Here is a 57,671-nt window from a genome sequence, read left to right on the forward strand (position 1 = left end):
GCTGACCAAGTAGGCTTGGAAGGCTGGCGACAAGGTAGTCTAATTACACCAACTAAAGCAAGCCAAATCACTGACGCCTCTATTGATTATTTTAATCACGTTGTATCTTCCGATACTTGGCTCGTTGTTCTCACTCAAGACTGTGACCTTGTGCGTAAGATCGAACAAGAGCCATACGTAGAAATATTGGCAATAACAAAACAGTCAGCATTGCCCAACAACGCCATGCGAGGCCAAAGCGCCCGGTTACTTCATTTGACCATTAATGATAATCAAGTAACCCAATGGTTTGAATGCAATATTCATGACCGTTTTCGTATCAAAAAAGCTTCTCTGCTTGGTTTGGATTGTAACTCGACAACAGTATTAGAAGAAAATGAGCTTCGCATGTTGCGGCAATGGTTAGCCAGAAGATATACCCGTGCAGCCTTCCCGGATCATTTTGAAACCCATCTTGCTTCGACAAAAGGCCAAGTAAAGAGCCTTTTCAAATCACAAGCAGCAAAATTAATTAGCACCGTTTATATTGCCATTGATAACGAAGAGGCGGATTCTGAAGAAGATTATGTTATCCATGTCAGATTAACAGCCTTGGCTGAAGATTTGGCTGACGATGACAAAAGAGAATCTATCGATGACTTTGAACAGCGTTTTATAGCTGCGTTCACCAGTCGTCCACATATACGTTTTGCATTGATCTATCCCAATGATCCTGACAGTTACGATATTCGAATCTTATCCGAAGAAGATGTAACCTTAAGCATTCTCCGTCAATACAAGCGATTTGATGCGGATTATCGAAGCAGTGATGATGACGCTTCTCCGCCAGAGGGGATTGAAATCAATTGAAAAACAAGCCTCAAGTGAATTGTATTTTCTGTAATTAGGATAATAAATAAAGTTGTATTTATGGTTTGAAACTAATAACAACAAGAAGGATACACAGGAAAATCATGACTAACAAAAATCAGTTGAAATTAAATCTAATTTCCAAGCATGACACACTTTCGTTATTAGAAATGACCGTGCCTTATATTGAGTTATCGAAATGATCGCACAGTGTTTGCAGTTTTGATGGGCGCCAAAAAATCAGAATTAGGGCGAGAAGAAAACCATCTTGTCAAAGCCACACTAATTGTCAATGACACCAAAATTAGTGGCGTGCCTTGCAAGATATACTTACCCGAAAGAATTCACGAGAAACCTTATTTAATATTAAAACCCTCTAAGGATGACGCCACCAGTCTAATGGTTTCCCATAAAGGTGCCTTACAAGCGAATGTTGTGGGTTTTAATAATGAAATACAAATTAGTTTTGAAGCGCCGGAAGTCTATTTTTCAGGAAGTTTCACAAAATACTGGGGTGATGATATATCAGATAACACGATTCCCGGTGAACCTCAGGATCTTCACCTTATACAATATTTTAAGGCTGATGAGAGCCCAGAAAAAACTCGGATAGTCTTCTGGGTTAGTGCGAATCCAGTTCTTACACCTTTCATGAGCCAGATAAGTTCATATACCGGTGATCTTGAATACAAAAGAGCGCTAAACGTAGAGTTTACGTTAACGGACAAAATAAAACTCGTTTTTGATAAGCATTTTCGCTCTAAGACTGCTAAAAACGGCGATTTCATACAATGGTCGTTTTTGGTTGCTTGTGCCGAGATTGATAGCCCCGCTGCTGATGCAGAGACAATTAAAAAGGAAGTATTGCCTGATATAGATGATTTTTTGTTGATTGCCTCTTTTGCTGCCAGGCAGCGGACTGCCTGCTTGGGTTGGGCTGCTAGTGATCAAAAATCACAGACAACATTTTACCGAGGAAATTATGTTTTTCCGCATGTTGATCGAGATGTTGACCGTAATGATACCCTAATTGATATTTCTAATATTGAGAGATTCATGCAGACTTGTTACCCAATATTTTTACAATATGAGAATAAACTGGCACTTCGTAATGCTCTTAATTCTATTGTTCCATCACAATTCAGCGTGTTGGAAGTTTCTTTTCTCAATATGTTTGCGGGATTGGAAACTCTAATACTGGATTTTAGAAGGCGGGAGTCTCATGAATTTGTTCTACCAGAAAACAACTGGGCTGTATTGAAAACATATCTTCAAAAGTGCATTAAGCAATCTACTGAGCCAAAGCTTAAAAAACAAGAGAGGAATTCCATGTACTGTAAACTTGAGGAATTGAATCGGGTTTCCTTACGGGAAGCATTTGATCTGTTCTGCAATAATCATTCGATTTACCTTGCTGATTTGTGGCCAGTCTTTAAAGAAAATGGACAAGTTGGACTTGCCGATATCAGAAACAGGATTATCCATGGAGATCCATTTCATCACGACATGATGTACCCGTACCCGCTAATCATCGCGAATGAACACCTTAAATATGTTCTTGAAAGGGTACTATTAAGAGTTCTCCAATGGAGCCTCCAAGAAACAAAGGTTAACCCCGCTTATCTTCAGATGAACACATTAACGATTAAAGATATGCTTTCCGAGCGTGCAAAGCTTTCTGAATATATTTGTTGAACTATGCAGAATGCATTTAATAAAAGCAGCTTTCTAAATGGTGAAATAAAATTTATTGCGCCAGTAAAACCAGTTTCATCACAAAATAACGGTGTACAAAAAAGAACATTTAGAGATGAAATACAGAAAATAACATCTAAATCTCAGTACATAGTTACAGGCACCTGTTGGGTTGCAATCGATTATTACTGTCAGCATATAAAACGGCAAAAAAATCCAGGTGTTTACGACATGGATAATATTGTTAAACCAATTCTCGATGCTCTCGTAGGGATGAAGGGATTAATAGTCGATGATGTGCTGGTAGATCGTGTGACAGTGAATTGGATAGACACGCCTCATGATGATCACATTGAAATAGAAATTCAATACCCTGATCTTTTGTTTGTAAAAAAATCAGACCTATTATTCATTAAATCTGAATCGGGATGGTGTTGGCCTGGGCCTAATCAGCTATTTGCAATTGATGGATTTTATCAGGTGATCAGAAAGTATTTTGAGATTTGGGATTCGATAAAATCGGAAAACGACTATTACAATTTGGTCTATATGCTGCCAATTCAACCATTTTTATATTATTCAAAAATAAAAGATAGAGATTACATCTTTGTTGAATTAACGAAATTGGATAATGGCGGCTTAAATACAACCAACATAACAAAAAACACTAAGGAAAATCATGGCCAACAAAACCAAAGCTGAACTCATTGCCGAGCAAGTCGCATTAGCAGTAAATGCAGGTGCTGAATTGCATTTGGAATCGGTTGATTTCAGCGATCCAAATCGGCCAAAAACGTGTTTGGAAGTTGATTTTCCGATATTACCGATTAACCAGATTGCCCAAATTGAAGGCAATGCCGGCAAGCCGATTTATCAAATGTCTAAATGGTGGGCACGGCGGCGTTCCAGTGTGTTTCGGGCAACTTTAATTGCAGCGGCAACCAAAGCCCCCGATGACAGTGCTGAAGCCGCCAAAATAGTTTGGGATGCTTATTACGGCAATCACCAAAAAAACGCTGCTTTCAATAAACTCAAAGTCGCCGACATTTTTATGGGCGGCGGTACGACTCTGGTTGAAGGTGCGCGACTGGGTATGCAAATGGTTGGCAACGACCTTAATCCGGTTGCTTGGTTGGTGGTTAAAAATGAACTGGCTGATGTTGATTTGGACGAGGTGCAAAAACTATTCGACCATATTGAAAAAGAAGTTAAACCGCAAATCATGCCGTTTTACGCCTGCGAAGGCCCCAATGGTGAAAAAGGTATCTGGACAAATACGGTAACCAATCAAGTAATGGAGGATGATTTCGATCCTTTAGTGTTAACGCCTGAACAACGCAAAGATTATGCTTACAATGGGCCGGAAGTGATTTATACCTTCTGGGCAAAACATGCCCCTTGTGCTGCTCCAGGCTGCGGTCATCGCACCCCGCTCATGTCCAGTCCGGTGGTAGCGGTTAAATCGTTGTCCGTTAAAACCTGGTTAGGCGTTCGTTGTAGAAAATGCGAGCAACCCTTTGATCTGGAACAACAAGAAGCTCGTATGGCTCCCGATGCGCCGTTGGTCGTAGCCGACACCGAAAAGCCTTACGCCGTTATGGATCGTGAAGGACATTATCAATGTCCTCATTGCCAACATGAATATACAGACCTACAAGCGGCAACCAAGAACGAATCCATCTACCTGCCGAAAAAATTGCGTAAAAATAAAAAAATCGAAATGTCCTTGCTGGTGCATCCTAATTGGCTGAAAGGTGCGCCAGGCAAGGATGATCAAGGGCTATTGGGGGGTACAGCGACCAGCGATATTGATTCTACAATACGCTGGAATGAACTCAGAGAAAAAACACTGCGATTGGTGGAAGTCAGGGGAGATTTGCCGGATGAAATTACTTGTCCTGAAACTGGCATTACTTTTAGTACAAGTGCAGGAACGATTCCGAAAAATGCCAATTTTACTTGTCAGGAAGCTACTTGCGGTCAACAACAAAGTACTTTGTCAGCGATTAGCTCATCCGGCGCAACCGGGGCAATTGCAGCTTATGCCTTACAATGTTATTCACCTGTTAGATATGAACAAGGCGTTCCTTACAATGGTCGCTATTTTAAAGCAGTGACCGAAACCGATTTACAGCGGCAAAATGCAACTCTGCAAGAATGGGAAGCGCGTAAAGACACAGATTTAAAAAATTATTGGCCTAAATCTGAAATTCCTTTTGGTCACATGACTCACCAGCGGCAACCTTTATCGCAGCATGGATTTACTCATTGGTACAAGATGTTTAATCATCGCCAATTGTTGGTTCACGCTCTCATTTTAAAAGCCATAGATTCGGCTTATGGATATACAGATTCAAGCCGTGAAATTATATTAGGCGCATTCCAACAGTTTTTGGCATACGAGAATTTGTTTTGTTTTTGGCATAAGTCACACGATCATTTTGCGCCTCATCTATCCAATAACAATTATCATCCCAAAAATATAAGTATAGAAGTAGGTGTTTTTTCTCCGGTTGGTTATGGACCTTGGCGTTCTGCCAAATTACCGACTCTTGAAGCATTAAGATGGAAGATTGAGCCTTGGGAACTTTTACCCAACAACCTGTTAATTCAAAGTAATTCTGATCTTGCCAAATTAGTTACTGGCAAAAGCGAAAAAATATCACCAAATGACCCCGTGCTATCGGGGACGACAGTAAGTTGTGGCTCTTCAACAGACCTCAATCAGTACCAATCTGAAACCTTTGATTTAGTCATTACTGATCCACCTTTTGGAGGCTTACTCTACTACGCCGAATTAGCTGATTTCTTTTATGTTTGGTTAAGGCTGGCTTTAAAAGATAAATATCCTGAACATTTTGCCGCTGAATACACACCTAAAGCTTTGGAAGCGGTAGCTAATCCTGCGAGCCATCCTGATGATGCCGATCTGTTTTATAAACGTGTTTTGACGGAATGCTGGCGAGAAGCGTATCGGTTATTAAAAGCGGGCGGCATTCTATCCTTTACCTTTCATCATAGTGAAGACGAGCCTTGGGTGGATGTGCTGGAAAGTTTATTCGATTCCGGTTTTTATTTGGAAGCTACCTATCCGATCCGTAGCGATGAAACTAAAGGCCAAGGTGAATTTGGCTCTAAAACAATCGAATACGATATAATCCATGTATGCCGAAAACGCACCGAGCAGCCTAGTCGCATTAGTTGGGCGAGGTTGCGCCGCCAGATATTAAGCGATGTCCGCCAGTTACAAAGCATATTAGAACACCATCAAAATGATGGCTTGCCCAAAGCCGATATTCAAGTCATTAAACGCGGTAAAGCGTTGGAGTATTTCTCACGCCATTACGGGCAAGTGTATGTCGAAGAAGGTCGTGAGTTTACCGTTAAAGAAGCGCTGGTCGGTATCAATCAAATTTTGGATGACCAAGATGAAGGTGAATCCGGCACAACGCCGGTCAACTGTGAACCGATTACCCGGCAATTTTTACGCATTTTTTCCGGAACTATGGAAGTACCCCGCGACCAGATGCAGAAATTCTTACGCGGCACCGGTATTGGCCCCAGTGATTTTGTCAGTCGGGGTTGGTGCGAAGAGAAGAAAAAAATCTTTCATTGGTTATCACCGCTTAGTTTTGCTCAGACCAATGCCGACAAAGCCAAATCACTCAATAAAGATATGGATCAAGCGATGTTATTAGTCGGTGCCTGCTATGCTGACAGTGGCATTCAAGTGAAAAAATTACTCAATGAAGACTTTAAACCGCATCCAGCTTTAGGTGACTTATTAGATTGGTTAATTCGCAAAGGTGGCAGTATAGAATTACGCAATGCTGCCACTACAGCACGCCAACTTCATAACAACTGGTCGAATAAGCATCAGGATGTTATTCAAAAACAATTAAGCTTATTTGATCTGGAATAATTGACCACGAAAATCACCTACTATCAGGAGAAAGTTAATGCAAATGATCGTGAACTATCCCGAAAAACTACCCGATGCCTTACAACAATCGTCAGAACAATTTGAACACGAGGCGAAAATGGCGATGGCAGTTAAGATGTATGAACTTAAGCGTATTTCCAGCGGAACTGCTGCGGCACTTGTCGGCATGGAGCGGGTGGCATTTTTACTCAGTTTACATGACTACGGCGTCGCCGTTATTGATTTGAGTACAGAAGATCTTCAATCGGATTTTGCCAATGCCTGAAGCAAAAGAGCTGGTGATCAACACTACGCCCATCATTACTTTGATTGCAGCAACGGGCTCTTTGGACATGTTACCGCTTTTATACAGCCGGGTGTGGGTACCTTTTGAGGTATGCCGGGAAATTCAAGCAGGCGGTGCAGATGGTTTTGCAATTACTGAGTTTGACCAAATGGCTTGGCTACATAAGCAAAACCAGCCAGTAAACATCCCTTTGCTGCTGCAAAATTCGCTTGATGTCGGCGAAGCCGCCGTCATCCAATTGGCTTTGCAACAGGACATACCGTTGGTGGCCATTGATGAAACAGTGGGGCGGCGCTTTGCCCGCCTTTCGGGATTAAGTCTTACCGGCTCTATCGGTATTTTGTTGAAAGCCAAAAAAATGGGTTATCCCCTTTCTATGACGGATGCTATCCGTCGCATGCGCCAACGTGGAATCTGGCTGGGTGATAAGATGGTTGAATTTGCCTTGCATGAAGCTGGGGAAAAATAATTATGAATGCAGCATTGCGTGACGATGTTTGGAAGCGCCGGGGTATCAGTGTGCTATGGGATGGCGACACGCTATCTCAATTTAACGCAGCCTCTAAAATCATTAGTTTACGGCGTTTTTTTGAGCTGTATGAGGCCGGTTGGCCAGAAGACGATATGCCGTTTATCAATGATAGTGCAGTAATGGTGGCAGGTCTGGATGTAATGATCGATGCGTTGACACCGGATGAAGTAGTGGATTGGGTCGAACAACAGGTTTACACCAAAATACAAAGCTTTCAATCCAGTGTTGATAATTGTGCCTTAATTTTCTGGATGGCGGAGAAAAGTCGCTGGTTAGAGAATGCAAGTGAAAACAGTTATAACTGGTGGTTGAGCGGTAATTATAGACAACAAAATTTCCCGATAGGTCGTTGTATCTGGAATGGCGCTCAAAATGGGGTCAAGCGTATAGAATCGTCACAAGGCCAGTGGTTGGGTCTTTATCATCAACGTATTTCGTAAGATTTGATGATGCTGATTAAACCGGGTGATCGTGTTAAACATGCGTCTTTTGGTCAAGGCGTTGTTATCAGTCTTGCGGATGATTATGCACGAATATTTTTTGCTGAGGGTGAACGTCAGGTACCGTTACAAGCTTTACAAGCCCTTTTAGGCCGTAATGAGACGGTAGTTACTCATGTACAAGGCGGTGAAACTCGGGCCATTAAAGCCTGGTTGTGTTGGCAAGCTCACGAATTACCCTTACTGGACAGTGCCAGTTCACTAACGTCGGCAAAAATCGATTTGCTGCCGCATCAAGTCGTATTAACTCATCATGTGGCGACATCCATGCCGCGCCGCTTTTTAATAGCGGACGAAGTAGGGCTGGGTAAAACGATTGAAACTGCCTTAATTTTGCGAGAGTTGGCCAGTCGCGGCGAGCTTAAACGTGCATTAATGGTTGTACCAGCGGGTTTGGTAAATAACTGGCACAGAGAATTAAACGACGTTTTTAACCTGAATTTTGAAATCTTTGGCCGCGAGGGTGACGTCAGCGATAGACGCACCAATGCGTTTGCTAAGCATAATTTATTGATTGCCAGTATTGATACGCTTAAACGTCCAGAGCGCATCAAAAAACTACTGGCTGCGCCACTATGGGATGTTGTGGTGTTTGATGAAGCCCATCATTTAACCGCGCATAAGCAAGGCCAAAAGATCCGAAAAACGCAAAATTATAAGTTAGCTGAAATTTTGCGTGATCATTGCCGGGATTTAATTCTACTTTCAGCTACTCCGCATCAAGGCGACCATTTCCGTTTTTGGAAATTGATTCAGTTATTAGACCCCATCTTATTTGAAGATGAAATTGACATGCTGGAGCAACGCCATCGGCTTAATCCGATTGTTATCAGACGCACTAAAGCAGATGCCTGTCGATCCGATGGTTCAAATCTGTTTGCCAGACGCTGGGTACATACCGAAGCTTTTGTTATGTCTGATGAAGAACGCTTGTTTTATCAGGCGTTAAATGAGTATTTACGCGATGGTTTTGCGCTCGCCAAAAAGGCAGGAGGTAAAGGTCGAGCACTTGGCTTCATTATGACTATTTTTCAAAAAATAGCTGCGTCCAGTTTTGCAGCTGTCTATCGTACTTTACGTCGACGTTTATTGGCCTTAACTATCCACGAAGGATTAATGCACGATAAGAATCTGGATATTGAAGCGCGTGATCAAGCATTTTTTGAAGCCAGAGAAATCATTCGCATGGATTTTGGCTTGGGCTATGAGCGTATCCATGATCTTGAAGTCGATCATATTCTTAATGATGCAAAACGTCGTTTGTTAAAAAAGCTGGATGAAGAAGAATTAGCTTTAGCCTCTGATGCTTACAGCGATGAAGTGGATTTGGCTGCCGCTGAAGATGTCGCCATGAATATCATTACCATTGCTTTACCAGAAGAACGGATGCGCATTAAAGCTTTATTGGAAGTTTTTCCCTCTACACAAGAAACCAAGGTTGATAAATTACTGGGTGCTTTAGGTGTTCTGTGGCAAGAAAACACCTCTGAACGTATCGTTATTTTTGCAACCTATTTAGGTACCGTTGAAATGTTAGGCGAAAAAATTGACTTCGCTTATCCGGGCCAAGGAGTCGTTGTTCTTAAAGGTGGTGATCACGGCAGTAAAGTAGCCGCTGAGAAACGCTTTAAACAAGCCAATGGACCCAGAGTCATGATATGCACTGCCGCAGGACGCGAAGGTATCAATTTGCAACATGCCCGGATATTGTTTAATTTTGATTTACCCTGGAACCCGATGGACGTCGAGCAACGTATCGGAAGAATTCATCGTTATGGTCAAAATGACACAGCACAAGTCTATAACTTGGTTTTAGGTGACACTATTGAGGGCAAAATTTATCTTCTCTTGGATGATAAGTTAAAGGAAATCGCGCTGACGCTGGGTAAAGTAGATGAGCAAGGCAATGTAGCCGAGGATTTACGTTCTCAAATTTTAGGGCAGCTTTCCGAACGCATTAAGTATCAAGAACTTTATGCCCAAGCACTGCAAGATCCTGAATTAATCCGCACTCGGCTTGAGTTAAACGCAGCAATGAATAATGCCAGTCAGGCACGCGAAGTTGTTTTTGAATTATTTCAAGATTTGGATCGATTCAGTTTGGACGATTATGCACCGTTGTCTAAAATCCAGGAAAGCTTGAATTTGTTGATTGGCTTTGTCGACAAGGCATGTGTATTTGATGGCTTTAAATTCAATAAGCTTGATGACGTTCATTATGAATTGCGAGATGAAAAAAATAGTGTGCAAGGTCAATTTACTACTGACCGGGACGAAGCGAACAATTCTGAACAGTTGCAATTGATAGGTCTTGATCATCCTTTTGTCGAAGATTTGTTAATTCGTTTTCGCCAATTAGCGGCTGAAGAGATTGGCATTGCTGTAAAGTCTTCCGGCAATAATGGAATACTTTCAATTTGGGAAATAGAAACCCATAACGATAAAGGCCACGATGTACATTCTATCTTGAAATTTGCTGTCGATACGGATGGGAACAGGTTACCCATTATGGAAAAGCACACGGAAGATATTTTTCAACAAATACCTGTCAACAGTTCCGGCAACCATTTAGAAATGCTACCCAAACTGGAAACGATTATGGAACGTGAACTTAAATATCGTGGAATTATTAAGGACGAACAGCCTTATTCCGCTGGGCTGATTGGTTGGGTTGAGCTTGTTTAGCTCTAATGGCTAATTAACTACCACCTCACCCCGTCATACCTTCCGAGCTCGATGATTAAATTAACTGTAGTTTTTTGGTTAAAAAATCGATGGACATAGATTTATTCCAGGCTAGAGGTAAAATTGAATGAAGTCTAGCGTAATAGGTGTCTATTATATTATAAGTTTGTAGACAGGGTAATTGGCTTAGAATAAACTGTCTATTAAATCGTTTTTAACTACATTATTAGACACTCTGTCTATTAATCGATTTAGGAGACAGTTTTGCAATGAGATTATTTGGTTATGCTCGGGTATCCACGAGCCAACAGTCCCTCGATATTCAGATCAAGGCTCTTAAAGAAGCTGGGGTCAAAGCCAGCCGAATTTTTTCCGATAAAGTCTCCGGCAGCCATGTGCAGAGAGATGGATTAAGTCTGCTACGCGTTAAAATTGAAGAAGGTGATGTGATCCTGGTTAAAAAACTGGATCGCTTGGGTCGAGATACGGCAGACATGATCGCCTTAATCAAAGAATTTGATAATATGGGCGTTGCCGTTCGTTTTTTGGATGACGGTATCAGCACCGAAGGAACCATGGGGAAAATGATCGTCACCATTCTGTCAGCCGTAGCGCAGGCGGAGCGTCAACGTATTCTTGAACGTACCAATGAAGGACGTATCGAGGCTAAGGCTAAAGGGGTAAAGTTTGGTCGCAAACGTACCATTGATGCAGAAAAAATAAGCGCCTTACGTAAAAATGGCATAGGGGCTACCGACATTGCCCGGCAAATGGGCATTGGTCGATCAACTGTTTACAAATCGCTGAATGAGTCGGATAAGTAGTTATGGATGCAATTAACCAGGTATTCTGGATCAAGGCTGCCACAAATATAGACAATGTCAGCAGTATTCAAACCCGATGTCAGTAGGTTGCAAATTGTCAAAGTCGACGTCAGCACGTCGCAAAAATGAATAAATGCGCTACCAAGATAGCGATTGCCAGACATTTTAACGACACCCGGTAACCCATCTATACCTTATTAACTGATGTTACGCACCCACCCTTCAAAAAGCGTATTATTTCGGGATGGAAAAAATAAAATTAGAATTATACACAGACTACCTGATCTGCAATAACGGGTTTGCGACGGCGACCGGATTGTCGGCAATGATGGAAGGGGGTATAAGCCATGACCAGATGACGCGTTTTCTGGCATCGAAAGTATTTACCTCCAAAGACCTGTGGGGGCAAGTTAAGGGCTTTGAAGTCCAACGGTACGAAAAGTAACGCTAGCCTCTATCATGATTCAGCTTTGATTATTTAAAGGCCTTAGCTTACCTTTTGAAATGAGATCAGTGAGTACAAAGGAATAGTGCCCTAACATATTTACGTGTGAATGTAGCAATGGGGACAACCTGGGAAAATCTCCTTCATTGATGTGGATACCCTGGCCTTTCATATGGTTTAACGCCGATTCCATGTATAGGGTATTCCAAAGCACAACGGCATTGGTGACAAGTCCTAAAGCGCCGAGTTGATCTTCTTGGCCCTCGCGGTAACGTTTGCGGATTTCACCCCGTTGACCATGACAAATTACTCGGGCAACGGCGTGCCTGCCTTCGCCACGATTAAGCTGCGTTAAGATTCGACGACGATATTCCTTGTTATCTATGTAATTCAGCAGATAGATGGTTTTATTGATGCGCCCCACTTCAATAATCGCTTTGGCCAGACTTGAAGGCCGTTCGCTTTTGAGCAATGAACGAATTAGTTCTGACGCCTGGATGGTACCCAGTTTAAGCGAACCGGCAATACGCAACATGTCATCCCAATGTTGCGTAACGCGGTTCATTTTCACCTTACTTCTGGCGAGCTTATCCAGTGCGCCATAATCGGCATTCACATTAATACGCCAAAAAACAGATTCGCCTGCATCCGCCAACCGTGGTGAAAACTGATAACCCAGCAGCCAAAAAAGCCCAAAAATCATATCGCTCGACCCTGCAGTGTCCGTCATGATTTCAGTGGGGTTCAAGCGGGTTTGCTGTTCCAGCAAGCCTTCCAAAACAAAAATTGAATCTCTCAATGTTCCGGGGATGACAATCCCGTGAAAGCCAGAAAACTGGTCGGATATGAAATTGTACCAAGTGATCCCTCTATCCGAGCCAAAATATTTTTTATTGGGCCCTGAGTTGATGGTTCGGACCGGTGTCACAAAGCGCATGCCGTCCGCCGATGCAACTTCACCCCCGCCCCAAGATTTTGCCAGTGGTATGCTTGTGTGATAATCAACCAGCTGACTATTGGCACTCGTCAATGTTTCAGCGCGCATGTAATTCTGCTTCACCCAGTTTAGCCTATGACGCGTTAAGGCAGGAATATTGTGTTTGATCAAGGGCTCAATGCCGATATTGCAAGCCTCGGCTATCAACACGGCACAAATGCTTATGGCCAGATCGTCAGCACGCGCATTGGATTCACTGACATGCGTGAACGTATCGGCAAAACCGGTGTGCGCATGGATTTCCAAAAGCAATTCGGTCAAATCGATCGGCGGCAGAAAACTTGTGACTTGCAGGCGCAACTGGATCAGGCTTGGCGGTTCCTCCAATTGGTCAAGATTAGTGATGGTCAGCGTTGGGGTGTCATCGACGGTTTCAATACGCACGGCATCATTTGTGGAAAAGTTTGCTTCGGCTTGTTTATAGGCATTATCGAGGGATGATGACAGGTTTTTGGTAGCCTCATCGGCCGTCAACGAATGGCCAAGCGCCCGACAAATTTGCAGTTTGTTGGCTTCCCAGTGTTCGCCTCGCAATAGTTTTGCCCTGGGATCGCTCCAGCGGTCGCTGGCTTCAACATAAATGTCACGACGCCGCAGATTATCTTGTAACCTGTCCAATACGCACAAGGTATAAGCTTGCTTGTTTACCTGACCATCCTTATTAAAAACTAAGCGACGCCAAGATTTTAAAACAATATCAACTGGGGCATCTTTCAGGGATAGCTTCTGTTTACCATCCAATTGGCGTAAATAATTGAGCGCTTCAAGCAGGGTTGTTCCGGCTGGAGCGGCCTTGAAGTCTATTTTATCCAACAGGTGCGGCAAAAAACGGCGAACTCTGCCATATTGCTCGACCATTTCGTCATAATAATTGTTGTCCGGTGCCCGTGCCAATTCATTAATGGTGGCAATAGATTGAAGCATATTCTCTTTGGGTATTTTTGTGAAAAGGGCATCGCGCAAATCATTATCACTACCTGCGCCATTCAACATAAAAGCACAGGCTTCCGCCAAAATGAGTGCCGACCTATCCAAGTCTTTCATGGTGCGCAAACGTTTCTTGCGCCCATTTTTTTTGGCCTCAGCGGTCACTTGGGTGATCAGCAAATCAAGTACGTCAAGCGCATCGTCGAGCGCGGCTATTTCAAAAGCATAAACAAAAGCAACAAGGGTTGCGATGCGCCTCTCCTCTGGCAAGCGTAAAATTTTATGCATGGAGGCCATGCCTACATAACGGGCCAGATTTTTTAATCTAATCAGCGGAATATGCTTTAATCTGAGCGTATGGACACCAAAGTTACGAAGTTCAACATAGCGATTAATCGCAGCGGTAAGAGATGGCCCACTGATACTGACTGGGCCACGACGTAATAGGTCAAATTTTGAAGACCCGGCGCCATCTGGCACTTTTAAAAGATCCTTCAGTTTTGATTTTTGAGCATCATTGGGCAAAGCTGCCAAACGTTGCCATAACCTCTTGTTAGTCCTTTTCTTAATTTCTGAGATCAAGCGCGAAAGTGTCGTTGCGCCAGGCAGAAGGACTTTATTATCAATCAGCCAGGCCGTTGCAAAATCAAACATGACGCTGGGGCGTTCATTGCTGATCCACGAACGGGCATAAAGTATGCGGCTTAGCTTGAACCGCCAAGCAAAGCCATTGAAATCATGGTAGCCATATCTATCTTGTATTTCAGCGCTATGTGCATAACGGGTAGGTTTCCGCTCCAAGTATTTATACAGGCAGCCACTGTCTATGTCGCCAATTTGATGTGCCACAAAAGCACAAACACCGGGCGGCACGTTAGTTGGGTCGGTCAGGAAGGTGCCCAAAAACCGCACTGTTGTCAGTTGCAGCGCGAAACCTAACCGATTATGATCCCAACGCCGATTGTTGATTATCGAAATATCAGCATTGTCCAAATGGAAATATCTGGCAAGTTGATTGTCATTGGGCTCACCCGAAAACAATCCGTAATGGCTTCGTTGTTCTTTCGTAAGGAATTCTATTGGCATTACGTTTGAAATGGGGGGCAAAAAATCGAGGGTTTTCTTTACTGCTGGATTTACCATGACAGAATGCCTTGGCTGGTGCATTATAGGGTAAATAAACTCGGTAAAACTATCTTAGTTAAGATAATATCGTCTTCAATGAGTATATTAACTATTACGGACTCTACAAATACTCATTGGCTATGCGCGTGTTTCCACCGATGATCAAAATTTAAATTTACAACAGGATGCTCTTAACCAAGCGGGTTGTGAATGTATCTACGAAGATCAAATAAGTGGTGTTAAAGCTGAACGCCGTGGATTACAAGAAGCTATAAACTACGCAAGGCCTGGAGATACTTTAGTGGTATGGCGACTGGATAGACTGAGCCGCTCATTGAAAGACTTGATTGAGATGGTGACGCTATTGGAGTCAAGAGGAATTGGATTGAAGAGTTTACATGAAGCTATGGACACTTCATCAAGTTCTGGAAAACTGATTTTTCATATTTTTGGAGCGCTTGCAGAATTTGAACGCAATCTGATTCGTGAAAGAACACAAGCAGGACTTAAAGCAGCTAGGGCAAGAGGCCGTACAGGCGGAAGACCAAAATCACTCAGCAACGACAAGCAGGCACTTGCCGTTAAGCTGTATGATGAGAAAAAGCATACAATAAAGCAGATTTGTACAATGATGGGTATTTCAAAGCCGACTCTTTACGCGTACTTGAAGCAAGAAAAATAATTATGGTGCTCAAAACAATGCTTTTTTACAGAAGCGCATCATTACAGAGGCTAGCGTTACTTTTCGTACCGCTGGACTTCAAACCCCATCCCCAATGTATTCTAGCAAAAAAGTAGTACGAACCACCCGTCCGAGTTCCCGAAACGCGAAGTACAGTTTATTCTTCCTGCTGGCCGTGCCAAGTTTGCGCAGTATAGTCGAGGGTGAAATCCGACCCGCCCGAATGGATTGGGCGACCTGCAGCATGTCTGGCAAATGACAAGCAATCAAATCCCAGTCAATGGCTTCCTTGGTGAACAGCTCATCAATGTTTTTGTACGCTTCCTGCGGAGTCGGACGAAACCATTTCAAGTCTTTCCAGTTCCGTATTCTTGGCATCAGCTTGATGCCAAGCAAAAAGGCCAATCCGTAAACCGGAGCGCTCTGCGCCTGGGTATCGCCATGTAAAATATCGGGTTGAATGTCCGATTTGTTCTTGGTCAGGCCGTCGAGAATGTAGATGGCCTCCCAGGCACCACACGGGATGAAATGCGAGAATAGCGCGATGTAGGTATCGCTGACATGGTAGTAAGCAATGCCACCATAACCGCCATAACGGATGTGACGCTCCGTCAGCAAGTTGTTTTCATACAAGTTCCACTGCGTGCCATCGGCGGCAGCCCGTTTGGTATCGCCCCAATAACGCGGTAACTGAAACTGGTTGTAAGCATTGATGATGTCGCAAATCGCCGCCTCCAGTTTTTCGGTGGAAGCCTGGCGTTGATCAACAAAGGATATTTGCCGTGCACTGATGTCCGCGATATTACGGGCTGTCTGGGTTGGACCCAAGCCTGTTCCATAGGCGAAGGTGGTCAAAATCTTGCGCCGCGCATCTTCCTTAATCTTACCTTGATGTCCACTGAGCGGTCCAAAATGCTTGTCCCAGCCAATCCACTGTGAAGTATCGACGAGCACATCTAACAGGGACAGCTCCAGTTTATCGAGTTTCTTGGTCAGTGCTACATCCAGTGCCTGGAATCCTTCTGGGATCGGCTTTTTCTTTAGTCGGCATAATTTCGGACGACCATCAATAATCTGGAAGAAAGGGTTATCGGGATAAGCGCCGTCCGCTGTTTGCGCGGCAGCCGTTAAAAGACCGCGAACATGCACTACGAATGGATCGGCTTCAACTGGAAGGCCAACTTCTTGGCCGTAAGCCTCTCTGGTTTTTGCACACTCGTCTAGCGGCACCAGTTCGTTCCGAGTATCGGAATAATTATTGGCCCCAATAACGCAAAGATCGGCGGATTTCAGTTCGCGTACCATTTGGGCGCAAACACACACCTCGAATTGACGTCGATGTAGTCGAGTTGGTGCCTCGCGCTGTTGCTCGCCAGTAATCAGCTTCCACCATTTCTCTGGTACCCAGGCCAGGTCGGACAAGCTCAAATAAGCTGAGGTACCACTTTTCAGTGTTATCCACTCGCTGTGGCGCCCCCGCTGAGCGAGCATCAGTATCAATGCACGTTCAAAACTTAAATCCTGACTGGTCGACACAAAGCGCAACTTGGACAGGATACGCAATAACTCCGCTCGTCGATTAGCAAAGATCGGTTTCATGAAGCGGCATTCGTTCTTGCCACCATATTCAGTGTGCAACCGTGAGAATTCACATAAATCGGGCGATCAGAAATGGTCTGCCGGACTTCCTGTAACTGAGTTTCATCGGATTCTGTCGAACTCAGCACAGTGTCGAGTAATGCATAACGACGCAAAATTTCATCCGTCTTGCCTTGACTATCCATTAAGTATTTCTGCAATTTCTCACCCGCAATACGCGATACCCGACTCATCTGCTTACAGAAGACATCACATAGGTCATCTGTCACAATGGCAAGTCGCTGACGAATCACCGCCAAGGTTACCGCATATCGTTTCGATGGTGCCAGATCGGCCATGCTGGCAGCGTCAAGCGCATTGCCCTCCAACGCCCATTGGCTGACTTTAACGATTGGAAGCGTCTTTAGGACTGCGTTATAGCCGGAAAGCGCAGTCAACTGATCGAAGCGTACCAACAGATCACGCATACCATGAACGGTTGGCTTAGCAGGATCTTGTTTGATGTCGTGCCAGGGACTGACCCTGCGAGAATCGTCGCCGACGATGAACAGTGCATCGAAAAAGACCGCACCCGTTTTGCCCAGAGCATTATGAATTTGCTCATACAGTGCTTGATTGGTGGCAGCACGTCCGGCGCGTGCTTCCCGCACCAAGGTGTCAAACGCTGGCAACTCATAGCGGTGGCGAACCAGAATTTCAATGCCAACATTGACGATGTCCGCCACATCTTCCTTGGTGAAAGCTGCTTCGCTGAACGTGACACGGAGCAATGTCTTTCCCTGAACAGAGAATGGCTTTACGTCTAGGAATCGCCGTACTGATGCCAAATGGTTGTAGCGAACTTTTGATTGGTCGTAACTGTGTAATCCTTCTCGATCAACGCGGCGATTGATCACCGTCGCAATATGTTCGATGATGGTTTCCGGGACTTCGCTCGACTGCACGAAATATCCCAATCGCTGGAGTGTTTTCAACAAAACAACAAAACCAAGCTGCGTCGTCGGTAAGCGCGTGACGTTGGCACAAAACGTCAACTCGTCATCTGTTGGCGTGTAGAACCGTTCCAACTCTGTTGACGTCAAACGAGTTTTGAAACGCGGATAGGCCGTATCGCTAGGTTGCATGCCCTTGATCCAGACTATGTCTAATCAAATCCATCTACTTTATTGTGACGTCAAAGCAGCTTCTCTTATCCGCATAATTGTTTGTCGAGTCGTCTTGAATTCACGAGCTAACTCAGAAATATTAATCCCAGCAGCCAGTCTTTCTATGACTACTGCGCGTTCTGTCATATTTAGTACTGGCGGTCTGCCAAATTGTTTACCAGCAGCCTTAGCCCGATTAATCCCTGACTGCGTTCTCTCAATCAACAGGTCACGTTCGAACTCGGCTACAGCTGCGATAACTTGCATTGTCATCTTCCCAGCTGGACTGGTCAGATCAACACCTCCCAGCGCAAGACAATGTACGCGCACCCCCCAAATTGAAAGTTGCTCTACGGTTGTCCGTACATCCATGGCATTACGCCCAAGCCGGTCAAGTTTTGTCACGACCAGAATATCGCCGGATTCCATCCTGTCGATTAATTTAGTAAAACCTGGACGTTCCTTTGCAGCCACTGATCCACTGATACTTTCTTCAATAAGTCTCTGCGCTTCAATAGCAAATCCTGCTGCCTTGATTTCTATACTCTGATTTTGGGTAGTTTGGTCTGTAGTCGAAACTCGACAATAAGCAAATACGCGTGACATGAGGCTATACCGTCCGAAAGTGATGTACGAATTATAGCATATGTACGAAATGTATTTAGCCTACTTTTGTACACCACTTGGGAGATAGGTACGAAACCGGTCGGTTTCGTACCTTTGGCCGTTGTGATGCGGCTCCATTATTTTGATTCGCCAATATTATTCTATTAGTGCTATAGTGCATTAGTGTATTCGTGCATTAATATTTTGGAGGTTATAATGATAACAGTGGCTAATCAACCTAGCGTCAAGGTCATTGGTGCAAACGGGCAGATCTCGCTGGGCAAGCAGTACGCTGGCCGACAAGTTCTGGTGGAAGAGCAAGAGCCGGGGGTCTGGCTGGTACGCACAGCTACCGTCATTCCAGACAACGAACGCTGGCTACACCAACCAAAAACGGCGGCTGATCTGCAAAATGCCTTGTCTTGGACGCAAGCCAATTCACCGACCGATACCAATGTTGATAACATTCTGGAGAAACTGAATGGCCAAGATTGACCCGGATGGACTGGTCAGGCTTGACCTTAACAATCCCGTCTTTCAGGAGAATCTTCTGACACTGCAAAAGGCAGAGCGGCACGCAGCCATAGAAACACTCAACAAGCTTCGGCAGATGACCTGGAACCAGGTCTATCGCGACAGTGGCCTGAAATGGGAAAAAATCGTTAGTTTTAAGCCACCACCCGGAATTGATGCTGTCTATTCGTTGCGTATTACCCAAGCACGACGAGCAACGGCCTTTCGTGATGGTGAATTTATCCGTCTTCTAACCATTGCCTCTGATCACGATAGCACCTACGGCAAGAAGTGATGGATTTCGCACATCCCGGTTGAATATTCGTGTACTTGCCAGCTTGACGTCTATTATCATCATTTAATTTACGAGCAGTATTCTGATGTCGGGTTAGGAGATACATGGCAGGCGTAAAATGTAGTTGTAATACGTGTTGCAGGTCACTACTATCAATTGTCGGGTAGGAACAGCGTATTACTACGCCATTCCCCCCTAAGAACCGTGCATGCAACTTTCGCTGCACACGGCTCAAGCCTCTAAAGACCCCGTTTTACCAGAGTCGGCAGCTACCTTCTTATCGTGGTTATGAAGTTGTCTATGACAGTTTGGATGCAATAACATGAGATTGAAGAGATTGTCCTTACCACCGTCTGTTTTACGCTGGATGTGATGAATATTCCATCCTGTTTCCTTCGTAATTTTTTCATTACAGTTCGGGCAGAATCCTTCTTGCATATACCAAAGATTGAGCAATTTATTTTTTCCTCTGAGATTTTCCTTCATTTGTAGGCCGAGCCTTCTTTCAAAGTATTCTTCCCAAATTGGATTAAACGGATGTGCTTCTGCTTTTATTTTGATATGTCGGCGAATGGGCGTATCACTGGCATTAACCAGCCTGACCATTTTTACTTCGCCTTTCTCTGTTCTTACCATCGTACCAAACACCCAATTGCGGAGTCCCTCGCTTTTAAAATATCTGTCCTTTATCCACCGAAGCGGTTTATTGGGGTGTCTTCGACAAGCCCATTGCCAAAGCCTTTTCCAGATGAAGTGATCTACCTTTGAAAAGGTTTCCTTTGCCACCTGATTTTGATGATAATTAGCCCATCCCCGTATGATTGGATTGAGTAGTCTAATTACATTTTCCTGTTTTGCTGTATGGTTTTCTTTGATGATCTGTCGAATTTTTCGTAGGAATGCTTGCACATTCTTTTCCGCCGGTTTGATGAGTAACTTCCCACCATATTTGCGAATGTTCCATCCTAAAAAATCAAAGCCTTCATCAATATGCACAATCTTGGTTTTCTCTTCTGAGAGCGATAATCCTCTATCTTTCAAAAATTCCGCAATAATTGACTTTGCCTGTTCCAGTGTTTCTTTCGTCGCACCGGTTATCACAAAATCATCCGCATATCGAATGAAGTTAACTTTTCCTTTCCATCTCTTCGTGCTGGTTTTTGCACCGAAGTGTTTAGCCAGTTCGAGTTCCATGCCGTCTAAAACCATATTAGCCAACGTTGGTGAGGCAATACCGCCTTGCGGCGTGCCTGCTTGCGTTGGATACCAATTTCCTTTTTCAAAAAAGCCGCTTTTCAGCCATTTTTTGAGTACGGTTTTATCCATAGGGATATTAGCCAGTAACCAGTCATGACTGATATTGTCAAAGCATCCAGATATATCTGCATCCAAGACCCACTGAGCTGAATTCTTACTAACTAATGCCGCAAAGCATTGCGCCGCCGCGTCTCTACACGCTCTTTGTGGACGAAAGCCATAAGAGTTATAATCAGCTTTTGTTTCAGCGATGGGTTGTAAGGCAAACAGATGTAAAGCCTGCATTGCCCTATCCAACAAGGTTGGAATGCCTAAAGGACGCAATTTACCGTTTGCTTTGGAAATATGGACTCTTCTCAACGGTTGTGGCTGATAGCCCCTTCTTTTGAGCGAGTTAATTGCCTTGGCTTTTTGTTCAGGTGTATTCCAAGTCTCCCCGTCTACTCCTGGGGTTTTCTTACCACGATTTTCAGTGACTCGTTTTACCGCAACTGCCTTGCCGTAAAACGAATGCGTTAGCAGCCATTGTAAAGCTTTCGCTTTATTCCAGCGGCCTTCGCTGACTGCCTTTGCAATACGTACTTGCAGCCTTCTCACGACTCGATGAGCTTGCCCCCAGTCAATGCTGTGCCAGCTGATGTCATCGTGGAAGGCTGCACTAACTGCATTAACTGTAGTCATCATTTGCTTTGCCTCCTCTGAAGGTTCTATAAGTTATTTTGCAATTTGAGACCCGTTGGAAGTCTGCACTCTTTTGAGCAGGATAATTTTGGTTTACGCCGCAATCCCTATCTACCTCATTACAGGATAGCTTTCGCTTTTTCCAACTTCCTATACCCGCATTCCCAAAGGTTTCCCTTGCGGTCAACTTGCCTAATTAAAATAGGCAGGAATACGGGTTTACCGTGTTCCATATAAATAACAATGAAGGGTTAGGTGCCAACTATCTCCCGATGGTTTTATTATCCCCGTTTGGTTATACGTAAAAACCAAAACTAACCACATTGCCTTTTGGCTAGAGTCTTTCAGCATCTTTGACTCCTCGGATTTAACGAGATTTATCGTTGATTCACATGTGTTCACCTTACCTTCTAAGCCTAGCACCCTACCACGTAATGCTCGCAGTTCTGTTTTGCCCTCACGGGTTCGACTTCATCTTTCGATTGGGTTACATTGTTAGAGTGGCTTCAAACATCACATTACTGTTAATGCCTGCACTCTTAGGCTACTGCCGGAGGAGCGGCAGGTTTAGTCATGATTACTCAAGCTAAACAATTACTTATACGACTTCACGTCGCACTACGAAGGAATCCTTACGGTACCCCAAGCTCCAATGACGGCCAGAGACGGCCAAACACCGGTAAAAAACGCTTCATCCGGCCAACTTAAGACAGCGACCCCCGCCACAATGGCAATCATGCCTAGTGCGATTCGCCGATCGAAGTTTTCCTTGAAGGCGAACCACGCCAACAGTGCAGTGAATACCCCTTCGGCATTCAGCAGTAGAGAGGCACCTGATGCAGGCATCCTGGTTAGGCCTAACATCAACAGTATTGGGCCGATGATCCCTCCCGTTACAATAGCACCAACAAACCACAACACTTCATGGCGGAGCAGTTTGACAGCAGGGGCTTTGCTAAAATACCTGTATAAGCTAAGGCCAACACCGGAACCTAAATACAGCAATCCCGCCAACAGCCATGGGGTAACTGTATTTAGCAGCAATTTTGCGAGCGGAGTGCTCGCTCCGAAAAACAGGGCTGCACCCAGTGCAGCCGGTACGCCTGTTGGCGTAGCCCATCTATTAATCTCATCGAACACATCTCTCTCTTATCCGGTATTCGCAATATAAGACAGCTAAGGCCAACCGCCCAAGAAACGTCCTTTTTCTGGGCAGCTAGAGTATAAAGTCAATTTTTAGATCAACTGATATTTTATAACGATAATTTTCTAAGTCGTAGCGCATTCATAATGACTGAAACCGAACTAAAACTCATCGCTGCCGCCGCAATCATCGGTGAAAGCAAAATGTCGAAGTACGGATACAGCACACCGGCTGCAACAGGAATGCCGAGCGCATTGTAAATGAACGCAAAGAACAGGTTCTGGCGGATATTACTCATGGTCGCTTGACTTAAGAGCCGTGCCCTGGCAATTCCACGTAGATCGCCTTTGACCAGCGTGACGCCTGCACTTTCCATCGCGACATCGGTGCCCGTACCCATGGCAATACCTACATGTGCCTGTGCCAGTGCCGGTGCATCGTTGATTCCATCACCCGCCATTGCTACGATATGACCCTCGGCCTGCAATTGTTTGATGAAAGCGGTTTTCTGATCGGGTAATATTTCCGCTTCAACCCGGTCTATGCCGAGTTTTTTTGCCACTGCATTGGCTGTGGTTTTGTTATCACCGGTTAGCATAACGACTTTTATCCCTGCTTCATGCAGAGCTTTCAGCGCTTCCGGTGTTGACGATTTGATGGGATCGGCAACACTGATAAATCCGCCAAGCTTCCCGTCCACGGCAACAAACATGACAGTTTCTCCATCCAGCCGGAGCTCGTCTGCCTGTTTTATTAAAGGCGATGTATCAATATTCTGCGCTGCCATTAATTTGGCATTACCCAGTGCAACCTGACGGCCTAAAATCCTGCCACTCACACCTTGACCGGTTACCGATTCAAATTGTTCTCCGGCATCCAGCTTGATGCCTTTTTCTTCAGCACCTTTAACAATGGCGGCGGCAAGCGGGTGTTCGCTGGCCCGTTCCAGACTCGCGCCCAGATACAATACGTCTTCTTCGGAAAAATTATTGCAGGCGATGACCGACATCAGACGAGGTTTACCTTCGGTCAACGTGCCGGTTTTATCGACCACTAAGGTATCTATTTTTTCCATGATTTCCAGCGCTTCGGCATTTTTAATCAATACTCCGAGCTGAGCGCCCCTGCCGGTACCGACCATAATCGACATCGGCGTGGCAAGACCGAGAGCGCAGGGGCAAGCGATAATAAGCACAGCTACCGCATTGACAATAGCATGAGCCAATCGCGGTTCAGGCCCCCACTGCCACCAGACGATCAAGGTAATGATGGCAATGATGATAACAGCCGGTACAAACCAGGCGGCAACCACATCCACCAGTTTCTGGATCGGCGCCCGGCTGCGCTGTGCTTCGCTGACCATCTTCACGATCCGGGCCAGCAACGTTTCGCCGCCGACCTTTTCGGCGAGCATCAGCAGGCTGCCGGTGCCGTTGACGGTAGCGCCTATCAGTTTATCTCCTGTATTTTTTTCCACCGGGATAGACTCGCCGCTCACCATCGATTCATCGACGCTGCTATAACCTTGCTGCACGACACCGTCCACAGGAACTTTTTCGCCAGGCCGGACGCGCAACACATCGCCCGGTTGCACCTGTGATAACGGAATGTCTTGTTCATTGCCGTCGTCTGTCACCCGACGCGCTGTTTTCGGCGCCAATTCAAGCAACATCTTGATAGCCTGATTGGTGCGGCTTCGCGCCCGTAACTCCAATACTTGCCCCAGCAGCACCAATGCAGTAATGACGGCAGCGGCTTCGAAATAGACCGCCACCTTGCCCTCTGTGTTGCGCATAATTACGGGGAAAATGTCCGGTGCAAAGGTGGCCGTCACGCTGTAAATCCAGGCAACGCTGATACCCAAGGAGATCAGTGTAAACATGTTTAAATTACGACTGATAATAGACTGCCAGCCGCGCTGAAAGAAGGGCCAGCCGCCCCATAAAACCACCGGCGTGGCTAACGCAAATTCTATCCATTGCAGCCAGTGGACGAAGAAAATCCCAGTAATCAAGCCCGGCATCAGATCATGAGCCATCGCCAACATGAACACCGGTATCGACAGCGCGGTACTGAGCCAAAACCTTCGGCTCATAGTGGTGAGTTCTTTGTTTTCCTGATCCTCCGCTGAAACGTCTCGGGGCTCCAGAGCCATGCCGCACTTGGGACAGGAACCCGGTTCACTGCGAATGATTTCAGGATGCATCGGACACACATATTCAGCATGAATTTCGACAGCCTTGCTTTCCATCGGAGCCAATAGTTCAAGGACCATCCCGCATTTTGGGCAGTTGCCAGGGTTTTCCAGGCGAATTTCAGGATGCATGGGGCAGGTATAAATTTTTTCATTGGCGTATTTTTTCATTGCCTTATCCTTTGTTACGCGGGGACTACGGATGACTTTTCTGAGTTCCAGTATAATCAGCGGTATAAATCCAACCCCGATCCACGACACGCACTGATGTAGAGAAACCGGCTCGATCTGGAACAGTATTTGCAGCATGGGGACATGATGTATTGCCAACTGCAAGGAAAAACTCACCGCCACTACCAGAAACAGGCGCATATTGGAAAACAGGCCCATCTGCCAGAGGGTGCGCTGCTCGCTCCGTGCGCCGAAGGCGCGCAGCAGTCCGGTGATCACCAGGGCGGTAAAAGCAGCATCGCGGGCTTGCTCAAGACTGTTGCCGATTATATAGAATTCATAGGCAAACACGCCGAGAGTAACGCTGGCGGCCAGCAAGCCGGTGAACAGGGTTAGTTTGAGTAAATCCCGGTTGAGTAGCGCTGACTGGGATTGTCGCGGTGGGCGATTCAATACCCCTGGGTCAATCGGATCGGTCGCCAGGGCTAACGCTGCAAAGCCGTCTGTCACCAGATTGATCCACAGAAGGTGCAGCGGCAAAAGCGGCAGCGGCCAGCCCAGCAAGACTGCGATCAGCATCACGATCAATTCGCCGGTACTGCTACCCAACAGATAGGCTAAAGTTTTGGCAATGTTGTCATAAATGCCTCGTCCTTCTTCTACGGCAGCGACGATGGAGGCAAAGTTGTCATCGGTGATGATAATGTCGGCGGCCTCCTTGGTCACCTCGGTGCCGGTGAGGCCCATAGCGATACCGATGGACGCCTCTTTTATCGCAGGAGCATCGTTAACCCCGTCCCCGGTCATCGCCACTACTGCGCCCCGCGCCTTCCATGCGCGGACAATACGGAGCTTGTGCTCGGCGGTAACCCGCGCATAAACCGAAACTTGCGATACACGCTCCTTCAGCGCTTCGTCGTCCAAGCGGTCAAGCTCGGCTCCTACGAGAACTTCATCGCCCTTGCCCAGAATGCCCAGTTCATGGCCTATTGCCCATGCAGTGTCTGGATGATCGCCGGTGATCATCACGGTTTTGATGCCGGCCCGTTTGCATTTGGCCACAGCCTCCTTTGCCTCGCCTCGGGGTGGATCATGTAAGCCTATGAGTCCTAACAAGGTCAGTCCCTGCTCGATCTCCATATCATTTACGCTCGCACCTTCTTCGAAACTAAAGTTGTCCAGGGAGCGTTCAGCGACGGCAAGCACACGCAGGGCATCGTGCGCCCGTAAGGCATTGGCTTGTATCATTCGGCTACGGTCATTCTCGGTCAATTCTCTTACTCCCTGATCGGTTCGAATCAGGGTGCAACGGCTGAGAATAACTTCGGGCGCACCTTTGACGAACGCCCAGGAACGGCTTTCCCTGCTACGGATGACAGTCATACGTTTGCGGTCGGAATCGAAAGGCACAGTAGCCAGGCGCGGCATTTCAGTCTCGAAGACCCCACGGGTAATACCGCCTTTTGCGGCGGCCACTAGCAGTGCTCCTTCGGTAGGATCACCCACGACTCCAGGCCGGTTAGCTATTAGAGTCAGTTCGGCATTGTTACAGGCGACCGATGCACGCAGCAAGGCCAGGAGATCAGGACTTTCCGACGGCAGGTTTTCCACATTGCCGGAAAAGAATGCGCCTTCCGTAGCGTAACCCTCACCGGTGACGCGATACAAGCTAGTTGAGGTAATCAACTTGCGGACGGTCATTTCACCCATCGTCAGGGTGCCGGTCTTATCTGTGCAGATAACCTGAGCACGGCCTAGCGTTTCAACCGAGGCCAGGCGCCGCACCAATGCATGACGCTGCGCCATACGTTGCACACCCAAAGCGAGCGCGATAGTTACCACCGCAGGCAGCCCCTCGGGGATAGCCGCTACCGCAAGACTCACCGAACTCAAGAAAAGCTCAAACGGCACAATTCCGCGCAATAATCCAAGACCGAAAATCAACGCGACAATGCCGAAACAGGCCATCAACAGCAGGCGCCCTACCCGGTCAAGTTGGCGTTGCAACGGGGTTTCTCCACTTTCGGCGGTCTCCAGAAGTTTAGCGATATGGCCGAGTTCCGTCTCCATGCCGGTATTAACCACCAAAGCGCGGCCGGAACCTCCTGTCACGCTAGTGCCGAGAAAGACCATGTTGTTCCGCTCCGCCAGTGGCGTTTCCAGAGCCAAGCCGCCGGTAAACTTGCCTACGGCTTGCGATTCACCAGTGAGCGGCGCTTCGTTGATACGAAGAACCGATACCTGGATCAGCCGAGCATCTGCTGCGATCAGATCCCCGCCCTCCAGCAGCAGGATATCGCCAGGAACAATTTCGGTCGCGGCGACCACCGCGCTATGGCCCCCGCGCATCACGCGGCAATGGGGCGCTGTCAGACGAGCCAACGCAGCCGCCGCCTTTTCGGCGCGATACTCCTGAATAAAACCGATCACCGCGTTCAGGATTACGATGGCAATAATAGCGATGCCGTTTATGGTTTCGCCCAATGCGGCGGAAATAGCAGCTGCGCCAATCAGCACCCAAATAACCAGACTTTTAAACTGGCTTATAAAAATGACCAACGCCGAAAATCGCTTGCCCTTGCGTAGTTTATTTTGCCCGTACCGGGCGAGCCGCTGTTTCGCTTCATTAAGAGAAAGTCCCTGCTCCACATCGGTCGCAAGAAGGCTTACGGCTTCGGTAATCGATAGTTTGTGCCATGCGTTCATAGCGGAGTTCCTCCTTAGGAATGAAAACTAAATAACCCGAACACTTTGAGACTGCCAATGGTGGGCTACGACGTGTACAACATTCAGTAAATGCTTAAACATCAGCCAGGGTGGACAGGCTTTTTTGCCCACTGTTTACAACACCAAAAGTATGGATTCATCAATGTGGTGGTGAACAACGGCTATATCTCTTAACTTGTGGGCAGTGACCCTAAGTATAGATCTCCAACAATCCTAACAAAACTCTGTTAACTGATCCATTTGAATTTCCATCATGTATTTATACATCATTGCGAGGGGATGAAAGTATTCCCACCCCCTGCGCTTGTACGGCTAGCCTCATATCCATCGGATGCGGGTTCATCCCGCTATAGGCGGTCACTAAACCAAGAGCCAAAAGCAGGGTAATCAATAATTTAGTTTTCATTGGGGTTTCTCCAGAGTAATTCAATAGTTACAATGGCATTGCATCGCCCCCAAAACGTATGGAGAAACGCCGAAGGCTCAGAACCAGAAACGCACCCCGGCAACGAGTCGCGCTTCCTCGGCATCTTTACCGGCAGCCCGTATATTATCTGCTGCCGAACCAAACCTGCTGGCCCATTCAATGCCGACATAGGGGGCAAATTCCCGTCGAATCTCGTAACGCAGGCGCAGACCTGCTTCAATATTGGACAAACCGCTACTTACGTCTCGCGTATCGTCTCGTTGGCTATAAAAATTCGTCTCAATACGTGGCTGCAAAATGAGTTTTTGAGTTAGCAATAAATCGTATTCTGTTTCGAGCCGGAATGCGCTACGCCCTTGTTCGTTGACATAAGCCGTCGCTTCCACATACAGCCAATAAGGTGCCAGCCCTTGAATACCGAAGGCGAACCAGCCACGATCCGTGCCCTTGCCGCTGTCGTAACGCACCCCCAATTGAGTGTCCCAATAAGCGGTAATCGCATGCGCCCAAAGCAACTCGTTGCGTGCGTCTTTAAATGTACCGCTCTCAATCTCACCTTCGGCTCTGATAAGTGCGCGATCATAAGTCTGACCATACCAGGCCTGCCAGTCATAGGTCATAGCGGTGCTCCCGCGAGTAGTTACACTTTCAAGCCGATCGACCAGCAACGAGCCAAAACTATCTTCATCGCCCATCCTTGGTCGTGGAATCGGGCCGAAGTCGTAGCCATCTGAATAGGCGTGCGGATCGCGAGCATCGGGTGGGGCCGAGCCATCCTGCATGGACATGGAACCATGGTCCGCATCATCACCGCCGTGATTCATGTTGCTCATGTCACCGGCTTTCCCGGAAGTTGCGCCACCGTGGTTCATGTTATGCCCTGAACCTGGTGCCGTGCCCTGCATGGAATGATGATTCATCTTGCTGTGATCCATGCCTGGCATCGCCCCTATCTCCTCGGATGCTTTTGCCTGCGCTGGCTTTGATTTTGTCCCGGACTTTACTTCACGCCGCTTCTGCTCCGTCTGTGCGGAATGATTGGCGTGGTCGGCGTGAACTGGGTTCGTTTGCGCGTTTTCCACCGTCGTTAGGTCTTGCGCCCAGACGGAAGATAGTTTGAGAACCATCAAGGCGGCGATCAAATTTACTCGACGGTTCATCATCGTTTCCTGCTTCACTATTCGATTACTCCTGTTTGATTGCACCCTACTCAGGCCACAACTACTTCACGCATCATGCCTGCATGCATGTGCAAGAACAGGTGGCAATGCCACGCCCAACGGCCCAAGCCGTCGGGGGTGACGAGGAAAGTGACTCGCTGCGCCGGTTGTACAATAATGGTGTGTTTGCGTACCTGAAAGCGTCCGTCCGGGCTTTCCAACTCGCTCCACATGCCATGCAAATGCATGGGATGAGTCATCATCGTGTCATTGACGAAGATCACGCGCAGCCGTTCACCATGGTGAAAATGCACCGGCGTGGACTTACCGAACTCAAGGCCATCCAATGACCAGCTATAACGCTCCATGTTGCCGGTGAGATGGAGCTCAATTTCCCGACCGGGTTTTCTGGGATCTAGCGACCCTCCGATCGTGTGCAGATCGGCATAAGTCAGCACTCGACGGCCATTGTCGCGCAGGCCGATACCGGGGTCATCCAGATTGGTGCGCGGCGTGTCCACACGCATGTCTACGCTGGCGCCATATTCGGTACTGGCGTGGCGCACACGCACCTGTCCGCCGCCCATGGCGTGGGCGCTGTGATCCATAACCATACCGTCGTGATTCATCCCCGCCATCCCGGCACTGCCCATGTCGCCCATCATATCCCCCATGGTGAGCGGTTCGGGTTTATCAGGCGAAGGCACCGCCGCCGTCATGCCGACACGCGTTGCCAGCGTGCCGCGGGCATAGCCGGTACGGTCCATCGACTGGGCAAAGAGGGTATAAGCCCCTTCTTCTGGGGTAACGATGACATCGTAGGTCTCGGCTGGTCCGATGCGGAATTCGTCCACTGTGACCGGCTCAACGTTCTGTCCGTCGGTCTGAACCACCGTCATCTTGAGACCCGGTATGCGCACATCGAAAAACGTCATCGCGCCTGAGTTGATGAAACGCAGCCGCACCTTCTCGCCCGGACGGAACAGCCCGGTCCAGTTACCGGCCGGAGTGGTTCCGTTCATCAGGTAGGTATAGGTATAAGCGGAAATATCGGCCAGATCAGTCATATTCATGCGCATCATGTTCCACATATGCCGCTTTTGGATAGCCGATACAACTCCCTCACCAGCCGTATCATGAAAGAAATCGACTGCCGTCGGCTGGTTGAAGTTGTAGTAGTCGCTTTGGTTCTTGAGCTTATCGAAGACCCGCATCGGGTCTTCGTCGGTCCAGTCGGATAACTGCACCACGTAGTCGCGATCGGCCCGGATCGGGTCAACGCCAATCGGGTCAACGATGATCGCGCCGTACAATCCGGTCTGCTCCTGCATGCCGGAATGGGAATGGTACCAGTAGGTGCCGAATTGTTGTACCTTGAAGCGATAGGCGAAGGTTTCCCCCGGCGCGATGCCTTTAAAACTGATACCCGGCACCCCATCCATTTGATAAGGCGGGAGGATACCATGCCAATGAATTGAGGTTTCCTCGGCGAGGCGGTTGGTGACACGAAGCGTCACCGTATCCCCCTCGCGCCAGCGCAGTGTAGGCGCCGGAATCGAACCATTAATGGTGGTTCCCAGTCGTGGCGCACCGGTAAAATTGACGGGGGTTTCCGCTATCGCAAGGTCAAACTCCGTGCCTGTAAGTATCTCGGCTAACTGCATTGTTTCCTTGGCCTGAGCCGTTCTGATCCACGGCGGTAGCCCTAATAGAATACCGCCGGCGGCCAGTCCTTCAATGAAGCGCCGACGGGAAGGATTAGGCAATAGTAGCGAAGGTTTGGAAATATGTTTCATTGTGATGTGTCCTCAGACAAGAAATCGTATTCGGCCCAGGTTGCCGGAAGTCGTAGGTTGGGTTAGGCGGTAGCCGTAACCCAACCTATCAATACGGCAAATGTCGGGTTACGCTATCGCTAACCCAACCTACACACTTTAATGGCTATGTCCGCCGCTGCTGCCACGAGATGAACGACTGTCATCTTTAGATCTATTGGAATCTGTTGCGCACGCAGAAACAGCGACTAAAAAAAGGGTGATTAATGCAAATTTCATATATTTCATAGGATTCTCAGTAATATTATTTAGTATGGATTTCTTATTTAGCGTCAGTATGTTCGTGCGCATGACCGTCAGATGAGGCTGACCCGGAACGACTCGCGTTAATTTTCGAGTTGGGCGACACCCCTTGGGACGCCGTGACTTTGCCAGCCGGCTTGTCGATTTTCTGCACGGGTTCCTTGACCGTCGGGGCTTCGGCGGCAGTCGGCGCTGGCATCGCGCCATGGCCGCCATGAGCGTCGTGGTCTGTAGCGGCGATGCTGTGTGCAGAAAAGACTGCGGCGACGAGGGTGACGATAATCAAACTTTTCATGGGTTTTCTCCTGGGGTTTAGTGGATTTGGCTCGGTAGGATGGGTAGAGGCGATAGCCCGAAACCCATCGAAACCCATTTTCACCGATGCGATGGGTTTCGCGGTGCTCTACCCATCCTACCGCGCTGTTTCCGGGTTGATTTGAGTGTGACCAGTTTAAACGGTTGTTCCTTACGGGAGGCTGACCGAGACATTACATTTCCGTAATCTTCCGAAACTTGGTCAGCGCTTATGAACGCCGTGCTTGTGGGAATGCGGTTTTGTATCATGAGGGTGTTCGGCGCCGGACTTGTTTCCCATTTCGGCTTCGTGCCCTTCCAGACCGCCATGGGAATGCCCATCGCTGGCCTCGACTTGCCGGTGATACTCTTCAGGGGAAAGGCTGGTCATGATCTTAAGGAAAGCCGTCAGATCCCATATCGCCTCGTCCTCCATGCCGCCTTTCGACCAAGCCGGCATGCCGGACGCCTTGACGCCGTGCTTGACGATCCAGAACCGGCGGGCATCCGTCCGGTCGGAATCGGCGGCATTGGCAGGTCTGGAAAGATTCGACGGGGTCGGATAGAGGCCTTTTCGGATTTCGGAATCTTCGATGCCGGGTGAGAGGTGGCAGTTCGCGCACATGGCGTCGTAGTTGCCGGCGCCCCGGCGAATCCGGTCGGCGTCGGACAAGTCGTCCGGAGGAACGATGCCGGTGGCTCTGCGCGCGATGGACTGTTCCCGCGCCCACTCAATAAGGCGGTGGACGGCGGGGCTGTGGGGCTTATCGGCCGCCATATCGATCGCTCCGGCCTGGAGCAGGCCAATCACCGTTACGGCGCCGAGGCCAAGGACGCCAAATGCGCCCAGCAGAATTTTTTTCATGGAAACTTCTCGCAGATTGTTTGTAGGTGTATTTTATGACATCCCAGTTAACGGGAACCTGACTCACAAATTACATTTACGTAATCTGCGAGACCTAGTCTCGCCACCGGTGTAAAATGGCATTAATACGAGACAAATTACGCTGTGGAGTACGCATGAAAATTCTGATCGTGGAAGACGAACCCAAAATCGGAGATTACCTGAGACAGGGCCTGGTCGAGGCTGGCTTCGTCGTTGATTTGGCTCGGGATGGGCTGGATGGTTTGCATTTGGCCCTCACCGAAGCCTACGATCTGGCAATTTTGGATGTGATGCTGCCGGGCATCGACGGCTGGCAGGTGCTGCAAGGTATCCGTCGCTCGGGTAAGGAAATGCCTGTGCTCTTTCTCACGGCCCGCGACAGTGTGGATGATCGGGTCAAAGGGCTAGAACTCGGAGCCGACGACTATCTGGTGAAGCCTTTCGCCTTTTCCGAACTGCTGGCCCGTGTCCGAACCCTGCTCCGGCGCGGAGGGATGGCCAAGGAGCCCGAGTTTCTGCGAGCCGCCGACCTCGAACTCGACCTAATGCGGCGCCGGGTGACCCGGTCGGGTAAGAAGATCAATTTAGCATCCAAGGAATTCGCCCTGTTGGAACTCCTGTTGCGACGCCAGGGCGAGGTGCTTCCACGTTCCCTGATTGCCTCCCAGGTCTGGGACATGAACTTCGACAGCGACACCAATGTGATCGAGGTTGCCATCCGACGTCTGAGGGCAAAAGTCGATGATAGTTTCGAGCCGAAACTGATCCACACCGTCCGCGGCATGGGCTACGTGCTGGAGGCAGCCGAGTGAGGCGGATCGGGCGCAAATCCATCACGTTCCGGTTGACCCTGCTGTTCGCGTCGGCCTCGACGACGGTACTCCTGCTGTTGGGGCTGCTGATCGGCTCGCTCGTCGAGCGGCATTTCGAAGAGTTGGACATGGAATTGCTCGGCGGCAAACTGGAACTTCTCCGCCACACCTTGAAGAAAGTTCGATCCGATCAGGAACTGGAGGCGCTGCCGGGGCAACTTCAAGATTCCATGGTGGGACACCCCGGTTTGGTGGTGATCGTTTTGAAGCCGGGTGGTCAGACCCTGTATTCGACTGAAGGTGCGAAGTTACCGGAAGAGCTGCTTGCCGGAGTCAGAGAGAAACCCCTTCGCCCGATGCTCTGGACCGACCCTGAGAACCATCGCTATCGCGGGATTTCCGCCGAAGTGCCGACCAGTATCGAAGGCGTGACTCCGGTGGTCGTGGCCGTGTCCACCGACCTGTCGCACCACGAGCATTTCATGCACTCGTTTCAGACGGCGTTGTGGACGGTCATGGGCCTGGCGGCGCTGCTGACCGGCTTTCTCGGTTGGGTGGCGGCACGCCAGGGACTGGCGCCCCTTCGGGACATCAGTCGTAGCGCTGCGGGCATCACCGCGAACCGCCTCGACCAACGACTGCCTTTAGCCTCCATTCCCGTCGAACTGGCCGAGGTGGCGGAAACCCTGAACAAAATGCTGGCACGACTCGAAGAATCCTTCCGTCGGCTGTCCGACTTTTCCTCGAATATCGCCCACGAGTTGCGCACGCCGGTCAGCAATCTGTTGACACAAACCCAGGTTACTTTGTCCAAGACCCGGACACTCGACAAATACCAGGACGTACTGGCTTCCAACGCGGAAGAGTTCGAGCGTCTGTCGCGGATGATTGCCGACATGCTGTTCCTGGCCAAATCGGACAACAACCTCATCGTCCCCCATCGCGAGAAGGTCGATTTGGTGGTGGAGGTGAGTAGCCTATTCGACTTTTACGAAGCGTTGGTCGAGGAAAAGGGAGTCAGTCTGACCTATTCCGGAAAGGGTACTGTTTTCGGCGACAGATTGATGCTGCGCAGAGCGGTCAACAATCTGCTCTCAAATGCGGTGCGCCATACGCCGGAAGGGGGAAGGATAGCCGTTCGCGTTGACGATTCCGACGTCTCGACCGTCGTTTTGTCGGTGCAAAACACCGGAGAAACCATCGCCCCTGAGCATTTGCCGCGTCTGTTCGACCGCTTCTACCGGGCACACGCATCAAGGCAGCGTTTTGGCGAGGGCGCAGGACTTGGCTTGGCGATCACGCGTTCTATCGCGCACGCCCATGGCGGAGAGGCTTTGGCGCATTCGGAGGGCGGCTTCACGACGTTTGAGATTCGGCTTCCGGTTTGAACGATGATAATGGATTTTCTAAAGAAGCTCCGGAGCCTATGGGTTCAGGATTGATCCGACACCCATACGCATCAACTTACCTGGTTAGCAAGATGCTTCAGCCAACACTAAAAAATCGTCGTTCTGGCATGGATTGCGGCTGTGTTGTGGGGGCGACTTTAGTCGCCCCCACAACAGCTCGTAGTGCGGCATTGGTTTGTCGGGTTACGCTACGCTGCTCCTGCATTGCTCTATCTCCTGCATAACCCACAGGGATGTGGGAAATGCAGATTTTGCATGGAGCAAAATATCTGCCCTTGCAGTCGTAACCCGACCACTGCTATGTGTCTTGGCGCCGACTGCCGATAGCAGTGGCCAAAAAATAGGGAGCGATGAGATGTTGCAGCATCGCCTCAATCCGGTGTTCCTCAAAGCCACTCATTTCCTCGTGAAGACGGAGTGCAATCAGCGCAAAAGCACTCACCAACTGCGGGTCGAAGTGGCTGCCGCTGTCCCGTTTTAACGCAGCAATGGCGTCAACTGCTGTCCACGATTCCTTGTACGGACGTTTGGAAGTCAGGGCGTCGAACACATCCACAATAGCAAATATCCGCGCATTCAGGGGAATTGCTTCACCCTTTAACCCTTGCAGGTAGCCGCTTCCGTCGTATTTCTCATGATGAAATTCGACTACGTCCAACGCCCCCATGAGCCAACTTGATTTGCTCAGAATATCCACACCCAGCGATACATGAGTTTTCATCACCTTAAACTCTTCCGGCGTCAACTTGCCCGGTTTAAGCAAAATTTGATCTCGGATGCCTATCTTGCCGACATCATGCAAAAAAGCGCCGCCAATCAGGTCGTGGATACTTTCGCAGGAAAGCCCGATTGCCTCGCCAAGCCGCAACGCATAAAACGTCACCCGGTAGTTATGGCTATTGGTATCGGAGTCGCGTTCGGCAATCGCACAACCGAGTACATTCATTAGTTCCAAGTTGCCCGTCAGTAAATCGCCGGATAGTTTAATCAGCCCCTTATTGAGCGTCAGGATAATTGGATACATCAAGAGGGTGGTAAACGTGATGCCGAGGGTAGCAAACAGAAGCTTGCGAAGCAGGTCGTCCTTGATCGAGTCTAGGGTATCCCGATCCACCTGATAGATGCCTTCGAAATAACCTGTCAGTGAATCCAGGTCGGTTTTTAAAGGAACCAGAATGACCAGCAGCAATTCGCCACGAATAAGGTGGAACTGATGGGTAAATTCACCCTCCTGTGGAAATCGATGACGATAGGAGTTGATCCCTTGTTCGGCAAACTCCTGCCCTTGCCGAATAGTTTCGAGCTGAAGTTGTTTATTGCGGTCATATAGCTCGACGACAAGGAAATGTTGGTTGACCAGTTGCTGTGCCAATTCCGCCAAATGTTGTTGAGCCTTTGAATCCAGCCGTTCCAGATTATGGGCGGACACTCCGCTGAAAGTAGCTGACTCCCTGAGAGCGAGCTCATGCACGAATTGCTGGATGCGATGGACTTCCAGCCATAAAACGACACCGCCGATCGCCACGCTGAGAAACAACCAGCCCAGAAACAGCCGGATCAGGATTTTCCGGTGAATAAACCGGCTCGTAGCAAGCGCCGCTCTCGAATCCGCCCTAGCGTTCATCGGCTTTCCGCGTTGTGGTCTGTACTTTTCGGTAGACGGCAAAATCCTTGTGCAGGCAAATCCAGGGCGCTGTTAAATTTGCTGGATAAATTCTGAAAGGCAATAAGCCCGGTTAGTTCGACTATTTCATCTTCGTTAAAGTATTCATGCAGGCGCTGAGCCAAATCACCGTCAACCTGCCGGTCGGTGTACGTCACCGCTTCGGCATATTCCAGGACGAGCCTTTCTTTGCTATCAAACAACTCGCTTGCTTGCCATTGTTCAAGGGCTTCCACCTTGTTCATGGAGCCTGCTCTTTTCGCCAATACGGCGGAGTTGATATCGATACAAAAACGGCAGCTGTTTATTTGTGACACTCTCACCGTAATCAAGGAGCGCAGAACCGGATCGATAGGGCTGCTTTTTCTATCCAGCACCCCATAGAGTATGGCTATTGCTGCAAACAACTTGGGGACTCTGGCCCAAATCAATGCAGGCTTAAGGATTCCTGATTACCCATAATCCTCAGCCATCTTCAGTAGCCGCATAGGCATAGGTGGTGTTCTGACTGCAACGTAACATAGGCGGGGCAGCATATCCTCAAGGACAAATCGCCGATTGAAGCGATAACAAAATTCTGCCAAATAGCGCGGAAGGTGTTTATGATTGATAGCGTGATAAGTCCCGTCAATCGACCTTTTGACATTACCTATCATCGTATTGACCCAAGTGAAGGGTTCCAGCGAGACACATTCAGGGCCTCCACCGGTTACGATGCTGGTATGCTGGCATCCTGCCTTGGTAACAGCGGCAAAACAGGCCAGTCCGTCCGAGACCACGTGACTGTCGGTGCTAAGATGGCGCTTCGCCCAACGAGTGATTTCTTTGGAGCGGAACCCGTTGACCACAGTCATGTTCATGGCAATAGGATGTCCTTTTTCGTTGACCGACACAGCCGCCACAAAAGGTGTTTTGTTGGGTGAACCCCGTCCACGCTTGCCTCCCCGATGTTCGCCGCCCCAATACACGTCATCCAGTTGGATGACGCCGGATAACGGCTTACTATCATCACGCTCCTTCATTACCTGCATCAGCTTCTGTTTGATGCTCCAGGCGGTATTGTATGAAACACCTAATTGACGGCGCAGTGAAAGGGCAGAAACGCCAGTTTTTGCTTGTGTGGTCAAGTGGATCGCGAGAAACCAAGTTGTTAACGGGAGTTTCGTCGCAGAAAAAATGGTGCCACTAATGAGGGAATGTTGATGGTGGCAGTGATTGCACTGATAAACCACTCGTGTTTTCAGGGAGCAGTAGCTTTGCCCACCGCATTCAGGGCAAACATAGCCTTGAGGCCAGCGCCAATGAAACAAGGCTTTTCGGCATTGCCCTTCACTCCCATAATTTTTCATGAACTCGCCCAGGCTATAGCCTTTTTGAAATTGAACTTTGTTTTTCATGACGTTATCCCATCCGTATGGTAGATACTGTCAGTATAGACATTCTTGTAACATTGGCTGTTCTTTATGGGTAATCAGGTAAGGATTTGTCCGTATTTTCTTTTTTGATTCCAAAAGAATGGACGAAGGTACCATGGATAACTGGAAATGGCTTTTTCTGTGATTCTCATATCATATATCCAAGCAGATATTAAACATCCGGACTCATCCGAAGACGGTACGGGCAATGGCTTGTATGAAACGTTACATCTGGCGATGCAGATTTGCCATACTCATGTTTTCCTCGACAGCTTTTTCATAGACATTAATCAACCTTTGGCAATGATCTATAAAATATTCCACAAAATCATCCGGCATTCTTCCGTAGCGATAGCCTGTTGACCGATATTGGCTAAGAAGCTTCTTGTGCTCATCAACTTTAAGCTGCATTTCTTTGGCCACTTCCTCATAGTGTTGCGCCAGCGCCTCATGATCGGCTTTGGATGTTGCGTTTTGCACGGCTAGGCTCATATCCATCGGATGCGGGTTCATCTCGCTACAGGCGGTCAGTAAACCAACAGCTAAAATCAAGGTAAACAGTAATTTTGTTTTCATAGTTTATTTCCAGAAAAACGGATGTTAGTTTGGTAATCCAGAAGCAATTTGACGGTGCAACCTAGCCATTTCCAAGTTTTCTTGCTCGGCCTCAGCATAGATTTTGATCAATTGTAAACAATGTGTTTCGAATTGAGCATATTGCTCATCTGCTTTGGGAAGAATCGCTTGATATATCCCAAGTTGTTTTTTGTGGTCTTCGAACTTCGCTTTCATTTCATGGGCTATGTATTCGTAATGATCTGCCAGCGCTTCGTGGTCTGTCTTTGTTTTAGCATTATGAATGGCTATGGTCATGTCCATAGGATGAGAACCCAGCTGGGCACAACTCCCCAACAATGCCAGCATTACTAAAATGAGTACAGTTTTCATCATATTCATGGTAGTTCTCCTTATCTAGTTTGGAGAAGGATTCTTACTTCATTGCCAGGGGATGATAGTATTCCCATCCCCTGGCTTATATAAAGCATTACATCTGGCGATGCATCTTAGCCATTTCCAGGTTTTCCTCGGCGGCTTTTTCATAGTCATTAATCAGCCTTTGGCAGTGCGCTTTAAAGTCTTCCGCCTGTCTACCGTAGAGATAGCCTTTTGACTGATACTGGCTAAGCAGTTTCTTGTGCTCATCAACTTTAAGCTGCATTTCTTTGGCCGCTTCCTCATAGTGTTTTGCCAGCGCCTCATGATCGGCTTTGGATGTTGCGCTTTGCACAGCTTGGCTCATGTCCATCGGATGCGGGTTCATCTCCGCGCAAGCGGACAGTAATCCAAGAGTTAAAACTAAGGTAATTAGGGGTTGTGCGCCCTAAACCGCGGAATTTTTCCATATCTTTAAAAATCAATTAGATAGAAAATGATTTTTGAATATTCATGCGTTTTTAACTGGTTGATTTTATTAACTTTAGGAAAATTACGAGGGTTTGCGGTTAGAACCCCTAATCGGACCGTCAATTTATTTCCATGTGAATATGTAGGTCGCGGCACCTCTCCGCCATGGGGGACTTGACATTCCAATAATGTCAAGTGCTAGACTTTCTGTGCCAAAAGATGATACTACATGAGTACTTGGCAAAAATACAGTTCGCTTAATTTCAGCAAATAAAGCCGACAAAACCTTCAGGAGATTCTATGGATAACTACGAAGTAACCAAGATTAAAACTGCTAATGCCTACAATGCAGCAGCCGAATTATTCGACCACCCTGCCAACACATTCTGGAATCGTTTCGGTAATAGTACCGTTGAACGTTTGCAACTTCAGCTAGGAGAGCATGTGTTGGATGTGTGTTCTGGGACTGGCGCTTCGGCGTTGCCAGCGGCTATAAAGGTCGGGCCTCACGGGAAAGTAGTTGCCACCGATTTAGCGGCTAAATTGCTGGCTGAAGCAAAAATTAAGGCCAAAACGAAAAATTTAAAAAATATTGAATTTCGGGTTGGCGACATGCTTTCACTTGATTATGCCGATGCCAGTTTTGATGCGGTAGTCTGCGTTTTCGGTATTTTTTTTGTGCCTGATATGGCTGAAGCGGTAACGGAGCTATGGCGAAAAGTACGTCCAGGGGGGCGGTTAGCCATTACGACATGGGGGGAGAATTTATTTGAACCGGCCAATAGTTTATTTTGGCAAGCCGTGCGAGACGAACGTCCTGATTTATACAAAGGCTTTAATCCCTGGGATCGCATTTCCACACCTGAAAATCTGGGCGAGATGCTGGCAGAAGCGGGCTTACATCAAGTAGAAATTGTTACCGAACTAGCTCTTCACCCGTTAAACACTCCTGATGACTGGTGGATGCTGGTGCTGGGAAGTGGTTATCGGGGTACCTTGGATCAATTAGATCCCATGCAGTTAGAGAGGGTAAAGCAATCCAATTTATCGCAACTACAAACTAAATCGATTACTGGTATCGAAGCAAATGTGATTTATGCAATTGCTAAAAAACCACTGTCTTAATGGCTTATATCTTCATCATAATAGTGACAGACTGGATTCTCAGAACAAGCTGACGGTTCGAGCCGCTATTAGCAATTCAATCGCGAATTTTTTAACAAATTACAACGGAGTTTAAAAAAGAGCTTGACCTTCCCATCGTGGTAAGCCAAATACTTTGATCACATTAATTTACTACAGGAAGCATGCTCATGAATACGACAACCATTGACAAACCAGAAGACAACTCGATTTCCCTAATGATTGAAGGCATGACCTGTATGTCTTGTGCCGGACGAGTGGAAAATGCGCTACGAAAAGTGAAAGGTGTAGTGCATGTGAGTGTGAATTTGGCGACCGAAAGCGCTTTAGTCCGTGTCAGCAAAGCTATCGATGTTGGGGACTTAGTTCAGGCTATCAAAGACATTGGCTATTTTGCGACCCAGCGAAATCAACGCGCAAATAACAAGTCCAATCGCCATGTCGGACTTGCAGTGATTTTTTCAGCACTGCTATCACTGCCATTGATGGCACCCATGCTATTCGAGTTATTTGGTATCCATTTCATGTTGCCAGGCTGGTTGCAAATGGTTCTGGCGACACCGGTCCAATTTGGCTTTGGCGCCCGTTTTTATCGAGCCGGTTGGAAAGCGTTGAAAGCAGGCGTCGGCAATATGGATTTATTGGTGGCGTTGGGTACTAGCGCCGCCTATGGCTTAAGTGTCTATCAGTTAAACACACAAACTTCCGAGCTGATGCCACATTTATATTTCGAAGCTTCGGCCGTGGTGATCAGTTTGGTATTGACAGGCAAATGGCTGGAAGCCTGGGCCAAAAACCAAACTGCTTCGGCTATTCGCGCTTTGCAGGTATTGCAACCGGCAACTGCCCGAGTGCGTCGTGACGGCATAGATCGAGAACTAGCCATCGAAGATGTCAAACTTGGCGATTGGGTGATTGTCCGTCCTGGCGAGTGCATTTCGGTGGATGGCACAATTATTGAAGGGCATAGCCATATTGATGAATCGCTGATTACCGGCGAGAGCGTACCGGTATCTAAACAACCTGGTGATAAGGTTACTGGCGGCTCTATCAATGTGGATGGCTTGGTAATAGTACATACCGATGCCATAGGTTCGGAAACCGCGTTGTCCCGGATAATTCGGCTGATTGAAAATGCTCAATCCGCCAAAGCACCTATCCAGCATTTGGTCGATAAAGTCAGTGCCTGGTTTGTACCTGGGGTATTGATTATCGCTTTAATCACCTTTATCGGTTGGTGGTTCTACAATGGCAATGTTGAAATGGCCATTATCAATGCGGTGTCAGTGCTAGTGATTGCCTGTCCATGTGCACTTGGCTTAGCTACGCCGACTGCACTGATTGCCGGCACGGGGGTGGCTGCCAAATATGGTATTCTGATAAAAGATGCTGAAGCGCTTGAGATTGCTCATCGCATTACGACTGTCATCTTCGATAAAACCGGAACGTTAACACAAGGAGAAGCCTACTTGGTAGACAATATCCCCTGTAACATAGATCGTGACAGATTATTGCAGCTCGCTGTTTCAATGCAGAATGGGAGCGGACATCCGCTCGCTAAAGCTGTAATCGATGCGGCTGACGCCTTGTCCATTAATTCGCTGTCGGCCACAAACTCTAAAGCCTTACCCGGAAAAGGTATTGCTGCAAATGTAGATGGCCTCGAACTGAGATTAGGCAATAGCCGTTTAATGTCTGAACTTGGTATCGAGTTAGGAGAACTAGCTAAGCCCACCGTTCAATTTGAGCAACGGGGCAATAGTATTTCCTGGCTGGCTGAAGTGGGGCTGAATAACAGGATACTGGGCATGATGGCCTTTGGCGATAAAATCAAGCCAAGCGCGCGTCAGGCGGTACAACGTTTGCAGGCCTTGGGTATTTATACCGTATTGCTGACAGGCGATAATTCCGGCAGTGCTACAGCGGTGGGTCGTGCTTTAGGCATTGAACATGTGGTTGCCGAGGTATTGCCTGAAGAAAAAGCCAATCAGGTCGCTTTGTTGAAACAAGCTAATCATCGGGTGGCGATGGTGGGCGACGGCATCAATGATGCCCCGGCGCTGGCTACTGCAGATGTTGGTATTGCGATGGCAAGCGGTACCGATGTGGCCATGCACACGGCAGGAATTACACTTATGAACGGCGATCCGTGCTTGGTTGGCGATGCGATTGATATTTCTCGGAGAACCTACAGAAAAATTATGCAGAACCTGTTCTGGGCGTTCGGTTATAACCTGGCCGCGCTTCCTCTGGCTGCATTTGGCCTACTAAATCCACAGTTAGCGGGTGCTGCAATGGCTTTTAGCTCCCTGAGCGTAATCGGCAATGCCTTACTATTAAGAGGCTGGAAACCTGCTGGTCATATTTGAAGCCTGATCGGCTTTACTGAAACAGTATGTGGATGGGATGCGTCACCCACATTAAAAATGCGTTTTTGTTTTTTCATTTCGGAGAAATATCATGAACATTAGCCAAGCAGCAAAATTGACTGGTGTATCGGCCAAAATGATACGTTATTACGAATGTATCAATTTGATAAAGAAAAGCGTTCGTACCTTGTCGGGTTACCGAACTTATGGCGAAAATGACTTACATGTGTTACGCATGATCAAAAAGTCCCGAAGCCTAGGATTTTCTCTTGATCAAATTCGCGAGTTACTGTCTTTGTGGCAAGATCCCAACCGAGAAAGTGCGGATGTAAAAGCGATTGCACAAGCCCATGTTGATGACCTGAATAAGCGTATTTCTGAATTGAGTGAAATGCGGGATATTCTGGCACAGCTTGCTCAAGCTTGTATTGGTGATCATAGGCCGGAATGTCCGATTATCCAAAGTTTGGCATCGCCTCTTAATTGACTAACTTATTCGGTTTGCCGACGGTCACCTTTTGGCCCAGACTGTGTGAAAAATTCAATTTATGCAAAATATGGCCTTCATAAGGCTATCTAGGACTAGCGGGGGCATCTGCGCAGAAAATTACGGTTAATATTTATTTTCAAGAATTATCAACTGATGTTACGCAGCCAGTAATTTTTGCAACTCTTCATAAGCTATCTGGTTCGCTTTGATAAACAGCTTAGTTCTTAGCGCAAAATGATTGGCCTTGTGTTTTATCTTCAGACATTCCAGCTTGAACACCGCATAGATCGACATGAAGACATGGTTGTTCTGGGTAGTGACCGTACGGGTTGGTGACTTTGCCAACCCCGCATTGGATTTTAATGACTTGTGGAACTCCTCAACTTTCCACCGTTTTTGGTAGATCGTGGCGGCTTGTTCGCCATTGCACGCTAAATCACTGCATACCAAATTCAATAGGCCGATGCTACCGTCTTTGTTTGTAAAGACCCGGCGGACGAAAAGTACCTCATGAGGAAAACCTTTCATCCAACCGCGCACCGCCTGCTGATCCGCCAATTCCAGCTGACTGATCCGTACAAAACGGCCTTCTTTCTTGTCGTCTTCTGTTAAAGCCACCAAGCGGTTATCCTTTAGGGCGCTGATGAAGTGCTTGTCTTTTTTCAGGATGAACTCAAAGTTTTCCTTGCTGGCAAACCAACTGTCCGTCAACACATAGCGGAACTTGATGGCATTCGCCACACTGGTCGCTATCATCTCCCGCATCAGCTCATTTTTGGTGAACTCACTGGCCCGCTTGACCTTGCGGGTCTTCACATCACTGAACTGGTAAGGCTTGCGCACCACTTCAAAGGCGACGGGAATTGAAACTTCCCCACTATAGTATAGGGCGTTCAGCAAATTGGGGTTCTAACCACAAACCGCCGAAAATTCCGTCCAGCCATTGGTGTTAAGTCTTAACCTGTTTTTCGCTAGAAAAACATACAAATTGCTCGCGCCTTATACGGTATTTATGTTTATCAGGTTGATAACCTCTTAACGACCGTTAATTGATATACAACTAATTATCTATCTTTATCAATCAATTATAAATAACTACATTTTAGTCGGAAATCTCGGCGGTTTGGGCTTACAACCCCATTAAGGCGTTCAGATGATCATGCGCTGGATTCATTTGTACTTTAGCAATTGCAGCAACAGTTTCTTCCGGTAGCTCACTTATATGATAAGCGTGTCGTGAGTGGGCTTTGAGAAGCATATATTCACGATATTCATGTTCAGAAACGAAATATCCGCTCGTTCGCCCATGACTTGTAATCGCGATTACCTCTCTTTGCACTCGCTCTTTGTATTGTCCAAAATTTTTTACAAATTCGGTTGCTGGGACTTCTAGCATGACACACCTCTAATACATAATATGCGTATATTACGGAAAATACGCATTTTGTCAATTGTTATGTTCTTTTCCATTTATGCTCAGGGGTTGCGTCCGAAACCGGTTGGGCTCGCATTTAGGGTGCGTTTAAATGCGCCCAAGATGATCCACTAAGTCAAACAAATTCGTTTGGTTGACGTTTTTCTTACGCTTCCTCATTTTTAACCACTGACCTATTTCGCCAGCTTGGACCATTCTCGCAACATGCTTTCGCTTCTTCCAGTGTGCCGAATGCGCCCCATGATATAGGCCGATCCCATGCACCACCGTCAAGGCAATGGACACGATAAGCTGTTCCGGATGGGAAGTGCTTAAACCAAGATTCCTTTTTTTCCTGAATCCATTTGTTAAAATCTGCCTCGGTTTTCGCTATGTATTCAGCTTCAAAGCCTGCCGTTCTTTTTTGATAATCTTCCCAAGTATCGTTTTCTTCATACTCGTCAGTCAAAATAATAGGCACTTGCCAGAATTTCTTTAATTCTCTTGGCGATCTGGCATCGTTTGCGCGGTCAAAAAAATGTTCGGGTAGTTTTGGATTGATCAACATTTCTGCAGCTCCTAAGTTCGTTTTTTATATCGTGTCTGAGTGAATTATGCTGCAGCCAGGATCTTATAAAGTGTCGGTCGGCTAATGCCGAATTGCTTTGCTATTTTGCTTTTATCTGCGCCGATAGACTCCGCCAGGTCTTTTATTTCTGCTACCTGCGCCAATGACAGTTTAGGTGGTGCGCCTAGTTTCTGCCCTCTGGCCTGAGCCGCTGCTATACCCTCCCGCTGCCTTTCTTTTATCAAGGTGCGCTCGAATTGAGCAAATGCGCCTAACATCTGGAACATAAGCTCCTGCATTGGTCTGCTGGCCGACGCGTCGAAGATTAGATTTTCTTTATGAAAGTGAACCGATACACCCTTGATTTTCAGGGCATCGACTAAGGTCTGTAGGTCTTTAAGGTTTCTGGCCAGTCTATCAATGCTGTGAACATGAAGCGTGTCCCCGCGTCGCAAATGGTTAAAACATTTATCAAGCTCCGGTCGGTCGGTGTTCTTGCCACTGGCCTTATCTGTGAATGTGGCATCGAGGGCAATATCTGCGAGTTGTCGCTCTGTGTTTTGCGATCCAGACGAAACCCGAATATACCCAACATTTTGACCTTTCATAATTTACCCCTGTTTATGTGTAAAATAATACCTTAGACATACGATAACACTTGTAAGTTAAATGTCAATTTAAGTTTATATTACACGGTATAATCAGGTATGCAGGGATAGGTGCTTAGTGTAACTTAAAGTATACTTAACCTTACACGTAATCGGCAAAGTCTGGGAATGGCAAAGTTGTCCGTAGATCTTTCTGGGCAGGGGGTAGCAAAATCCCGTGAAACTTTAGATGATTAACATCCAAAAACGAAGGAATCGTTATCGTACCTTTTAATGCTGAGCCGAAATAGCAAGGCCACTAACTTAGTCACCCACAACTTCGGCATACTCAGCCAGGCGCTCGTTGGCCTCATCCAGCTCGAAGAGCTTGGGATCGAATGAGCCGCCCAACCACTCGACAAGTTCGCGACGGCGGGCATTCCACCTCCCCGCCAGGGTTTTCAGCATATCGGCGTAGCCCCATGACCCGCCGCAATCCTCAGGTGGGCATGCACTTTTCCCTGCAACACAGCGCGGATAGATGACACCGGGCCGAATCCTCATCTCTTTCTCGATTGTGACCAGGTGCTCCCAGTTATCGCCAAAGTCATAAACGTAACACAGCGTATCCCCAATGCGGCATACGTCGGCCAGGGTCGAACTGTCGTTAAGTTCTAATCCAGGCTCGGCGTGAAAAGAAAAGAGGTGCGCCAACTCCCAACCCATAACGCCCTGGATGAAGTAGTGCAGTTGCGACAATGTGACCGTCGAGTAGGTATCGAAGCGCCGCCAGACCATCGGTCTCGTTTCATTAAGAACAACCTTGATACGCCAAACGGGCGGGTGATTTATGGCCATGTGCGAAACTCCGTTCCCATTTCCCCGAAGTATTGTTCATGCCGTTTACCGAATTTAATCATTAACTTTCGATTTAACAACGGATCAGTGCAGCATTGAGCGCAGGTAGCGACAACATCCCGATAGATTGCTGCCGGAACCGTTCTTTCCCCCTAGATAATTCATTAGAAGCTTATTGCCTAATTGATCAGTTGTTTTACTTCCCCTTTGAAACATGAAAATATTGGGAAGTTGGCCGTAGGCCGCAAAAACAACATATCGCCAACTCGGGTCTGGAGTTCCCTTCTCAGGAAGAGCCTCCACCGAATAATTGATGTCTCCACCATTACTCATGTCAATCAGCGTCCAGTATTTACCAGTAAACAGCGTCATAATTGACCATGAAAATTATTACTACATTGTTTTATAAGATTTATTTGTTAGCAAGCTGGTAAAAACTAATGCTGAAAGTGGTAACTTTTGCACGCTGATTTCCAGCTAGGGTTATTCAAGTTTTTAGCGCATTGTTAATTGGAAAACATCAGATTTCTGGAGGGGGCGAGCTTTCGTTTTTATCGACATACACGGAAAATTCCCCCTAAAACCTTTTGGATTATATGTAGGTTGAGAAACTGACCTTAACCCTCATTTGGCTTTTTTGGTTCATCGGGTACATATTCAAACAGCTCTTCAATGCTGCAATTAAAATATTGGCACAATGTGTCCACTACATCTTTTTCAATTCGCGTAAAATTTTCCTGATAAAGACGCGTGATAGTTCCTCGGTTGATATTAGTGTCTCGTGCCACGTCACTAATTTTCAGTTTGCGCTCACCTAAAATGCGCGATAAATAGCATCGAATCATATTTCACCATAAAAAATAATCTACTGTAGATCAAAATAACTTTCTATAAGTTATTTTATACCTATAATAATCTGCAAGAGATCAAAAAGACCTCTTGACTACAGTTTAATTCTACTACAGATTATTTATTCTTGGAGATTATTATGCGTGCAACCCACCCCCCAGGCTTTGGCTGGCACCCCATTAACTATCACAACGCGCAGCTATTACTGCCTAAGGCGTTAATCAAGCACCTGGCTCAACAAGCGGCGCTTGATACCGAGCAGGACTTGCTTCAAGACGCGATTGACGAGACTATCAAGCAGCTGCTGGTAGACGGTAATTTAAGCCTACCGCAGCTGCATGAGTACCTCGTCGCTTTTGCCCAGGAAGCGAAGCAGCAAGCCACCGCCAAGCCTTTAAAATCCCACAACCCCAGCGATAAATACGTCAAAGTTTTCGATAACGACAAGATCCAAACACTTAAACGCGACAAAGCGACGACCCGCAACGTGCTGGCGGTGATGAAACGGTTCGCCGATGATGATAACGGCAAGCGTCTGCTAAAAACAGTGCCTGCAAATTTTATGGCACAGATGCAAGCGTTAAAGACGCAATATCCAAATTGTCATAGCTTTTTAGACTATGTAGAGTCATTTGCGATGCTAGCTCTAAAACAGCCGTACCCGACATTTTATTTCCCACCCGTTCTGTTAATCGGCCCGCCCGGTATTGGCAAAACCACGGTCGTAAATGCGGTCGCTGAAATTGTCGGCGTGGCCAGTCGTCAGGTCGATCTAGCAGCGACGACAGCCGGTTTCGTCCTAGGCGGCAGAGCACGCAGTGGTCAGACGCGAAAAGCGGCGCTGTTGTCGAGCTTCTGCGCGATAACGACGCCGCGAATCCGATCGTAATTCTCGATGAAATCGACAAAGCGTCTTCATCGTCAAAATACGATCCTCTGGGTCCTCTGTATAGTTTGCTCGAACAACGCACTGCGGAGAAGTTTGTCGATGAAGCCTTGGATATGCCTTCGAATGGGTCACATATCTTATATGTAGCGACGGCAAACAGCCTCGCGACCATCAGCAAACCCATCCTGAGCCGCTTTATCGTTCTAAAAATTGACGCGATGAGCGCGGCGCAGCATGGCACCGTCACCCAATCGATCTACAGTAGGCTACTCGCCCAGCATGGCGCTACCGCGCTGTTTCCGTCAAAGGTCTCCAAAGACGTTATTGACGCGCTGCGCAATCAGTCGCCCCGAACTATTAAAGCTATGCTGCGCTGCGGACTAGCCCAAGCCGCAAAGCGCAACCCTAAAGCCAAAAAGCTTGCTCTTATTCCTAATGACTTGATCTTTTCATCGACTACAGAGTTGAGTGCCGGCGAATATGACGGCCGGCCATTCGGCTACGTGCATTAACATCATTCCTAAATATAAGGCGAATTCAATGAACGCAGAAATAACTGAAACAACTATCACAAAAGCCTGCGCGAACTGTGGCAAAGACTTCACCATCTCGACCGCAAAGCGACGGGGGCCCATACAGAAATACTGCTGCCACCGCTGCGGCACTCTTTATCACTGCCGGCACGTCAGGGATAAAGCGGCTCATACCGCCCGCCTCACCACGTATTTTCAGGATCATCCGGAAAAACGATTTTTGGCGTCGACGAAGCAGTCAGCGAAAGCGCGTGGCTTGTCGTTCGATTTATCGGAAGCCTGGTTCAAGGAGCGGTTAGACCGCGGTGTTTGTGAAGTCACGGGGCTCCCGGTGAAGATCAAATTGTATAAGAAAGGCGATGCCGGTCAACGGGGGTTTTACAGCCCTTCGGTTGACCGGATCGATAATGCCGTGGGCTACATCTCGTCAAACTGCAGGCTCGTATGCTGGGGTTACAATCTGGCTAAGCACGACTGTACGGATCGGGACTTAAATGCCCTCGCGATCTCGTTGCTGATTCAAAGCCTTCCGCCGGGCATGAAAGACACTTTCTTGGCGGTCATGCCGCCTGTGCTGTTGGCATCGCTGCCGTCTGGTCACCGGCTTTTTTAGCGCTAAAAAAGTGGTTGTTACTGCGCGATAACAAAAGGTTATCGAGCTAAATACCGAAGGGTAAACTGTTCCGATAATAGTGAAAAATGATATGAGTGTTAATCAGCTGCTTAACATACCGCCCGTTAACGCATGTTGCGCGAACGATTTTAGATTTAATCGGGATTCGCCCGCGAATCCCCTTCATCTCCCGGGGAAAGTGAATCTTGGTTGTTAGTTGTACTCAATGGTTCTATTGTAGCTTTAGCTCTAAGCACATCGTTCCAGTCATTTCCCTCCGGCGGTCGATGTCGTTCTACACCTGATACTGCGACCATCAGCCGCAGAGCGGCTTCGTCTCCTGCTTCACCGGCATTGAATGCTGCGCAAACTTTCAATCCCTTAGACTGCCAGTTGCGCACGTTCTTTGCCAGATCCTTACCACCCACGCCTGATAACGAGATAACACTGGCATCCGGATTTAACTCTGCGTAACTCATTGCTTCGATGGCGGACTCAACCAAGGCAACTGATCGAGCGTTTCTACCGCGTAACATACTGAAAAAACCTGTTTTTTTACCACGAAACCCATGCCACACATCGGCTGTCGTACCACGAAGCTTAACTCCGTCTGCCCCATACATAAAACAAGCGTTACTGCGAAAGTCCGAAAAAACCTTACCTTTTTCGTGCAGCGCATCGATTGTGGATGCTGCTAGTTTTCGCACCGAAACTAGATAGTGCCTGACTTTCTCCCAAGTCGATTCATCCTGTTGAGGTAGTGGCGCAGGCATTTTTACCGCCTCTTTTGCATCCTGCATGGCTTTATGCGCCGCCGCTTTCATAATCGCATCAGCGTTAAAACTGCCGCCCAGAAACGCACAGGCACCCGGAAAGTCCATCCCCTCAAGATGCATCGCTAAGTCAATCGCCCCGCCGCCGCCCTTTTGCATATCATGGTTATAAAACTTGGCTTTACCGTTTTTTGTTTCGATACTAATCCGTCCAAGCGGGCCCCGGTACTGATTTTTATCATCTTGGTCAATCTCATAGCCACACATTTCAAAAACACCTTGCAATGGGATATCGCGGATACGTTCAAGCTCAAGAGCGCGACTCAGCCTGGCCGCTTCAGTCTCTGCTGCATGTCGCCGCGCTTTTTCGCGCTTCTGCTCTGATGCCGCATCAGTAATTGGCTGCAAAGTCGGGCCTTGTATCATTGCCAGTCGCCCTGACTCAGTTTGCGCCCATTGCTCGCGCACACTCCCCCTAAACTCCATAGGTGGTATGGCAACTGCGATATCAGGCAAAACAGGGGGTATTGCCGTGTTGACGTTGCCGTAATACTCGCCAATTCGCGTATGTGTTGCCGTCGAGTGTTCTTTGCCGCGTCGTAAGCCAAGATGGTTTACGGCGTGAGCAAAACGGGTCTGAAGTTCGGATAACGATTTCTTGCCATCAAACCATCGAGAGGCATTGAGCTTGCCAGTGTCTGGACAAATTGGAACAACGACGGCGTGAAGGTGTGGCGTTTGCTCATCCAGATGAGTCACCACGGAGACTATGTTTTCAGTGCCGAAAGTGTCTCGAAGCCAGACAAGGCTGGCCTTTTCAAAATCTATGACACGATCTTCCTGGTACTGGCCGCCGCGTTCAGGATGGTCTGGGCGAAAATAGTCCGGTGATGCCGTTAGTAAGAACTCAAGAGCTAACACTGCATTTTTACGAATTTTGCGCCCACCTATTCTGTTTTTTACATCGCCGACAATATTGCCATCGCCAACAAGCCACCGGTTTAGCTTTGCCTTGGCTGGGTCGGCGTTTTGCGTTTTGCGTTTCGCGCGTTCGCGCACAATGGCCCTCGACGCCGCCAATGTTGCCGAACGTCTTCAATTTTTCAAACCGCATAACAGCGAACATGTGGATGTCTCCTAAATTAAAATTATTATTTCCCCGGTAGCAAAGTTAGGGGGGTGTCGGGGGGCTTGTGCCCCATGACCGCGCGAAGGAATTTTTTATCATCCCGGAGGGTGTTAAAAAATTCCGTAATAGGTACGGTTTCTTGCGAAACTTAGGCTACTGGGAAATCAAAAGCATATCTCAACGCTTAGCTCAACGCAAACTACGCTGCCCCAATCCAGATCTGGCATTAGGAAATGTCATCCATATATACGACTAGCACACAAATGATATATAAGCGTCGACTTTTAAGCATAGAAAAAATATTTTATTGTTATAAATCATTACATTGAACGTATTTTTAAAGCCAAGTAAAGTCGGCGTAACTGCTAAATATGCAGCTACGATATAAAACAAGGGAAGCTACAGCATGGTTACTTCAAATATATTTTACAAAGGCTATATGCGAAGTACGCACTGCTCACCCATTTTTATCATTTCAGCAATTACTGAGGCCTAAGCATGCAAACCTTAGACCTGCAACAAGCCGCTGAATTGTTACGCATTCATCCTGTAACACTGCAAGCCAAAGCCAAGGCCGGGGAAATTCCCGGCGCCAAGATCGGCAAGTGCTGGGTCTTTGTGGACGTTGACTTGATCGACCATATCCGCTCACAATACCCACGGCGAACATTGCAGGGTGCACAGGAGATAAGCCTATGTCACTCTTTAAACGAAAAGACTCGTCCGTCTGGTGGATTAAAATCACCCTCAACGGACGAACTGTACAAAAAAGCACTGGAACGCCCGACAAAAACAAAGCCCAGGAATTCCACGACCGGCTAAAAGCCCAGCTTTGGGAACAATCCAAACTGGGGGCCAAGCGGCGTTATACGTGGAATGAAGCGGGGTTGCGCTGGTTGAATGAAACCTTGCACAAAGCCTCACGGGTAGATGATCAGGGGCATTTGCGCTGGCTGGATCTATACCTGAACGGCGCTGCATTGGATGAAATCAACCGTGATGCTGTGGATAAGCTGATACAGGCGAAGCTGGCGACTCAAGTCAGCAACAGCACCGTTAACCGGATGCTGGCCCTGATCCGCGCTATCCTGCGCAAAGCGGCTCTGGAATGGGACTGGCTGGACAAGGTGCCGAAGATTCGGCTATTGCCTGAACCCAGCCGGCGTATTCGTTGGATCACGCGGGAAGAAGCGGATCGTCTGCTTCTGGAATTGCCAAACCATCTAAAAGCGATGGTGCGGTTTAGTCTGGAAACCGGACTGCGGCAAGCCAATGTTACCGGCTTGCTATGGTCGCAGATTGATCTCACCCGGCGTTGTGCGTGGATACATCCCGACCAAGCCAAAGCGCGGCGCGCGATTGCTGTGCCGTTGTCTAAGGCCGCAGTGGTGATCATTCGTGAGCAATTGGGCAAGCATTCAACCCATGTATTCACTTATCACGGTAATCCCGTGACTCAAGTGAATACCAAGGCATGGCGGCAGGCATTACAGCGGGCGGGGATTGTAGACTTCCGCTGGCATGATCTGCGGCATACATGGGCCAGTTGGCATGTGCAGGCGGGTACGCCGTTGCATGTGCTGCAAGAGCTGGGTGGTTGGGAGTCGGTCGAGATGGTGCGCCGTTATGCGCATTTATCCAGCGAGCATTTGGCGGAGTACGTGGATAGGTTGTCAGCTTTCCGGGTGGTCGAATCCGCTCAGGATAGCTACGATTTAGCTACGGGACACAAAAAAGGGCTAGACAATTTAGCCTAACCCTTTGAATATATGGAGCCAATGACGAGAGTCGAACTCGTGACCTACTGATTACGAATGCGAAGTTTTGCTATATTTAGTAACAAGCCACAACAAGTGACAGCAATAAAATCAATAGCTTGAGTAATTTTAATTATTGCTGATTATTGCCGCTTACTGTCATTATTTAAAGCTAATTGCAGTAAAAATGCAGAGCAATTATAATCATAACTCTAGAAGTAAAGCGGCCTCGCAGGTGCTACCAACACCAAACAAGGCCTTACCGATTCACTTAACAGATAGGGTTAAGCAAATGGCTAAAGCATCATACCAAAGCCGATTGCTATCCCATAGGAGCAATCATGGCAAACATCACCGAACGAACCTTAAAAGACGGAAGCAAGCGTTATACCGTCATTATCAGAATTAAAGGCTGCGAGTCCAGAACGGAAACATTTAGACGGCTAACCGATGCCAAGAAATGGACAGCAAAAACCGAGTCAGAAATCAGGGACGGCAAACAGCTTATCCCCCGATCCGCTTTAAAGAAAACCCTTGGTGACGCAATAGACCGCTATATCAGTGAGGTTTTACCAGAAAAGCCCTCATTACAGACTGATCAAACAACGCAACTCAATTGGTTCAAAGCTGAGTTAGGCAATATACCACTAGCCAACATCAATACACCTTTGATAGCCCAGTGTAGGGACAAGCTGAATACTGAAATGGGGCAACGCGGGAAAGTTCGCAGTCCTGCGACTGTTACACGATTCCTAGCCGCCTTAAGTTCAATGTTTAGCCATTGCGTATCCGAATGGGAATGGACGCGAGACAACCCCGTAAAGCGCGTAAAAAAGCCCGGGGTATCAAATGACCGCGTCCGGTTTTTGGATAATGACGAACGGCAACCATTTTTAAAAGCCTGCCAAGAATCCAGCAACAAACAGCTTTATTTGTGCGTCATTCTCGCTATGTCAACTGGAATGCGGCAAGCCGAATTAATGGAATTGACGTGGAAAGATGTAGACATCAAAGCAGGTTTTCTACTACTCAATAAAACAAAAAACGGAGAGAAGCGGCGAGTCCCATTATCTGGGCATGGTTTGGAACTATTACGGGGTCATGCCAAAGTAAGGCGGCTTGATACCCCCTTATTATTCCCCAGCAGAAAAGACCCGTTAAATTCTATCGACTTAAGGCGACCTTTTGAAAACGCTGTAAAACTGGCTGAGATAGAAGATTTTCATTGGCATGACCTCAGGCATTGCTGCGCATCATATCTACTTATGAACGGCGCCAGCTTGCCGGAAATAGCAAAAATTCTCGGACATAAAACTTTAGCTATGGTGATGAGATATAGCCATATGAGCGACGACCACGCAAGCGGCATTATTGCTTCGATGAATGAAAAGATTTTCGGGGGCGTGTGATGAGTCTTATTTTAAAGCTTGATGGCATTCAAAACCGCTCACAAGTTGATATTGACGCGGCTAAAAAACAATCTAAAGAATTGATGCAGGCTATGGCGTTCACAGTATCAGCTAAAGGTATGCAGGCCGAATGGGAAGATGCTTTATCAATTAAGTCTCAAGTTGCGAGAGCTTGCAAAGCTATGTCCCCGTCTACTATTGGTGAGGCGCTGGCAGCACAAAAGCAAGACCTGTTAAAGCAATTTCATAGCATCCCAACGATTAGTGACTATCTGGCAGAGTATCAATTATTAACACCTTTTGTTAGCGCGGCTACGGTGATGGAAAGTTATGCTCCACGCGCTGAAACCAAAGCCGAGCGAAAAGAGCGGGAGCTTAACGAACAGGGTGACTCCTCGCGGAAATGGTTCCAGCAACAAATAGACAACGAAAGGCTCAGGAATGAGCAGGAAATAGAAAACCACGTTGAAGCGATGCGGCGGTTTGAGGTGGAAAAGCAAGCAGCACAGCCACAAGCTGAAACCGTGGTTGACGCTGGCGCGGTTGGCAAGTGGAGCAATGAAAATAACTCAGCAGGAAGTTTTATTATTACATCGCCTGAACATAGAAAAACCCGAGAAGATATAGACGAGTTAAGACATTTACGGGAAAAAAAGGGACACGAACGTGACGAAAAAAGACAGGAAGATGAGCATCGAGAGTTCCACAAGCAGACGCAGTTCATAATAGATCAATCAAAGCGCCATAAAGAAATATTAATTGATGAGTGTGTTGTTGATGCAGTGTCGATAATCAAAGCCGAAGAACAGGCCAACAATGCACACTCCCAAGGTGACGGACAGAGTGACGCTGGCGCGGGTAGTGATACAACCAGAGAGCCAAAGGAACAGGAGTTAACCAGTTGGTTAAGGGAAACTTGGATTAAAGAAGAAAGGCCGGGGGGTACGGATTTCTTTAATAAATTGAAAAAATACGTAATGCAAAAAGGAAGCCCAATTACAGAGCATTACAGCGCCGGAAAGGCCGCGGGTATCGGATGGCAAACCAGCGCAGGCACAACAGGTGAAATGAAAAAAAAGACGATTCAAACAAAGGTAAGCACATTCAAGAGCACACCATAACAAAACACTGTCAATAGCAAAAAACAGGAAAAATTCCCTATAGCGTTCCGTGCTATGTTCCCAGTTTTCCCGGTTGAAGAATCGGGAAAAAACAGGGCTTTAAATATGTTCAGCCGCAATGTTACGGCGATTACCGGACATATCAAATGCCAGTCTTATCAACAGTTAATCAATTCACCGCAAAACAACCAGCATTCCCACTTGGTGGCCTACGCGCCCTTATCTTCAATGAACACACCAACGGCCTTGCCAAGTCCGGCGCAATAGTCAGAATCGGCAGAAAAGTTTTGATTGATGAATCCAAGTTCTTTGCTTGGGTGTCAGACCAAAACAAGGCGGCAGTATGAACCCGCGCCTAGTTTTCAATCAGCCCGAGTCGTTATACCGAGCAGCAGCCCCGGCACTGTCTCAAACAATCTTGAAAAACATTCTTAGTAAGTCACCGGCACACGCCCAACAGCAGGTAGTCGGACAGATCGACACGCCTGCAATGAAGATGGGACGTGCGGCCCACTGTCTGATTCTTGAGGGTGAGGCAGTTTACCAAGTCAACTATGCCACCGCGCCAAACTGCGACCGACGCACCAAAGAGGGCAAAGCGATTTATGCCGCTTTTGTCGAGTCGGCAGTATCCCGCGAAATATTGACCCAAGACGAGGCGTTATCTGTCACTGGCATGGCTGATGCTATCGGCCGCAACAGCTTAACCGGCGGCTTATTTAAAAACGGCAGTCCAGAGGTTAGTGTCTTTGGTCAGATTGGCGGCGTAGACATTAAAGGCCGGTTCGATTATCTGCACCCCGCCGAACACATCATCATCGACTTGAAAACCTGCCTTGATGCCTCACCGGATGCCGTCAAGAAATACATCGTTAATTATGGTCTGCATATCCAGCAATATGTGTATTCCGAACTCTATAAAGCCGTTACCGGCAAAGCCCCCACTGATTTTGTTTTTGTCATGGTCGAAAAGTCAGCGCCTTTCGGCGTGGCAGTCTTTCGCCTCAATCAAGAGGCTTTATCAGCAGCAAAAACCGAAGTGCGTCGTGGTCTGGCTGTTTATCGGCAATGTGTAGAGTCGGGACGCTGGCCTTGTTATCCGGAAACGGTGCAGGAGATCGGCTTGCCGGTTTGGTATATCAAAAACTTGGAGGCGCAACAATGAGTATTGCAGACAGATTAAACGCGCCACAACCCGCACAGGCGCAAACATTACCGGCACTCTTGAAACAAAACGGCGCACGACTGCAAACAATCGCACCGCAAGGCGTGGACATCAACCGATTTTCGGCGGCACTGATGACGGCGGTTAGGTCTACGCCAAAACTGGCAGAGTGCAGCCCCATGAGCATTTTGGGCGCATTTATTCAATCAACACAGTTAGGTTTGGAACCCGGCGCGGCTTTGGGGCAATGTTATTTTGTGCCATACAAGGGAGAAGCCACGTTACAGATCGGCTATAGAGGGCAGATTGAATTAGCCTACAGATCGGGCAGGGTTACATCAATAGCGGCTCGATGTGTTTATCAGAACGACAGCTTTGTTTATGAGTTTGGCCTGATTGACAAGCTCGAACACAAACCGGCGGTGGGTGTTCGGGGTGCATTGGTGGCGGTTTATGCCATTGCTAAGCTGGTAAATGGCGGCGTTCACTTTGAAGTGTTGGACGTTACCGACATTGAAAAGGCGCGGAAGTCGTCAAAAACAGGCTCATTCGGACCGTGGAAAGACTTTTACGACGAAATGGCAAAAAAGACCGCTATACGCCGCTTGTTTAAATACTTGCCCGTTGGCACAGA

The 57,671-nt window shown here is 47.6% G+C and carries 52 protein-coding genes and 2 pseudogenes (2 of these 54 cut by a window edge); 28 read left to right on the plus strand and 26 right to left on the minus strand.

The annotated features are described in order from the left end of the window. The 10 genes and pseudogenes from ABXJ76_RS14760 to ABXJ76_RS14805 all read left to right on the plus strand — a co-directional run. Positions 1-849: the 3' portion of a hypothetical protein gene (locus tag ABXJ76_RS14760; protein ID WP_432741491.1), read on the plus strand. 24 nt of this gene lie to the left of the window's left edge; only the last 849 of its 873 coding nucleotides appear in the window; its start codon lies off the left edge, out of view; its stop codon occupies positions 847-849. Between the two features lie 225 nt (positions 850-1,074). Further along, the gene (locus ABXJ76_RS14765; RefSeq protein WP_432741492.1) at positions 1,075-2,544 is read left to right on the plus strand and encodes a hypothetical protein; all 1,470 of its coding nucleotides are present in this window, start codon (positions 1,075-1,077) and stop codon (positions 2,542-2,544) included. Positions 2,545-2,547: 3 nt separating this feature from the next. Continuing rightward, positions 2,548-3,246 (plus strand): RusA family crossover junction endodeoxyribonuclease, encoded by a 699-nt coding sequence (locus ABXJ76_RS14770; protein WP_432741493.1) that lies wholly within the window; start codon positions 2,548-2,550, stop codon positions 3,244-3,246. A 433-nt stretch (positions 3,247-3,679) separates the two neighbouring features. Then, the gene (locus ABXJ76_RS14775) at positions 3,680-6,466 is read left to right on the plus strand and encodes a DUF1156 domain-containing protein (RefSeq protein WP_432741494.1); all 2,787 of its coding nucleotides are present in this window, start codon (positions 3,680-3,682) and stop codon (positions 6,464-6,466) included. Positions 6,467-6,503: 37 nt separating this feature from the next. Continuing rightward, positions 6,504-6,752 (plus strand): UPF0175 family protein, encoded by a 249-nt coding sequence (locus ABXJ76_RS14780; protein ID WP_432741495.1) that lies wholly within the window; start codon positions 6,504-6,506, stop codon positions 6,750-6,752. Next, positions 6,745-7,242, plus strand: a complete 498-nt coding sequence (locus tag ABXJ76_RS14785) for a DUF3368 domain-containing protein (protein ID WP_432741496.1) — start codon at positions 6,745-6,747, stop codon at positions 7,240-7,242. The genes ABXJ76_RS14780 and ABXJ76_RS14785 overlap by 8 nt, the downstream gene beginning before the upstream one ends. A gap of 2 nt (positions 7,243-7,244) precedes the next feature. Beyond that, entirely contained in the window at positions 7,245-7,745 is a 501-nt protein-coding gene (locus ABXJ76_RS14790) for a hypothetical protein (protein ID WP_432741497.1), read from the plus strand. Between the two features lie 327 nt (positions 7,746-8,072). Continuing rightward, complete coding sequence (locus ABXJ76_RS14795) at positions 8,073-10,490, plus strand: DEAD/DEAH box helicase (protein ID WP_432741498.1); 2,418 nt, start codon at positions 8,073-8,075, stop codon at positions 10,488-10,490. Positions 10,491-10,759: 269 nt separating this feature from the next. Next, the gene (locus tag ABXJ76_RS14800; protein ID WP_432741499.1) at positions 10,760-11,314 is read left to right on the plus strand and encodes a recombinase family protein; all 555 of its coding nucleotides are present in this window, start codon (positions 10,760-10,762) and stop codon (positions 11,312-11,314) included. Positions 11,315-11,558: 244 nt separating this feature from the next. Then, positions 11,559-11,729: pseudogene (locus ABXJ76_RS14805) on the plus strand (IS701 family transposase); the annotation flags it as partial. Between the two features lie 49 nt (positions 11,730-11,778). On the opposite strand, the gene ABXJ76_RS14810 reads toward ABXJ76_RS14805, so the two are convergent. Further along, the gene (locus ABXJ76_RS14810) at positions 11,779-14,769 is read right to left on the minus strand and encodes a Tn3 family transposase (protein ID WP_432741471.1); all 2,991 of its coding nucleotides are present in this window, start codon (positions 14,767-14,769) and stop codon (positions 11,779-11,781) included. A 172-nt stretch (positions 14,770-14,941) separates the two neighbouring features. Between ABXJ76_RS14810 and ABXJ76_RS14815 the strand changes: the two genes are divergently transcribed. Then, entirely contained in the window at positions 14,942-15,490 is a 549-nt protein-coding gene (locus ABXJ76_RS14815; RefSeq protein ID WP_432746534.1) for a recombinase family protein, read from the plus strand. 78 nt (positions 15,491-15,568) lie between these two features. Here the strand turns inward: ABXJ76_RS14815 and ABXJ76_RS14820 are convergent, their stop codons facing one another. Genes ABXJ76_RS14820 through ABXJ76_RS14830 form a run of 3 tightly spaced genes read right to left on the minus strand, consistent with a single transcriptional unit; the run spans position 15,569 to position 18,840 of the window. Further along, positions 15,569-17,089, minus strand: coding sequence for a transposase (locus tag ABXJ76_RS14820; protein ID WP_432741500.1), 1,521 nt, complete (start codon positions 17,087-17,089; stop codon positions 15,569-15,571). Next, positions 17,086-18,213: a DUF4158 domain-containing protein gene (locus tag ABXJ76_RS14825; RefSeq protein ID WP_432741501.1), complete on the minus strand. Its 1,128-nt coding sequence runs from the start codon at positions 18,211-18,213 to the stop codon at positions 17,086-17,088. Before ABXJ76_RS14825 ends, ABXJ76_RS14820 begins: the two co-directional genes overlap by 4 nt. A 39-nt stretch (positions 18,214-18,252) precedes the next feature. Further along, on the minus strand, positions 18,253-18,840 hold the full coding sequence (locus tag ABXJ76_RS14830; protein ID WP_432741502.1) for a recombinase family protein: 588 nt from the start codon (positions 18,838-18,840) through the stop codon (positions 18,253-18,255). 216 nt (positions 18,841-19,056) lie between these two features. Between ABXJ76_RS14830 and ABXJ76_RS14835 the strand changes: the two genes are divergently transcribed. Beyond that, complete coding sequence (locus tag ABXJ76_RS14835) at positions 19,057-19,335, plus strand: hypothetical protein (RefSeq protein WP_432741503.1); 279 nt, start codon at positions 19,057-19,059, stop codon at positions 19,333-19,335. After that, positions 19,322-19,648, plus strand: coding sequence for a hypothetical protein (locus tag ABXJ76_RS14840; protein WP_432741504.1), 327 nt, complete (start codon positions 19,322-19,324; stop codon positions 19,646-19,648). The genes ABXJ76_RS14835 and ABXJ76_RS14840 overlap by 14 nt, the downstream gene beginning before the upstream one ends. A gap of 231 nt (positions 19,649-19,879) precedes the next feature. Here ABXJ76_RS14840 and ltrA read toward each other — a convergent pair whose 3' ends face one another. The 8 genes from ltrA to ABXJ76_RS14880 form a co-directional block, all read right to left on the minus strand. Continuing rightward, complete coding sequence (gene ltrA, locus ABXJ76_RS14845; RefSeq protein ID WP_432741505.1) at positions 19,880-21,589, minus strand: group II intron reverse transcriptase/maturase; 1,710 nt, start codon at positions 21,587-21,589, stop codon at positions 19,880-19,882. 615 nt (positions 21,590-22,204) lie between these two features. Beyond that, the gene (locus ABXJ76_RS14850) at positions 22,205-22,726 is read right to left on the minus strand and encodes a DMT family transporter (RefSeq protein ID WP_432741506.1); all 522 of its coding nucleotides are present in this window, start codon (positions 22,724-22,726) and stop codon (positions 22,205-22,207) included. Between the two features lie 113 nt (positions 22,727-22,839). Continuing rightward, the gene (locus tag ABXJ76_RS14855; protein ID WP_432741507.1) at positions 22,840-27,801 is read right to left on the minus strand and encodes a heavy metal translocating P-type ATPase; all 4,962 of its coding nucleotides are present in this window, start codon (positions 27,799-27,801) and stop codon (positions 22,840-22,842) included. A 280-nt stretch (positions 27,802-28,081) separates the two neighbouring features. After that, the gene (locus ABXJ76_RS14860) at positions 28,082-28,228 is read right to left on the minus strand and encodes a hypothetical protein (protein ID WP_432741508.1); all 147 of its coding nucleotides are present in this window, start codon (positions 28,226-28,228) and stop codon (positions 28,082-28,084) included. A 77-nt stretch (positions 28,229-28,305) separates the two neighbouring features. Continuing rightward, a complete protein-coding gene (locus ABXJ76_RS14865) occupies positions 28,306-29,412 on the minus strand; it encodes a copper resistance protein B (RefSeq protein WP_432741509.1) in 1,107 nt (368 codons plus the stop codon). A gap of 47 nt (positions 29,413-29,459) precedes the next feature. After that, entirely contained in the window at positions 29,460-31,205 is a 1,746-nt protein-coding gene (locus ABXJ76_RS14870; RefSeq protein WP_432741510.1) for a copper resistance system multicopper oxidase, read from the minus strand. Between the two features lie 301 nt (positions 31,206-31,506). Further along, positions 31,507-31,782, minus strand: a complete 276-nt coding sequence (locus ABXJ76_RS14875) for a hypothetical protein (protein ID WP_432741511.1) — start codon at positions 31,780-31,782, stop codon at positions 31,507-31,509. Positions 31,783-32,004: 222 nt separating this feature from the next. Next, complete coding sequence (locus ABXJ76_RS14880; protein ID WP_432741513.1) at positions 32,005-32,646, minus strand: c-type cytochrome; 642 nt, start codon at positions 32,644-32,646, stop codon at positions 32,005-32,007. 155 nt (positions 32,647-32,801) lie between these two features. Between ABXJ76_RS14880 and ABXJ76_RS14885 the strand changes: the two genes are divergently transcribed. Both ABXJ76_RS14885 and ABXJ76_RS14890 read left to right on the plus strand, forming a co-directional pair. Further along, positions 32,802-33,479, plus strand: coding sequence for a heavy metal response regulator transcription factor (locus tag ABXJ76_RS14885; protein WP_432741515.1), 678 nt, complete (start codon positions 32,802-32,804; stop codon positions 33,477-33,479). Next, positions 33,476-34,867 (plus strand): heavy metal sensor histidine kinase, encoded by a 1,392-nt coding sequence (locus ABXJ76_RS14890; protein WP_432741517.1) that lies wholly within the window; start codon positions 33,476-33,478, stop codon positions 34,865-34,867. The genes ABXJ76_RS14885 and ABXJ76_RS14890 overlap by 4 nt, the downstream gene beginning before the upstream one ends. Positions 34,868-35,186: 319 nt before the next feature. Here the strand turns inward: ABXJ76_RS14890 and ABXJ76_RS14895 are convergent, their stop codons facing one another. The 6 genes from ABXJ76_RS14895 to ABXJ76_RS14920 all read right to left on the minus strand — a co-directional run bounded on the left by ABXJ76_RS14895 (position 35,187) and on the right by ABXJ76_RS14920 (position 39,287). Next, positions 35,187-36,512, minus strand: coding sequence for an HD-GYP domain-containing protein (locus ABXJ76_RS14895; protein ID WP_432741519.1), 1,326 nt, complete (start codon positions 36,510-36,512; stop codon positions 35,187-35,189). After that, positions 36,509-36,982 (minus strand): carboxymuconolactone decarboxylase family protein, encoded by a 474-nt coding sequence (locus tag ABXJ76_RS14900; RefSeq protein ID WP_432741521.1) that lies wholly within the window; start codon positions 36,980-36,982, stop codon positions 36,509-36,511. Before ABXJ76_RS14900 ends, ABXJ76_RS14895 begins: the two co-directional genes overlap by 4 nt. Before the next feature lie 21 nt (positions 36,983-37,003). Then, entirely contained in the window at positions 37,004-37,948 is a 945-nt protein-coding gene (locus tag ABXJ76_RS14905) for an IS1595 family transposase (RefSeq protein WP_432741523.1), read from the minus strand. 243 nt (positions 37,949-38,191) lie between these two features. Continuing rightward, on the minus strand, positions 38,192-38,542 hold the full coding sequence (locus tag ABXJ76_RS14910; RefSeq protein WP_432741525.1) for a hypothetical protein: 351 nt from the start codon (positions 38,540-38,542) through the stop codon (positions 38,192-38,194). A gap of 24 nt (positions 38,543-38,566) precedes the next feature. After that, positions 38,567-38,923 (minus strand): hypothetical protein, encoded by a 357-nt coding sequence (locus ABXJ76_RS14915; protein ID WP_432741527.1) that lies wholly within the window; start codon positions 38,921-38,923, stop codon positions 38,567-38,569. An 88-nt stretch (positions 38,924-39,011) separates the two neighbouring features. Beyond that, positions 39,012-39,287 carry a hypothetical protein gene (locus ABXJ76_RS14920; protein WP_432741529.1) on the minus strand — a complete coding sequence of 92 codons (276 nt, stop codon included), beginning with the start codon at positions 39,285-39,287 and terminating at the stop codon, positions 39,012-39,014. A gap of 383 nt (positions 39,288-39,670) precedes the next feature. Here ABXJ76_RS14920 and ABXJ76_RS14925 point away from each other — a divergent pair, with 383 nt between their 5' ends. The 3 genes from ABXJ76_RS14925 (at position 39,671) to cueR (ending at position 43,369) form a co-directional block, all read left to right on the plus strand. Then, positions 39,671-40,495 carry a class I SAM-dependent methyltransferase gene (locus ABXJ76_RS14925; RefSeq protein ID WP_432741531.1) on the plus strand — a complete coding sequence of 275 codons (825 nt, stop codon included), beginning with the start codon at positions 39,671-39,673 and terminating at the stop codon, positions 40,493-40,495. 188 nt (positions 40,496-40,683) lie between these two features. Further along, positions 40,684-42,882 (plus strand): heavy metal translocating P-type ATPase, encoded by a 2,199-nt coding sequence (locus tag ABXJ76_RS14930; RefSeq protein ID WP_432741533.1) that lies wholly within the window; start codon positions 40,684-40,686, stop codon positions 42,880-42,882. 91 nt (positions 42,883-42,973) lie between these two features. After that, positions 42,974-43,369 (plus strand): Cu(I)-responsive transcriptional regulator, encoded by a 396-nt coding sequence (cueR, locus tag ABXJ76_RS14935; RefSeq protein WP_432741535.1) that lies wholly within the window; start codon positions 42,974-42,976, stop codon positions 43,367-43,369. Positions 43,370-43,528: 159 nt separating this feature from the next. Here cueR and ABXJ76_RS14940 read toward each other — a convergent pair. The 7 genes and pseudogenes from ABXJ76_RS14940 to ABXJ76_RS14970 form a co-directional block, all read right to left on the minus strand. Beyond that, positions 43,529-44,275, minus strand: a pseudogene (locus ABXJ76_RS14940) (transposase); the annotation flags it as partial. 226 nt (positions 44,276-44,501) lie between these two features. Beyond that, positions 44,502-44,768: a type II toxin-antitoxin system Phd/YefM family antitoxin gene (locus ABXJ76_RS14945; protein WP_432741537.1), complete on the minus strand. Its 267-nt coding sequence runs from the start codon at positions 44,766-44,768 to the stop codon at positions 44,502-44,504. A 184-nt stretch (positions 44,769-44,952) separates the two neighbouring features. Continuing rightward, positions 44,953-45,354, minus strand: coding sequence for a hypothetical protein (locus ABXJ76_RS14950; RefSeq protein WP_432741539.1), 402 nt, complete (start codon positions 45,352-45,354; stop codon positions 44,953-44,955). A gap of 44 nt (positions 45,355-45,398) precedes the next feature. Further along, the gene (locus tag ABXJ76_RS14955) at positions 45,399-45,962 is read right to left on the minus strand and encodes a recombinase family protein (protein ID WP_432741541.1); all 564 of its coding nucleotides are present in this window, start codon (positions 45,960-45,962) and stop codon (positions 45,399-45,401) included. A gap of 303 nt (positions 45,963-46,265) precedes the next feature. Next, positions 46,266-46,799, minus strand: coding sequence for a plasmid pRiA4b ORF-3 family protein (locus ABXJ76_RS14960; protein ID WP_432741543.1), 534 nt, complete (start codon positions 46,797-46,799; stop codon positions 46,266-46,268). Positions 46,800-46,883: 84 nt separating this feature from the next. After that, a complete protein-coding gene (locus ABXJ76_RS14965) occupies positions 46,884-47,171 on the minus strand; it encodes a hypothetical protein (protein WP_432741545.1) in 288 nt (95 codons plus the stop codon). 245 nt (positions 47,172-47,416) lie between these two features. Continuing rightward, positions 47,417-47,644: a helix-turn-helix domain-containing protein gene (locus ABXJ76_RS14970; RefSeq protein ID WP_432741547.1), complete on the minus strand. Its 228-nt coding sequence runs from the start codon at positions 47,642-47,644 to the stop codon at positions 47,417-47,419. Positions 47,645-47,775: 131 nt separating this feature from the next. Between ABXJ76_RS14970 and ABXJ76_RS14975 the strand changes: the two genes are divergently transcribed. From ABXJ76_RS14975 to ABXJ76_RS14985, 3 genes are read left to right on the plus strand one after another with little or no spacing between them, the layout of a single operon-like run. Further along, entirely contained in the window at positions 47,776-48,537 is a 762-nt protein-coding gene (locus ABXJ76_RS14975; RefSeq protein ID WP_432741549.1) for an AAA family ATPase, read from the plus strand. Further along, a complete protein-coding gene (locus tag ABXJ76_RS14980; protein WP_432746536.1) occupies positions 48,504-49,049 on the plus strand; it encodes an AAA family ATPase in 546 nt (181 codons plus the stop codon). The genes ABXJ76_RS14975 and ABXJ76_RS14980 overlap by 34 nt, the downstream gene beginning before the upstream one ends. 28 nt (positions 49,050-49,077) lie before the next feature. After that, positions 49,078-49,683 carry a hypothetical protein gene (locus tag ABXJ76_RS14985; protein WP_432741550.1) on the plus strand — a complete coding sequence of 202 codons (606 nt, stop codon included), beginning with the start codon at positions 49,078-49,080 and terminating at the stop codon, positions 49,681-49,683. Between the two features lie 155 nt (positions 49,684-49,838). On the opposite strand, the gene mobV is transcribed toward ABXJ76_RS14985, so the two are convergent. After that, complete coding sequence (gene mobV / locus ABXJ76_RS14990) at positions 49,839-51,515, minus strand: MobV family relaxase (protein ID WP_432741552.1); 1,677 nt, start codon at positions 51,513-51,515, stop codon at positions 49,839-49,841. 568 nt (positions 51,516-52,083) lie between these two features. Between mobV and ABXJ76_RS14995 the strand changes: the two genes are divergently transcribed. The 7 genes from ABXJ76_RS14995 to ABXJ76_RS15025 form a co-directional block, all read left to right on the plus strand. Then, a complete protein-coding gene (locus tag ABXJ76_RS14995; RefSeq protein WP_432741554.1) occupies positions 52,084-52,407 on the plus strand; it encodes a helix-turn-helix domain-containing protein in 324 nt (107 codons plus the stop codon). Next, the gene (locus tag ABXJ76_RS15000; RefSeq protein ID WP_432746538.1) at positions 52,326-53,342 is read left to right on the plus strand and encodes a tyrosine-type recombinase/integrase; all 1,017 of its coding nucleotides are present in this window, start codon (positions 52,326-52,328) and stop codon (positions 53,340-53,342) included. Before ABXJ76_RS14995 ends, ABXJ76_RS15000 begins: the two co-directional genes overlap by 82 nt. A gap of 341 nt (positions 53,343-53,683) precedes the next feature. Further along, a complete protein-coding gene (locus tag ABXJ76_RS15005; protein ID WP_432741556.1) occupies positions 53,684-54,751 on the plus strand; it encodes a tyrosine-type recombinase/integrase in 1,068 nt (355 codons plus the stop codon). Then, positions 54,751-55,872, plus strand: coding sequence for a hypothetical protein (locus tag ABXJ76_RS15010; protein WP_432741558.1), 1,122 nt, complete (start codon positions 54,751-54,753; stop codon positions 55,870-55,872). Before ABXJ76_RS15005 ends, ABXJ76_RS15010 begins: the two co-directional genes overlap by 1 nt. 146 nt (positions 55,873-56,018) lie before the next feature. Further along, entirely contained in the window at positions 56,019-56,219 is a 201-nt protein-coding gene (locus ABXJ76_RS15015) for a hypothetical protein (protein WP_432741561.1), read from the plus strand. A 71-nt stretch (positions 56,220-56,290) separates the two neighbouring features. Beyond that, entirely contained in the window at positions 56,291-57,037 is a 747-nt protein-coding gene (locus tag ABXJ76_RS15020) for a PD-(D/E)XK nuclease-like domain-containing protein (RefSeq protein ID WP_432741563.1), read from the plus strand. Then, positions 57,034-57,671, plus strand: the 5' portion of a protein-coding gene (locus ABXJ76_RS15025; protein ID WP_432741565.1) for a recombinase RecT. It continues 130 nt past the right edge of the window; 638 of the gene's 768 nt are visible here — the first part of the coding sequence; its start codon is at positions 57,034-57,036; its stop codon lies off the right edge, out of view. Before ABXJ76_RS15020 ends, ABXJ76_RS15025 begins: the two co-directional genes overlap by 4 nt.

This window comes from Methylobacter arcticus, assembly GCF_050917435.1.
Lineage (GTDB): Bacteria > Pseudomonadota > Gammaproteobacteria > Methylococcales > Methylomonadaceae > Methylobacter_A > Methylobacter_A titanis.

What these genes read in the sequence shown, in the direction of transcription:
- ABXJ76_RS14945 (WP_432741537.1), bottom strand. Translation starts at nt 44,768, where the DNA reads ATGCTAGAAGTCCCAGCAACCGAATTTGTAAAAAATTTTGGACAATAC.
- ABXJ76_RS14880 (WP_432741513.1), bottom strand. Translation starts at nt 32,646, where the DNA reads ATGAAAAAAATTCTGCTGGGCGCATTTGGCGTCCTTGGCCTCGGCGCC.
- ABXJ76_RS14955 (WP_432741541.1), bottom strand. Translation starts at nt 45,962, where the DNA reads ATGAAAGGTCAAAATGTTGGGTATATTCGGGTTTCGTCTGGATCGCAA.
- ABXJ76_RS14840 (WP_432741504.1), top strand. Translation starts at nt 19,322, where the DNA reads ATGGCCAAGATTGACCCGGATGGACTGGTCAGGCTTGACCTTAACAAT.
- ABXJ76_RS15015 (WP_432741561.1), top strand. Translation starts at nt 56,019, where the DNA reads ATGCCAGTCTTATCAACAGTTAATCAATTCACCGCAAAACAACCAGCA.
- ABXJ76_RS14950 (WP_432741539.1), bottom strand. Translation starts at nt 45,354, where the DNA reads ATGTTGATCAATCCAAAACTACCCGAACATTTTTTTGACCGCGCAAAC.
- ABXJ76_RS14770 (WP_432741493.1), top strand. Translation starts at nt 2,548, where the DNA reads ATGCAGAATGCATTTAATAAAAGCAGCTTTCTAAATGGTGAAATAAAA.
- ABXJ76_RS14930 (WP_432741533.1), top strand. Translation starts at nt 40,684, where the DNA reads ATGAATACGACAACCATTGACAAACCAGAAGACAACTCGATTTCCCTA.
- ABXJ76_RS14860 (WP_432741508.1), bottom strand. Translation starts at nt 28,228, where the DNA reads ATGAAAACTAAATTATTGATTACCCTGCTTTTGGCTCTTGGTTTAGTG.
- ABXJ76_RS14915 (WP_432741527.1), bottom strand. Translation starts at nt 38,923, where the DNA reads ATGAATATGATGAAAACTGTACTCATTTTAGTAATGCTGGCATTGTTG.
- ABXJ76_RS14785 (WP_432741496.1), top strand. Translation starts at nt 6,745, where the DNA reads ATGCCTGAAGCAAAAGAGCTGGTGATCAACACTACGCCCATCATTACT.
- ABXJ76_RS14790 (WP_432741497.1), top strand. Translation starts at nt 7,245, where the DNA reads ATGAATGCAGCATTGCGTGACGATGTTTGGAAGCGCCGGGGTATCAGT.
- ABXJ76_RS14895 (WP_432741519.1), bottom strand. Translation starts at nt 36,512, where the DNA reads ATGAACGCTAGGGCGGATTCGAGAGCGGCGCTTGCTACGAGCCGGTTT.
- ABXJ76_RS14870 (WP_432741510.1), bottom strand. Translation starts at nt 31,205, where the DNA reads ATGAAACATATTTCCAAACCTTCGCTACTATTGCCTAATCCTTCCCGT.
- ABXJ76_RS14965 (WP_432741545.1), bottom strand. Translation starts at nt 47,171, where the DNA reads ATGACGCTGTTTACTGGTAAATACTGGACGCTGATTGACATGAGTAAT.
- ABXJ76_RS14855 (WP_432741507.1), bottom strand. Translation starts at nt 27,801, where the DNA reads ATGAACGCATGGCACAAACTATCGATTACCGAAGCCGTAAGCCTTCTT.
- ABXJ76_RS14800 (WP_432741499.1), top strand. Translation starts at nt 10,760, where the DNA reads ATGAGATTATTTGGTTATGCTCGGGTATCCACGAGCCAACAGTCCCTC.
- ABXJ76_RS14810 (WP_432741471.1), bottom strand. Translation starts at nt 14,769, where the DNA reads ATGCCAATAGAATTCCTTACGAAAGAACAACGAAGCCATTACGGATTG.
- ABXJ76_RS14920 (WP_432741529.1), bottom strand. Translation starts at nt 39,287, where the DNA reads ATGAACCCGCATCCGATGGACATGAGCCAAGCTGTGCAAAGCGCAACA.
- ABXJ76_RS14825 (WP_432741501.1), bottom strand. Translation starts at nt 18,213, where the DNA reads ATGCAACCTAGCGATACGGCCTATCCGCGTTTCAAAACTCGTTTGACG.
- ABXJ76_RS14865 (WP_432741509.1), bottom strand. Translation starts at nt 29,412, where the DNA reads ATGATGAACCGTCGAGTAAATTTGATCGCCGCCTTGATGGTTCTCAAA.
- ABXJ76_RS14765 (WP_432741492.1), top strand. Translation starts at nt 1,075, where the DNA reads ATGGGCGCCAAAAAATCAGAATTAGGGCGAGAAGAAAACCATCTTGTC.
- cueR (WP_432741535.1), top strand. Translation starts at nt 42,974, where the DNA reads ATGAACATTAGCCAAGCAGCAAAATTGACTGGTGTATCGGCCAAAATG.
- ABXJ76_RS14835 (WP_432741503.1), top strand. Translation starts at nt 19,057, where the DNA reads ATGATAACAGTGGCTAATCAACCTAGCGTCAAGGTCATTGGTGCAAAC.
- ABXJ76_RS14885 (WP_432741515.1), top strand. Translation starts at nt 32,802, where the DNA reads ATGAAAATTCTGATCGTGGAAGACGAACCCAAAATCGGAGATTACCTG.
- ltrA (WP_432741505.1), bottom strand. Translation starts at nt 21,589, where the DNA reads ATGATGACTACAGTTAATGCAGTTAGTGCAGCCTTCCACGATGACATC.
- ABXJ76_RS14830 (WP_432741502.1), bottom strand. Translation starts at nt 18,840, where the DNA reads ATGTCACGCGTATTTGCTTATTGTCGAGTTTCGACTACAGACCAAACT.
- ABXJ76_RS14960 (WP_432741543.1), bottom strand. Translation starts at nt 46,799, where the DNA reads ATGGCCATAAATCACCCGCCCGTTTGGCGTATCAAGGTTGTTCTTAAT.
- ABXJ76_RS14875 (WP_432741511.1), bottom strand. Translation starts at nt 31,782, where the DNA reads ATGAAAAGTTTGATTATCGTCACCCTCGTCGCCGCAGTCTTTTCTGCA.
- ABXJ76_RS14905 (WP_432741523.1), bottom strand. Translation starts at nt 37,948, where the DNA reads ATGAAAAACAAAGTTCAATTTCAAAAAGGCTATAGCCTGGGCGAGTTC.
- ABXJ76_RS14820 (WP_432741500.1), bottom strand. Translation starts at nt 17,089, where the DNA reads ATGAAACCGATCTTTGCTAATCGACGAGCGGAGTTATTGCGTATCCTG.
- ABXJ76_RS14910 (WP_432741525.1), bottom strand. Translation starts at nt 38,542, where the DNA reads ATGAAAACAAAATTACTGTTTACCTTGATTTTAGCTGTTGGTTTACTG.
- ABXJ76_RS15010 (WP_432741558.1), top strand. Translation starts at nt 54,751, where the DNA reads ATGAGTCTTATTTTAAAGCTTGATGGCATTCAAAACCGCTCACAAGTT.
- ABXJ76_RS14995 (WP_432741554.1), top strand. Translation starts at nt 52,084, where the DNA reads ATGCAAACCTTAGACCTGCAACAAGCCGCTGAATTGTTACGCATTCAT.
- ABXJ76_RS15005 (WP_432741556.1), top strand. Translation starts at nt 53,684, where the DNA reads ATGGCAAACATCACCGAACGAACCTTAAAAGACGGAAGCAAGCGTTAT.
- ABXJ76_RS14780 (WP_432741495.1), top strand. Translation starts at nt 6,504, where the DNA reads ATGCAAATGATCGTGAACTATCCCGAAAAACTACCCGATGCCTTACAA.
- ABXJ76_RS14925 (WP_432741531.1), top strand. Translation starts at nt 39,671, where the DNA reads ATGGATAACTACGAAGTAACCAAGATTAAAACTGCTAATGCCTACAAT.
- ABXJ76_RS14795 (WP_432741498.1), top strand. Translation starts at nt 8,073, where the DNA reads ATGCCGCGCCGCTTTTTAATAGCGGACGAAGTAGGGCTGGGTAAAACG.
- ABXJ76_RS14985 (WP_432741550.1), top strand. Translation starts at nt 49,078, where the DNA reads ATGAACGCAGAAATAACTGAAACAACTATCACAAAAGCCTGCGCGAAC.
- ABXJ76_RS14970 (WP_432741547.1), bottom strand. Translation starts at nt 47,644, where the DNA reads ATGATTCGATGCTATTTATCGCGCATTTTAGGTGAGCGCAAACTGAAA.